This window comes from Streptomyces varsoviensis (genome assembly GCF_000718635.1).
GTDB classification, from domain to species: domain Bacteria; phylum Actinomycetota; class Actinomycetes; order Streptomycetales; family Streptomycetaceae; genus Streptomyces; species Streptomyces varsoviensis.
Window position 1 is genome coordinate 1 of record NZ_JOBF01000031.1, and the last position, 57,282, is coordinate 57,282.

Consider the following 57,282-nt stretch of genomic DNA (forward strand, 5'->3'; position numbering starts at 1 on the left):
CCATCCGACGGGCTCACCCATGACAGCCATACCCAGAACCCCTGGGCCCCTCGATCTTACGAATGACCGAAGCAGACCCACGCTTGAAAGGTAGGACTCGCATGAGTTGATCGATGGCCCGCGTGATCTGAAGTGGGCCCGTATGACCTGAAGAGGTCCGCATGACGTGAGGAGGTCCGTATGGCCGGAAGAGGTCCGCATGACGTGAAGAGGCCCGCATGACCTGAAGCGGGCCCTCCGGGTGGCTTGGGGCCCGGGCCGAAGGGCGTCCCAAGGACACCGGACAGCACATGTCCGCCAATTTGCGCACGTGTCACGGTGGCCCTCACGCCACCCACCTGCCCCAAGTCCCTTGGGGCTGCTGGGGCGTATGGCCGGTCCTGTGCGGTGGGGGTACGGAAAAGACCCGGATCTCTCTACGCTCCCCCGCCATGTGGAGAACTAGAACGCGACAGCTCGGCCTGTCCGCGATAATCGCCCTTGCCCTCGGTCTGTTCGGCCTCGGGCAGCCCGCCCTCGCCACCGCCGCCGACAACCCGCCGATCACCTTCTCGGTCGACAAGCCCACGGCGACGCCCGGCACCACGGTGTCCATCTCGATGACCTTCACCAACCCCGAGGCCACGTACGTACGGTTCGCGTACCAGTCGCTCCAGCCGACCTGGGAGACCGTCAGCTACGGCATGAAGTTCAACTTCCTCACCTGTAAGGGTGACGCGAGCGTCTGCGAGCCCGGCGGAGCGGTGAACTACACCGCGCCCATCGCGCCCGGAGCCAGCCGTACGGTCACGATGACCTACGAGGTCGCCGCCGACTCGCCCTGCGTCGGCAACGGCACCATCGGCTTCTACGCCTACCTGCACTACGAGTTCGACAACGGGAAGAACGCCAAGGACGGCAGCTACTTCTCCCCGACCACCGCGGTCCAGTGCGCCCCGAGCGGCGCCAAGGCGGCCCACTCCCACGCCTGACCGGGTAGCGCAACGCACGGCGGAACAGGGCGGCTCGGGCGTACCCCCGCGATGACGGCGACCATCGCGGGAACGGCCCGGGCTGCCGGAACGGGAACGTCCCGGGGCCGCCGTTCGCTAGCCTTTCGTCTCCTCAAGTGACATCCGCGAGGCGCTTCCCGAAGGGAAGCAGTCGAGGAGCGTACGGGTATGCAGCGAGCGATCGTCCTGGGCGGGAGCATCGCCGGGCTGATGGCGGCGCGGGTCCTCAGCGACCACGCCGACGAGGTCGTGATCATCGAGCGGGACGGACTCGGGCCGGCGGACGCCGGGCGCCCCGGAGTCCCGCAGATCAAGCAGTTGCACGTGGTACTGGAGGGCGGCCGCCTCCAGATGGAGCGCTGGTTCCCCGGCCTGACGGCCGAACTCATCGCCGACGGGGCCGTACCGAGCGAGGGCGCCGCCATCGAGCACTACATCAACGGCGTGCGCAAGGTGCCCGTGGCGGAGGAGACCACCATCGGGCTCACCCGGCCCTTCCTGGAGGGGCGGATAAGGGGCAAGGTGCTGGACCGGGGCAACGTCCGGCTGGTCACCGGGCTCGTACGGGGGCTGCTGTTCGAGCACGGCAGGGTGAGCGGCGCCCGGTTCGCGCCGCGGGGGCCCGAAGGCGCCGATGCCGGCGCCGACGCCAAGGAGACCGAGACCCTCACCGCCGACCTCGTGGTGGACGCCACGGGCCGCTCCAGCAGGGTGGAGCACTGGCTGACCGACGCCGGCTGGCAGCCGCCCCGGCTGGACCGCATGCGCATCGACCTCCGGTACACCACCGCACTGTTCGAGCGCGGCGACGAACTCCCCGCGGTGGCCGTCGTGCAGTCGCTGTCCACCCCCGCGGCCCCGGGCACGCCGCAGGCGGACAACGGCGTGGCCGCGGAGGTGGAGGGCGGCCGCTGGATGGTGGTGCTGTCGGCGTACGGCCAGCCGCCCGACCGGGACGCCGACACGTTCGTGAAACGGGTCCGCGAGACGCCCGGCGCGCCGTTCGCGGAGATCGGCCGCTGCCGCCTGGACAGCGACATCGAGACGTACCAGATGGCCGACAGCCGCCGCCGGACCTTCACGGGCCTGGACCGTTTCCCGGCCGGGCTCGTCGTGGTGGGCGACGCCTTCGCGTCCTTCAACCCGGTGTACGGCCAGGGCATGTCCTCCGCCGCCCTGCACGCCTCCTGCCTGTCCGCGTACCTGCGCTCGGACGCCCGGCTGTCCGAGCCGGCCTGGGGGTACTTCCGGCGCGCCGAGGTGATCGTCGACGCCGCCTGGGGCCTGTCGACCCTCGGCGACCTGGCCATGCCGCATGTGACCGGCCCCTATCCGCGCGGCTACCGCCTCACGAACTGGTACGTCGGGAAGCTCGGCCTCGCCTCCATGACCGACGCGGAGGTCAACCGCCGCTACCTCGCCGTAGCGCACATGCGCGAACACCCGCGCGTACTGACCGAGCCCAGCACGCTCTGGGCGGTCGCCCGCACCCTGCGCGCCCGCAGGCGCGCCCCGGCCCAGGCCCCGGCGCCCGCTCCGGCCCCGTAGCGTCAGCCGATTGCCCGTAACGTCCGTCGGGCCCGTAGCGTCCGTCGGGCCCGCAGCGTCAGCCGATCTCGTAGCGGCTCCGGCCCGGCTCCCTGCGTCGGAGCCGGGCCGATATTCGGTTGCCGCACCGGCGGAGCGGTGCTGAAGTGCGGGAATGGACGAGAAGACAGTACTGGCCACGTTCGACCGCGAGATGCGGCAGGACGTCCGGCCGGACGGGCCGGGCGCCCGCGTGGAGCGCGTCGGCGGTGTGGTGCGGCAGGTCGGCGCGGAGGGGCACGGATGGAGCGCCGTCCTCTGGTCGGACCTGACCGAGGAGACCGCCGACCGCGCCATCGCGGAGCAGGTGGAGTACTTCGCCTCCCTGGGGCGGGAGTTCGAGTGGAAGCACTACGCCCACGACCGCCCCGGCGATCTCGGTGAGCGGCTGAGCGCGGCCGGGCTCACCCCCGAGCCCCCGGAGTCCCTGATGGTCGCCGAGGTGGGGGAGCTGTCCACCGACGCGGCCCTGCCCGACGGCATCGAGCTGCGCGCCGTGACCGACGAGGCCGGCGTGGACCTCATGGCGGACGTCCACGAGCGGGTGTTCGGGACGGATGCCACGCGGCTGCGGCGCGCGGTCATGGACCGGCTCGCCGAGGACCCCGACACCATCGCCGCGCTCGTCGCCATGGACGGCGACGAGCCCGTCTGCTCGGCCCGGATCGAATTCAACCCGGGCACCCAGTTCGCCGGCCTCTGGGGCGGCGGCACCCTGCCGCGGTGGCGCGGCAAGGGCATCTACCGGGCCCTCATCGCGCGGCGCGCCCAGATCGCCGCGGCGCGCGGCTACCGCTACCTCCAGGTCGACGCCTCGGACGACAGCGCCCCGATCCTGCGCCGGCTCGGCTTCGCCCGGCTCAGCGTCACCACGCCCTACGTGTACCAGCCTTGACAGGGCGATCCGCACCGTCAGTAGCGTGACCCCCATGAGCCCCCTGAGCCTCCAGCGCTACGCCGCCGAAATCATCGCGCAGACCGACCTCCTGAGGGCCGCCGTCGACGGTGCGGACCCCACGGCCCCCGTGCCCACCTGCCCCGACTGGAACCTCGGCCGGCTGCTGCGGCACATCGGCGCCGCCCACCGCTGGGCCGACACGATCGTCTCCACCCGAGCGGCCGGACCCGTACCGCACGATCGGCTCGACGACCCCGCGGCCTATACGGACGTGGCCGCCGACGACCTGGGCGACTGGCTCACCGAGGGCGCCAGGGCCCTCGCCGACACGCTGTGCGAGGCCGGGCCCGACGCGGCGGTGTGGACCGTGGCCCCGGGCGGGACGCCCGTGTTCTGGGCCCGGCGCATGACGCACGAGACCCTGGTGCACCGGTCCGACGCGGCCCTGGCCGCCGGCGCCGGGTTCACCGTCGCCGAGGAGGTCGGGCTCGACGCCCTCGACGAGTGGATGGACTTCGGAACCCTGCCCCAGGTCCTCGAACTCGCACAGGGCGAGCGCGAGTTGCTGGGCCCCGGCCGTACGCTCCACCTCCACGCCACCGACGTGCGGGCCGAGGAGGCGGACCGGCTCATCGACCTCACCCGCGCCCCCATCACCTGGAGCCGTACGCCGGACCGGGCCGCCGTGACCGTACGCGGCCCCCTGACCGACCTGGTACTGGCCCTCTACCGGCGGCCCGCCCGCGGCAACGCCATCGAGATCATCGGCGACGCCTCGCTCTTCGACCTCTGGCTGGACCGGACCGGGGCCTGGCTCCAGGAGTGAGGGCCGGCCGCCGCCGCTGTCACCGGTGGAGGGGGTTGTCGCGGCGACCGACCCCCGCCCTGCCCCCGCCCCTGCCATCATGAGCGCTCGTACGCGGCACGCGGATCACGCCGCTTCCCACGAACCGCGCGGATCACGCGAGCAAGGACCGCCCGTACAGCGGTACACAGCGACATACAGCGAAGGCAGGCAGATGCCCGAAACATGCGCCAGCGCCGTCATCCCAGCCGACACCCCCTCCGTCTGGCGGGTGGTCAGAGACTTCGACGGCCTCCCCGACTGGCACCCGGCCATCGAACACAGCGCCCTGGGCGACGGCGACGCCCCCGACCGCGTCGGCAGCGTACGCACCCTGCGGCTCACCGACGGGAGCACCGTCGTGGAGACGCTCAACGCACTTGACGACCAGCGGCGTTCGATGACGTACGAGATCATCGAGAGCCCCTTCGTCATCCGCTCCTACCGCTCCACGATCCAGGTCATGCCGCTCACCACCACGGGCGAGTCCTTCGTTCTGTGGTCCGTCGCCTTCGACTGCGACGCCCGCGACGCCGAGGACCTGGTCGCGTTCTTCCGGGACGACGTCTTCGCCGCCGGCCTGCGCGGGCTGGCCGGGCACGTCGCCCGTACGCCATGACGCGGCGCTATCAGGGCGCGGTCGGGTAGCCCCGGGCGCGTACGAGGTCGTGGGTGAGCGCCGCGAACGCGCCGGCGGCGGCCGCGCGGTAGGCGCCCTCGCGGTGCAGGAGCACGACCGTGCGGGTGGGCAGGGGCGGTGCGAGGGGTACGGGCGTGAGGTGCGGGTGGCCGTCGGCGATGGCGTCCGGCAGGACCGTGGCCAGGCCGGTGCGCCGGACGATCTCGGTGAGGGCCTGGATCGAGTTGGCCTCCACCGCGATACGGGGGACGGCCCGGTGCCGGGCGAAGTAGGCGTCGATATGGCCACGGGTGGCGAAGTCCGCGCTGAGCAGGGCGAGTTGTTCGTCCTTGAGGGCGTGGACCGGCATGGGCTCCGGCGCCGTACGGGCGCGCTCGGCACCGGTGACGAGGCTGAGGGTCTCGGTGAACAGCGCGGTGGCGGCGACACCGGGCAGATGGTCGCCGGCGAAGGCGATGCCGAGGTCGAGGCCGTCGGCGAGCAGGGCCGCCTCGATACGGTCCTGCGTCATCTCCGTCACGGCCAGGGTGACGCCGGGGTGACGGGCGTGCAGTTCGGCGGTGAGCGGGCCGACCAGATAGGCGGTGAACGTGGGCGTCACGCCCAGCCGCAGATGGCCGCGGGAGAGGTCCCGTACGTCGTGCACGGCGCGTTCGCCGGCGGCGAGATCGCGCAGCGCGCGCCGGGCGTGGCCGGCGTAGACGCCCCCGGCGTCGGTGAGCCGCACCGTGCGGCCGGTACGGTCCAGCAACTGCACGCCCAGAGCCCGCTCCAACTGCTTGACCTGCTGGGAGAGCGTGGGCTGCGAGATGTGCAGCTCCTCGGCGGCACGGGTGAAATTGCCGTGCTCGGCCACGGCGAGGAGATAGCGCAGATGACGCAGTTCGAGGGAGGCCACGGAAACTACTATAGATAGGGCCAATGGGGTTTAGGTCAGGTGCCTTATCTACGCTATAGACGCGGGCGAGCATGAACGGTGCAGCGTACACGGGAGTCGCGGGCGGGGCGGGGGCGCGGCGATCGGAGCGGGGCCGATGGCGGGGTGAGGTACGAGGTCAGGTGCCGCGCCCGTCGAGGGGACCGAACACGGCGACGGCGTCCTCCGCCGAGTCACGGGCGTGGACATAGGTGTCGGCCCACTCGGCGGCGTCGGGAAAGGCGGATTCGGCGGCGATACGGGCCGTGGCCGCCGCGTAGTCGTACGGGGTGCGGCGCAGTTCGACCCCCGGGCCCAGCAGGGCCCAATGGGCGCCTGGCCGCCCGTACGGCATGCCGACGCTGCCGGGGTTGACGATCATCCGGCCGTGCGCGATCCGGGCGTACGGCATGTGCGTGTGGCCGCACACGACCGTGCCGATCTCCTGGCCGACACCGGCCATGACCTCCGCCCAGCGGGCGGCGCGGGAATCGACGAGGACGATCTCCTCGTCGTCGCGCGGTGTCGCGTGGCAGAACAGGACGCGGCCGAGCCCGTCGATGTCCAACTCCGCGACGGCGGGGAGGGACGCGAGCCGCCGGGTCTGCTCCGGGCGGAGCCGGCCGGCGGCCCAGGCGCTGACGGGGTCGGCGGGGGGCTCGGCCTGGACCAGTTCGCGGTCGGCGTTGCCGCTGATCCACAGGGCCCGTTCGCCCAGGGAGTCAAGCAGGTCCAGGGTCTCGACCGGGAGCGGGCCGGCGGCGATGTCGCCGGTGAGGACGATCCGGTCGGCGGCCTGGACGTCGGGTTCGGCGAGGACCGCTTCCAGCGCGGGGAGGACGCCGTGGATATCGGAGAGGACTGCGACGCGTCGGTTCACGCGGCCGAACGTAACCGGCGGCCGGCGGCCCGCGGCAGGGGCGTTCACTGCCGGCGGAAGAGATCGGCGCGGGCGAGGCCCGGTCGCGGACCGGTCACGGTCAGGGGTGGTACTTCTCGACGACCTTGGTGGCCACGCCGTCCTGCAGCGTGACCCGCACCGTCAGGGACCCCATCTTGGCGGCCTTCTCCAACTGGGCGTCGGTGCAGGTGGAGGTGCCGTATCCGGTGCCGTCCACGGTGACGTTGCCGTTGGACGCGCAGATCGCCGCGGCGCCGAGCACCTTGGTGTCCTTCGCGACGAAGAACGCCTGTTCCATGCCGTCCTCCGGGGTCACGGTCAGCTTTCCCGGCGCGAGGTACTTCAGGACGCCGACCCAGGTGCCCGCCACGCCCTCGCCGGTCGGCGTGGACCGCCCGTCCTGACCGCCCGGCTCGCGCCGGCCGCCGTTGACGCCCGTACCGGGCTGCGAGCCGCTGCCGTCGCCGGCCCCCTGCTTGCCACCGCCCGTACCGCCGGTGGACCCGGACGCATCGGACCCGCTGTCCCCGGACGCGGCGCTCGTGCCGGCGGACGGGTCGGCGGCGGCGTTGCCCTTCCCGTCGTCCTGGCAGGCGGTGAGCGAGAACGCGGCGACGGCGACCAGCGACACGGCCGCGACGCGACGAGCGCGGCGAATGGCATTGACGGCGAGCGACATGAGAGTTCCCCCGAGTTGTGTCCGGTCGTGCTGTGCTTTCGGCGGTCCTGGTCCACCCTGCGGCAGGCTGTTGGCGAACCACTAACGTCACACTAACGAAACGGGATCGGGGGTTCTGCGGGCGGGGCGGCGAGGGCGGTGCGGGGAAACGAATTCACATGGGATATGAACAAGTTCTTCATGATTCTCCCTCGACCGCGGGGCGGGCCGCGGGGGAGTGGTGCAGACCATTGCAGGTCAGCGCGGGGAGCGATGGCGATGAGCCGCCGAAACCGAAGAATGCTCCGACACGCTCCGACCGCTCCGCGCCGCCGGCCGCTATTGGCGGATTTCCCCGTGGAGAACCCGTGAAGAAGGCGCCCGTGTGATACCGATCCGTGACCCATAATCACGGGTCCGAGGCGTCGGTGCAGATGTCGGTGTAGATCGCAATGAGTGTCCGGATTCCGACTGTTCCGCGAGGAAGTCGGGCCCGCCGTGTTCCGGATGAAACCCGCCGCGCGGACGACTGTGAGCGCTGTCCGGTACGGAACGACGGTGCCAACGGCTGTGCATCTGGCCAGTTTGCGAGGAGCCGTCCGGCGCGCCGCGCGGCCCAGCGGCGACCCGCTGCCCCGACGCGGTCGACAGGACAACGCGAGGTCGGGGGCGAGCCAAGCGCCCCGCGCACCTGCCCCGGGCAAACGGAGCCCGCCCGAATCCCGCGCCCGCCGCCGGAGCCCGTGGCCGATTCGGGCCCCGCCCGCTATCGGCCCCGCTCACCCATCCGATAGACGTTCATGCTCGGCATGTCCGCCCCATCTCCGGGAGGCACGTCCATGACCGCAGGCAGGATCGGCGCAGATTTCGGCAAGACCCGGTTCGACGACATCTACGACGCACCGGACCCTCGCGCGTACTTCCGCCGCCTCGCTCCACTGGACTACGAGATCCCCCACCACGCCCAGGAGGTCTTCCGCCGCACCCGCGCCGAGCGGGCCGCGGCCGCCGGCGGCCCGGTGACCGTGCTCGACCTGTGCTGCTCGTACGGCATCAACGCCGCGCTCCTCAACCACGACCTCACCCTCGCCGACCTGTACGCGCGCTACACCGGCCCCGAGGCCGAGGCGCTGACGACGGCGGAGCTGATCGAGCGCGACAAGGCGTTCTACGCCGCGCGGCGGCGCGCCGACGCCACGCCCGCCGTCGGCCTCGACACCGCCGAGAACGCCGTCCGGTACGCGCTGGCGGTGGGCCTGCTCGACCAGGCGTTCGCGGAGAACCTCGAACACGTACCGCCGAGCAGCGCGCTGAGCGGCGCCGTGGCCCGTACCGGGCTGATCACGGTCACCGGCGGCATCGGCTACATCACCCACCGCACCGTCGACGCCCTGCTGGACTGCGCGCGCACCCCGCTGTGGGCGACCGCCTTCGTCCTGCGCACGGTCTCGTACGAGCAGGTCATCGCGAGCCTCGCCGCCCACGGCCTGCGGACCGAAGCCGACCGCTCGGGCACGTACCCGCAACGCCTGTTCAGCGACGCGGCGGAACAGCGCTCCGCCGTCGAACAGGTGCGGCTGCTGGGGGAGGACCCGGCGGGCCTGGAGGCGGAGGGCCGCTACCACACGCGGCTCTACCAGTCCCGCCCGTACCGGGACTGAGACGGCGGGGCAGGGCGGGCGCGGCCGGGCCGCCCGCCGACTGCCGTCTTCCGCGGCGGGCGGCCCGACTCGCCGCGCGGCGGCTCCGCGGCGGGCGGCCCGACTCGCCGTGCGGCGGCTCAACGGCCCCAGCGCAGGCCGGCCGTCTGCACCGGCGCGTCCCACAGGCGCAGCAGCTCCTCGTCGACCTGGCAGATCGTCACCGAGGCGCCGGCCATGTCGAGGGCGGTCACGTAATTGCCGACAAGGGTGCGGGCCGCGACGACACCGCGCTCGCCGAGCACCCGCTGCACCTCGGCGTTGAAGCCGTAGAGCTCCAGCAGCGGCGTCGCGCCCATGCCGTTGACGAGCACCAGGACCGGGCCGGTGGGCTGGAGGTCGGAGAGGACGGCGTCGACCGCGAAGTCGGCGATCTCGTGCGAGGTCATCATGGCGCGCCGCTCCCGGCCCGGCTCTCCGTGAATGCCGATGCCGAGCTCCAGCTCGCCGGCGGGCAGGTCGAAGGTGGGGCTGCCCTTGGCCGGCGTCGAGCAGGGGCTGAGGGCGACGCCGAAGCTGCGCGAGGACTCGTTGACGCGGCGGGCGATCGCCTCCACGCGCTCCAGCGGAGCGCCCTCGTCGGCGGCGGCACCGGCGATCTTCTCCACGAACAGCGTGGCGCCGGTGCCGCGCCGCCCGGCCGTGAAAAGGCTGTCGGTCACCGCGACGTCATCGTTGACCAGCACGCTGGCCACCTGGATGCCCTCGTCCTCGGCCAGCTCGGCGGCCATGTTGAAGTTGAGCACGTCGCCCGTGTAGTTCTTCACGATGAACAGCACGCCCGCGCCGCTGTCCACGGCGGCCGCGGCCTTCACCATCTGGTCCGGCACCGGCGAGGTGAAGACCTCCCCGGGACACGCCGCGTCCAGCATCCCGGGCCCGACGAACCCCCCGTGCAGCGGCTCGTGCCCGGACCCTCCGCCCGAGACCAGCGCCACCTTCCCCGCCACCGGCGCGTCCCGCCGCACCACGACCCGCTGCTCCACATCCACTGTGAGCTCCGGATGCGCGGCGGCCATCCCCCGCAGCGCGTCCGCCACCACGGTCTCGGGAACGTTCATGAGCATCTTCATGTGGATCTCCTCGGGCGTTGCGAGACACTGCCGCTCATCCGCAACCACGCAGGTCAGGGGTAGTACACGGGCAATTCTATGGCGACGCTCCCGAACCCCGCTCGCCGCGGTGCGTACGACGGTGCCGAGGGCTTCCGTCGTGGCGGGCGCTGGTCCAGACCCCTGACCCGAACACCAGTCCCCTTCCTTGGGCTACCCTCACACCCACGGTGACCGGCCATGTCCGCCGGCCGGCTCCGGCGCGGTGAACTTTTCCTCATGGAGAAGGCGCTGGCCGCCATCGAATACGGGGGCGCTGGGGTGCGACCTGACAGCCAGGACGGTTCGACGCTCATGGGGCGGGTCGACCGCTGCATGACCACCGGCTGCGTGACCGTGTTGACCGTGCTGGCAGTCGTCCTCGCGATCGGTCTGTCCTGCCTGTGGTACACCGACTGGCACGCCGGGAAGGTCAACAGAGAACGCCGGGACAGCGCCGAGTCGTCGATCATCCGGCAAACCCGCGAGGCGGCCGACGCCACGGTCCGCTCGCTCGACGCGAGCCACGCGGAGGATGTCGACAAGCTGACCATGGTGATCGGGAAGCACACGGCCGCCCCCTTGGTCGCCTACGACGCATCTCGCCGTGAGTTCACCGCCCGGCTGCCCCAGCGGCTGGTGTACGAGACGGCCGGGGTGCTGGGGGGCGGGAGCGACATGGTGAACCGGTGCTTCGACATCACCTACAGCCGCCCGTACGGCCAGGCCTGGACGTCCAAGGTGACCGAGCGGTCCGACGGCGTGTGCGGACCCGCCTCGGAGATCGGCTATCTGGCCCGGCGGGCGAAGACGCGGATCGAGGGGGTCGACGCGCGAAGCCTGAACCGCACCGGAGTGCGGAAGGCTCTCGACCCCACCGGCACGCTTCGTACCTTCGCCGTCAAGGATGTGACGCGCGGCGACGGCGCCGTGGTGGTCTCCCTCCTGATCTCCAGCCGTGATGCGGCGGCCGGCCAGTGCTACCGCATCACCCGGCCTGCCCCCGACGCCGACGGCGATCACCGGGCGTCGGCCACCGCGAGTCCCGCGGCTGCCTGCTGAGCCGGGCGCGTGGCGTGGGCGCCGCGTCAGGGACCTTTTGCGCCTTTTGTGAGGTGATGTCAAGGTGAATGAGGGTGTTGTGGACGGTGTGCCGCGTGTCACCTCCCGTGAACACCCTGGTTCCGCGGCCGGCCGGCGAGCCGGTCCCATGGTGCGGCCGTGGGGGGCTGTGCGGGGGTGCGGAGGTTCGGTATGGATGCGGTTCTGCTGCTGGCTTTCCCCGATGATCTGCCGAAGACGCCGGCGGAGCTGGCGCGGGCCGAGCGGTCGCTGCTGGAGGCCGCGCCCGAACTCGCCTCCTCGGCGGCGCGGCCCCGGCTGCGGCCGGAGCTGGGGGAGGTCGCTCGGCCGGAGAGCACGGCAGCGGCAGCGTCCGGCGGGCCGCCGGAGGAATTCACGGAACATGACGCCTTCTTCGGCGTCACCCGAGGCCACGGCGGGCCCGACCTGTTTCTGCGGACGCTGGTGCTCGCCGAGGACGACGCCTGGCAGGACGTACGCAGACACGGAACGAGCCTCTCCGACGAGGAGCGGGACCGGATGCTCACCGCGGACAGCCTCTTCCTCGGCGGCCCGGCGGAGGCGGGGACGGCCCCGGCCGGTACGGACGCGATGAACCAGCGGGCGTGCATGGGCCGTTGGCGCACCGGGCACCGCCTGTTCTTCACCTTGTTGCAGTCGATCGCGGTGAGTATCCGTTGCGCGACGTCCGCCGCCGGCACCGCCCAGCGGGAACATCTGGCACGCGCCGGCCGGCTCGGCCGCGCCACCGCCGCCGCGATGCGCTTCGCCGCCGACTTCGACCCGGGGCTGTACGCCCGGTCGGTACGGCCGGAGATGACCCCGCCCCAGGTCAGAGCCGGATTCAGCGGCGCGCAGACCCGCGACCACGACCATCTCGTACGCCTGCTGCACACCCTGCCCGCGCACCTGGACCCCGCCACCCGCCGCAGCACCGCCTACACCGACCTGCTGGACGCCCTGGACCAGGTCTACGACGCGCACGTGCACGTCTGCTCCCGTTTCGGCGGCGACACGGCGCCCAGCCTGCGGATGGACGTGGCGGAACCCGGCAGCACGGAGACCGGCGCCCAACGCGCGCACCATTTCGCGCATCTGCGTACGGACCCCCTGCGCGGAGGCGTTGGAGAGGCTGGACAGGCCGGAGACGTAGGAGGCGCAGGAGGCGCAGGAAACGAAGGAGGGGCCGGAGACGCGGGAGACGGAGGAGGGGCCGGAGATGCAGGAGACGCCGAGTGACGCGCCCGCTCATCGACGTGCACGCCCACCTGTGGCCGGAGGAGTACCTGGCGCTGCTGGCGGAACACGGACGCCCGGCGGCCGAGGCGCGCGCCCTGCATGCCACCGACCGGCCCGACCACCTGGCCGCCCGGATCGCCGAGCTGGACGCCGCCGGCATCGACCGCCAACTCGTCAGCGCCGCCGCGCAGATGCCCGACCTGCCACGGCCCGCCGCCGCGGCCCACGCCGCGCGGCTGGCCAACGACCGGTGCGCGCGGGCCGTCGCACGCCACCCCGACCGGCTGGGCTTCCTGGCCGTACTGCCCCTGCCGCACCTGGACGAGGCGGTCGCCGAAGCGGAGTACGCGCTGGACGTCCTCGGCGCGCACGGCGCGGTACTGACCTGGCAGCCGGGCGGCCACCAGCTCACCGACGATCGCTTCGACCCGCTCTTCGGCCGCCTCGCCGACCGCGCGGCCACCGTCCTGCTCCACCCCGGCGGCACCCTGCCCGGACCGCCCGGCACACCGGCCGGTCTGCGCTGGACGGCGGGCTCGCTGACCGAGCAGACCTTCGGCCTGCTGCGCTGGCTGGACGCCGGCCACCCGCGCCGCTTCCCCCGCCTCACCGCGATCGTCGCCAGGGCGGGCGGGGCGGCCTCCCTGCTGCCGCCCGGAATGCTGCCCCGGCCGCTGCCGCCGTCGGTCAGGGTCGACAGCCACACGCAGGGCAACGACGCGGCCCTGCGCTGCGCCGCCGACGCCTACGGCGCCGACCGCGTCGACCTGGGTACGGACTACCCCTTCGCCCGCGGCCCGGCCCTGGCGGCCGCGGTGGCCGCCTACCGGCGGCTGGCCGACGCCCGGCCCGCGGCGGCCGTTCCGACACTGTGAAGGAGGCCGCGCATGTGGCGACCCGACGGCTGGAACACCGTCCTCAGGCTCGGCATCGTCACCCCCGACGTCGACCTGAACCCCGAATCGGAGATCCGGGCCATGGCCCCGGCCGGCATCGGCGTCCACGCGGCCCGCGCACGCTTCGCTGTGGAGGCGCACCCCACCGTGGCGATGCCGCTGCCCTCGGTGCGCGCCTTCGCCGCACCGCCGCACGCCGACGACGCCGTCGAACAGCTCGCCCGCGCGCCGCTGGACGCCATCGCCTTCGCCTTCACCAGCACCACCTACCTCCTCGGGGCACAGGACGACGCGGCGATGCTGCGCCGGCTACGGGACCGGGCCCGGGGTACGCCGGTCGTGGCGACCGTCACCGCCGCCGTCCAGGCCCTGCACGCCCTGGGCGCGCGACGCCCCTGCCTGGTCCACCCGCCCTGGTTCTGCGGCGAGATGGACCGCCTCGCCGAGACCTACTACCGCGACGCCGGGTTCCGCGTCACCGGGTCCAGCGTTCTGCGCACCACGCGCGAATGGGCGGCGGTCTCCCATGAGGAGATCTACCGCTGGGTGCTCGACCACACCCCCGACACCGCCGACGCCGTCCTCATCGACGGCAACGGCTTCCGCCGTGCCGTCGGCACCATCGAACGACTGGAAGCCGCCGTGGAACGCCCGGTGCTGACGGCCAATCAGGTCGTGTTGTGGGCGGCCCTGCGCGCCGCCGCCGCTGGCACCGCACCCGCAGGCAACGCCGTCGTACCCGCCGTCATACCGGCCGTCACCGGTTACGGGCGTCTGTTCACCACTGACGGCTGACGGCTGACGTCCGACGGCTGAGGGCGTCCCCGCCTTCGCCCGGCCTGGCCGTACCGCCCGGCCTGGCCGTACCGCCCGGCCCGGCCGTACCGCCCGGCCCGGCCGTACCGCCCGGCCCGGCCGTACCGCCCGGCCCGGCCGTACCGCCCGGCCCGGCCGTACTGCCTGGGCCGGGCGCTTCAGGCGGCGCGGTCGATTGCCTCGCCGGTCGTCTTCATGCGGCGGACGGTCGCCAGGTAGTCGGCGATCGAGTCCCGGTTGCGGGTCAGGCAGTCGATGCGCTGGGTCAGGTGGTCGTGCTCACGCTCCAGGATGGCGACCATCTCCGGGGTCAGGTCGTCGAAGTAGATGCTCCTGGGCTGGTCCAGGCACGGCAGGATCTGGCGGATGATCCTGGTCGGCAGCCCGGCGTCGAGCAGCCCCTTGATCTGCATGACACGGCCCACGTGGAACTCCGCGTACTCGCGGTAGCCGTTGTCGGAGCGGCCCGGCGAGATGAGCTTCTGTTCCTCGTAATAGCGCAGCAGCCGCCGGGAGGCCCCGGTGCGCTCTGCCAGCTCTCCGATCTTCATGGGACCGAGCCTATGACAGCCCTGGTCGGGGTCTCGCGACCGCCTATTTGACCTTCACATCAATGTGAGGGTCGGAGACTCGCAGAGCGGTTGGAACGCAGCCGCTCACGTCTTTCACATCTTTGATGAGGAGATCCCCCATGACTTCGTTCGACGTTTCCGCCTTCTACCAGGAGTGGGCGACGCAGAGCGGGCTCGTCTTCGCCGCGGCCACCGGAGAGGGGCCCGACAGCCTGGCGGACGTACGGCTCGGCTACCGGAAGTTCTTCCAGGACAGCTTCCCGGCGCCGCACGGCGTGACCTTCGAGTCCGTGGACGCGGACGGGGTGCCCGCCGAGATCGCGGTCCCCGAGGACGCCATCCCCGGCCGGTACATGGTCTACCTGCACGGCGGCGCCTACATCACGGGTGACCCGCAGGGCTACCGCGGCCTCACCGGGACCCTCGCCCGGCGGCTGCGCGCCCGCGTCCTCGTACCGGACTACCGGCTCGCGCCCGACGCCGTCTTCCCCGCCCCCGTCGACGACTCCGTCACGGCCTACCGCTGGCTCCTGGCGCAGGGCGCCGCGCCGCGAAACGTCGTGTTCGCCGGTGACTCCGCCGGTGGCGCGATGGCGGTCAGCGCCCTGGTCGCCGCCCGCGACCTCGGGCTCCCGCTGCCGGCCGCCTCGATCGCCATCTCGCCCTGGGCCAACCTCGAACACACCGGCGCCTCGATGGTCACGCTCGACGCCGTCGACCCCTCCGTGAGCCGTGCGGGACTCCGCCAAGCCGCGGCCGTCGCCCTCGGCAACGCCCCGCTGAGCAGCCCGCTGGCCTCCCCGGTCTTCGCCGACACCCGGGGCCTGCCGCCGGTCCTGATCCAGATCGGCGGCCACGAGGTGATGCTCAGCGACGCCATCCGGCTGGCCGCGAAACTGGCCGACGACGCCGTGCCGGTGCGCCTGGACGTCGCACCGGGCATGGGACACGTATGGCCCCTGGTCGTCGGCCACCACCCCGCCGCCGACAAGGCCATCACCGACGCCATCGCCTTCGCCGAGGAACACCTCCCGAAGGCATGAGGCCCCCGCCAGGCTGCCTGCCGCAGGCTGCTCGGCCCGACGCCGCCCGGTGCCAGGTTGTTCGGTTCGATGCTGTCCGGCGTCAGGTGGCTCGGCCCGATGCCGCGCGGTGCCAGGGTTGCTCGGCCGGTGCCGCCCGGGTCAGGTGGCTCGGCCCGATGCCGCCCGGTACGAGGCCGCTCGGCGCAAGGGTGGTTGGTACGAGGTCGTTCGGCCCCATGCCGTTCGGTGCGAGGCCACTGGGCGCAAAGCCGCCCGGCACGAGGCCGCACGGACACGAGGCCGTTCGGCGGCAGGTCGCCCGGCACGAGGCCACTGGGCGCAGGACGGCTGGGTACGAGCCCGCTCGGCGCAACGCCGCTCGGCGCCGGGCTGGTTGGTACGAGGTCGTTCGGCAGGAGGCTGTTCGATACAAGGCCGCTTGGCCCGATGCCGTTCGGTACGAGGCCACTGGGCGCAAGGACGCTGGGCCCAAGGCCGCTCGGCACGAGGCCGCCAGCATGAGGCCACCTGGCACGAAGCTACTGGGCGTAAGGCTGCCTGTCGCAAGACCGCCTGGCATGAGGCCCTTCGGTACGAAGCCGCACGGACACGAGGCGGTTCGGCGCGGGCCTGCCAGGCGCAAGCCCGGTACGAGGCCACTCGGAGCAAGGTTGCTTGGCGCAAGGCCCTCAGCATGAGGCCGCCCGGCGCAAGGCCCTCAGCATGAGGCCGCCCGGCGCAAGGCCCTCAGCATGAGGCTGCCGGACGCAAGGCCGCACGGGCAGGAGGCCACTCGGCCCAAGGCGGTTCGGCGTGAGGCCGTTCGGCACGAGGCCACTGGGCGCAAAGCCGCCTGGCGCGAGCCTGCCCGGCACAAGGCCGCTCGGCGCAAGGCTGGTCGGTACGAGGCCCGTTCGGCACGAGGTGGTCCGGAGCAAGGCCACTTGGTACGAAGCCGCCTGGCGAAAGGTCGCACGGACACGAGGCCGTTCGGCGCAAGGTCATTCGGCGCAAGCCTGCTGGCTGCAAGGTCCCACGGGTACGAGACCACTCGGCCCAAGGCCGCTCAGTATGAGGCCACTGGCCGCAACGCCGCCCGGCGTAAGGCAACTTGGCACAAGGTCGCTCAGCAGAGGCCGCTCGGCGCAAGCCTGCCCGGCCCGAGGCCGTCCGGCGCAAGCCTGCCCGGCCCGAGGCCGTCCGGCGCAAGCCTGCCCGGCCCGAGGCCGCCTGGCACGAGCCTGCCCGGCGCAAGGCCGCCTGGCGCGAGCCTGCCCGGCGCAGAGCCGCCCGGCACGAGCCTGCCCGGCGCAAGGCCGTTCGGCGCGAAGCCGCCCGGCCCGAGGCCGTTCCGCACGCAATCCCTGGGCGGAAGCCCACTTGGTGGGGGGCCGTTCGTCATCGCACGGGCCTCCCGCCGGCTCGCCCCCGCAAGTCGAAGTCCCCCGGTACATCATCAGAAAGGACCCGTCATGCCCGATATCCATGGCACACAGCAACCCCGTTTCGACGCCGTACGGGCGGCGTTGCGGCGGAACTTGGATTCCGGTGAGGAGGTCGGAGCCTCGCTGGTCGTCGATATCGACGGTGAACGCGCCGTCGATCTCTGGGGCGGCCACCGCGACGCCGCCCGCACCCTCGCGTGGGAGGAGGACACCGTCACCAACGTGTGGTCCGTCACCAAGACCGTCACCAGCCTCGCCGCGCTCATGCTCGTCGACGGCGGTGACCTCGACGTCCACGCGCCGGTGGCCCGCTACTGGCCCGAGTTCGCGGCCAACGGCAAGGGGCACGTGGAGGTCCGGCACCTGCTCTCGCACACCTCCGGAGTCGCCGGCCTCGACGGGCCGGCCACAGTCGCCGACCTCTACGACACGGAGCGGACCGCCGCCCGCCTGGCCCGGCAGGCACCGTGGTGGCGTCCGGGCACGGCATCCGGCTACCACATCTTCAGTTACGGGCACCTGATCGGCGAGCTGGTCCGCCGCACCACCGGCCGCACCCTCAAGGAATTCGTCGCCGAGGAGATCGCGGGCCCGCTCGCCGCGGACTTCCGCATCGGAGCGGACGGGTACGACCGGCACCGCATCGCCGACGTGATACCGCCGCCCACGCCCGACGCGGCAGCCTCGTCCGGCCTGGAGCTGCCGCCGGGCAGCCCCGCGGCCAAGGCCATGAACGGCCCGGCCGTGGACGCGTCCGTCGCCAACACCCCGCGGTGGCGGGCCGCCGACATCGGCGCGGCCAACGGCCACGGCAACGCCCGTTCCGTCGCCCGCATCCTCTCCGTCCTGGTCCGCGGCGGCCAGACGGACGGTCCCCGGCTGCTCGGCCCGAAGACCATCGACACCGTCTTCACCGTGCAGGCCGACGGCACCGACCTGGTGAACGGCCTTCCCTTGCGCTGGGGCATCGGCTACGCCCTCCCTCAGCCGCAGGCGCTCCCGTGGATTCCCGAGGGGCGGATCGCGTTCTGGGGCGGCTGGGGCGGCTCCATGATCATCATGGATCTGGACCGCCGCATGACGATCTCCTACATGATGAACCGGATGTCCCCGGGCATCCTCGGCTCCGCCCGCAGCGCCGCATACGTCCAGGCCGTGTACGACGCGGTGGGGTGACCAGCGTGGTGCGGCGCCAGGTGCAGCGGCACCGAGCGCAGCGGTGCCCGGCTCAGCGGGGGACGGCTCAGCGGGGAACGGGCGTCGCGTCCCCGTCCCGGCACGATCCATCGTGATCTGCGGACGGGCCGCACGCTCGGCCCCGCACCGCCCCCCGCCCAGCGGCGTCGGCCGCTCCGCCACGCGTCCCCGCGCCCCAGCGGCGTCGGCCGCTCCGCCACGCGACCCCGCGCCCCAGCGGCGTCGGCCGCTCCGCCACGCGACCCCGCGCCCCAGCGGCGGCCGCCACCACGGCCGGGCCGATCAGGTGAAAGTCCCACCCGTACCATCCCGATAGCATGTTCGGGCTCGCGGCGACGCCCGGAGCGCCCGCTCCTCGCCGGACGGTCCAGCCATTCAGCGTGAAAAGCGACCTATATAACCGACGCAGCCAACGCAACCAACGCAGCCAACACCAGCAAAGCGGCCACAATTGATATCTGAAACATCACGGGTGTCCTCGCGAAACAGCTACCGGGCCATGCTCGCCGCGCTGCGCCGGCCACGGACCATTTTGTGGGGCATAGCCGGTATATCGGTCCTCGGGTTCCTCATAGCGCTGGAGATCGCCGCGCGCCACTACGGGCTGCCGGGGCCGATCTCCAACCAGGCGCAAGAGGTGATATTCGGCCCCAAATCGGGGCCGCTGCTGTACGCCGGCATGGGGCTCATGATGGTGGTGCTCACCTGGCGGGAACGTTTCATCGCCGCCGGCGCCGCCGTCGCCATCGATATCGTCTTCTTCCTGGTGCGCTGGGCGGCCGACGCCAGGATGACCTTCGGCAACGGCGCGCTGTGGGTGCTCCTGGGGTGCGCGGTCATCGCCGTGACGCGGCGTACGGGCCGGGAGCGCGCCCTGCTGCTGAAGGGCGTCGGCCTCGGCCTGCTGCTGGTGGCCGGCCGCAAGACCGGTGACACCTGGCTGCTCATCACGTCGAAGGCACTCCCGACGACGCTCGACCGCTACGTGGCCACCGCCGATCACGCGCTGGGCAACCCCTCGTGGCTGATGGGCCGGGCCGTCGAGGCCACCGGACCGGTCGGCGCCCACATCCTCGACTTCGTCTACGCCCAGCTCGCGGTGGCCGCGGTCGTCGTCGCGCTCTACCAACTGCGCAATGTGGCGAAGGAGCGCCGCTTCCCGGGCCACTACCTGGTGCGCACCTTCCTCGTCATCGGCCTCGTCGGCCCGGCCATCTACATGATCTTCCCGGTGGTCGGCCCGGTCTTCGCCTTCGGTACGGGGGCCTTCGGCACCGGCGGCGAGCACTGGGCGCTGGCGAACGTCTGGCCGCACACGGTGCCGCCGCTGCACGCCCCGCAGCCGATGCCGTACGACGACTTGACTCCGCGCAACTGCATGCCCAGCCTCCACACGGCGTGGGCCGTCACGATCTTCATCCACTCCCGCAAGGGCCCCCGCTTCCTGCGCATTGCAGGAACGTTTTGGCTGATCGCCACGCTCACCGCCACGCTGGGCTTCGGCTACCACTACGGCGTGGACCTCATCGCCGGCGTGGTCTTCGCGCTCACGATCGAGACGGCGCTGCGCTGCCTCGACCGCGGCTGGGACCGGCCGGCGGTCGCGCTGGTCGCGTACGGCACGGTGGTCTTCGCGGCGCTCCTGACCTCGTACCGCTATCTGCCGATGGAGATGGCGACCCATCCATGGGTGTTCGGGCCGCTCCTCGTCCTGGCGATGGCGTCGGTGGTCTACGGCTACGTACGGGTCGGCAGGCTCTGGGAGCCGAAGGCCGTTCCCGAGCCGCGCCCGGCGCCGCAGCCAGAACTGGTGTGAGCGCGAGCCGGAGAGGGCGGACCGGATTCCCGACAATCGTCAATTACAGGTTGACGCCCGTGGGGCGTCAACTTAAAGTTGACGCATGAGCCCACTCGACATCAGCCTCGCCGACCTGATCACCCGACTCGACGACGAACTCCCCGACGCCGACGCGCTGTCCCGCGTCAGCGAGGCGCGCCTGCGCGCCCAGACCCTGTCCGACCTCGGTGACCAGCTCATCGACCACTACGTCAGCAAGGCCAAGCGCAACGGCGCGTCCTGGACCGAGATCGGCGACGCCATCGGGGTCTCCAAGCAGGCCGCCCAGCAGCGCCACGCGCCCGGCCCCTTCGAGCGGTACACCGACCTGAACCGGCACTGCATCGTGCTGGCGCAGGAGGCCGCCCGTACCCACAAGCACGACTCCATCGGCACCGAACACCTGCTGCTCGGCCTGCTCGGCGAACCGCGCGGGCTGGCGTACGAGCTGCTGATCGCGGAGGCCGGACCGGAGCGGCGCGTCCGCGACGCGATCGAGGAGGCGCTGCCCCCGGCGGGCGAGAAGGCGCCGCGCGGGCACATCCCGTTCCGGCCGGAGAGCAAGGACGCCATTGGACAGGCGGGCCGCGCCGCGGCCGACCTCGGCCACGACTGGATCGGCACGGAGCACAGCCTGCTGGGCCTGGCCCGCACCGAGGGGAGCCCGGCCGCGCGCATCCTGCGCGACCTCGGCCTCACGGCGGACGGGCTGCGCGCGGCGGTCGGGAACGAGGTCGCCCGCCGGAGCGCGGACCGCGACGCGCGCTAGCGAGAAGCCCGCGGGCCCGGCCGGCGCCCCGGCGGCACCCCTGATAAAGCGTCGTGCACGGTGGCCCGAAGGCGACCGTGCACGACGACATATTGATATATCCGCCTATTGGCTATTCGCTATTGGTGTATCCGCGGCGCCCGGCGGCCTCGGGCCCCGCCCGCCCCCGGCTACGAAGCCGCGCGGGCCGGCAAGGACGAGGCGAAGAGCCGCAGCAGCCGGGCGACCTCGACGGCCATCGCCTCGCGGCCCCGGCTCACATAGCGCCGGGGGTCGACGACGGGCCCGGCGTCGAGCACGTCGCGCACGGCCGCGGTGAAGACCGTGTTGAGGTGCGTCGAGATATTGATCTTGCGGATGCCGGCGGCGGCCGCGGCCGCCAGGGTCGGGTCGTCCGCCCCCGACGAGCCGTGCAGGACGAGCGGCACCGGCACCGCGGCCCGCAGCTCCCGTACGAGCGCCAGGTCGATGGCGGCGGTGCGCTCCGTCATGTGGTGCGAGGTGCCGACGGCCACCGCGAGGGCGTCCACGCCGGTGTCCGTCACGAACCGCGCGGCCTCGCGGGGGTCCGTACGGACGCCGGGCGCGTGCGCCCCGTCCTTGCCGCCGACCTCGCCCAGCTCCGCCTCCAGGAACACGCCGTGCTCCCGGCAGTGGTGCGCGATCCGGCGGGTGTAGGCGACGTTCTCCTCCCAGGGCAGGGCGGCGCCGTCGTACATCACCGATGTGAAGCCGAGCGCGACGGCCTCCTCGATCAGCTCGGGGCGGGTGGCGTGGTCCAGGTGCAGGGCCGCGGGCACGCTGGACGCCGCGAGGGCGGTACGGGCCGCCGCCGCGAGCGGGCCGAGGGAGCCGTGGTGCGCGACGGCGTTCTCGCTGATCTGCACGATCACCGGCAGCCGCTCCCGCTCGGCGCCGATGAGGATGGCCTCCATCTGCTCGATGAGGGCGACGTTGAAGGCCCCGACCGCCGCTGCGGTGTTGTGGAGCATGTCGTACGGGCTGACCAGAGGCATGGCGTGAGTTCCGGGGGTCGGCGGCCGACCGGACGGTGCCGGTCGGCCGGGTTCGGCGGATGAGAGGGGGGTCGGTCGCTCAACTGAGGACGACGGACCGCGTCAGGTGGGCGGGGCTGTCGGGGTTCCGCCCCGCGTCCTCGGCGAGCCGCACCGCCACGCGCTGGGCGAGCACCAGCTCCGCCAGCGGGTGGCGATCTCCTGGCTCGTGAGGGACATGAAGGGTGGTTTCCTCTTTTCTAGATTTTTCCCGGGTTTCCCGGATTTTCTAGGTTTTTCTCGGTGCGAGCGGCGTGGGGCCGGGTCAGCCGTCGGCCAGCGTGGCCCGCAGCGACGGCTGGAGGAGGTCGGCGTGGGCGCGGACCATGTCGTCGCAGAGCTGCCAGATCTGGTCCACGGTCAGCGTGGCGGCGGTCGCCGGGTCGGTCATGGCCGCCTGCCGGATGTGCTTCGGCTCGTTGTCGACGGCGGCGCGCACCACGAGGTTGTTCATGCTCAGGTACGTGCGGTTGAGGGCGGCTAGCTGCGGCGGCAGTTCGCCCGCGTGGGTCGGCTGGATGCCCGTCGCGTCGACCAGGCAGGGCACCTCGACGACGCCGTGGGACGGCAGGTTGTCGATCAGACCGCGGTTGGGGACGTTCCCGTAGATGGTGCGCGGGGTGCCGGTGACCATGCTGTGGATGATCTGCGGGGCGTACTCCATGGTGCCCTCGACGGTGAGCGGCTGCCCGGCGGCGAGCGCGTCACGGGTGTGCTCGTACTCGGCGACGTTCTCGTCGACGATGCCGACGTACGCGCCGATCGGCAGCCGCAGCCGCTCGACCTCGCTGTCGTGGTGCAGGTACCACGGCACGTACTCCGAGGAGTGCTCGCTGGTCTCGGTCGGGTAGAAGCCGAGGCGGCGGTACATGTCGACGCGCACCCGGCGCCGCAACTGCTCGTCCTTGGCGATGAGTTCGTCGAGGCGGGGGTAGAGGTCCTGGCCCTGGTGCTCGAAGCGCAGCACCCACGCCTGGTGGTTGACGCCCGCGGCCCGGTAGGTGATCTCCTCGAAGGGGACGTCCACGAGCTTGGCGAGGTCGTGCATGGTCCAGTACACCGAGTGGCACAGGCCGACCACCTTGGTCAGCCCGGTGGCCTCGGTGAGGTACTGGATGTTCATGGCCATCGGGTTGGTGTAGTTGAGCAGCCACGCGTCGGGGCACAGCTCGGTGATGTCCTCGCCGAGCTGCTTGAGGAACGGGAAGGTGCGCAGCGCGCGGAAGATGCCGCCGACGCCGAGCGTGTCGCCGATGGTCTGGCGCAGCCCGTAGCGGGCGGGGACGTCGAAGTCGGTGCGGGTCGACTCGCCCATGCCGATCTGCACGATGTTGATGACGAAGTCGGCGCCGGCCAGGGACTCGCGGCGGTCGGCGTGGGCGGTGATGGTCGCGTCGGCGTTCAGCTCGCGCGCGATGTAGCGGGCGGCGGCCTCGGCGGTGGCGAGCCGCTCGGCGCCGATGTCGTGCAGGGCTATGTGCGCGTTGCGCAGCTCCGGGAAGGCGAAGAGGTCGGCGAGGAGCCCCTGGGTGAAGACGACGCTGCCGGCGCCGATGAAAGCGATCTTGGGCTGGGTGGTCATGAGGTGTGTGCTCCGTCGGGAGAGAGATGGGTGAGGGCCTTGTCCCAGGCGGCCTGGGCGGCGGTGCCTCCTTGGGCCCTCGTGGACAGGGCTCCGCACCCCGCTGCGATGCGCAGCGCCTGGTGCGGAGGCTGACGCCGGATGGTGGCCGCGATGAAACCGGCGTCGAAGCTGTCCCCGGCGCCGACGGTGTCCGTCGGCGTCACGGGGATGTTCGGCGTCACGGGGATGCCCGGCGCGCTCATCAGTGAGCGGCCGTCGCGGCACAGGGCGCCGGAGTCGGTGAGCTGTTCGCGCCGGCCGAAGGCGAGTGGTTCGGTGAGCGGGCCGAGGGTGACATCGGGGCTGGCGTCCCCGATGACGAGCAGGTCGTACGCGGTGGGCATCGTGGTCCTTCGAACGGGCGGCGCGGGCGGGTCAGCCCTTGAGGCCGCTGGAGGCGACCGAGCGGATGAAGGCCTTCTGCGCGAAGAGGAACGCGATGAGCACCGGCAGGACGGTGAGGACGTTGCCCGCCATGACCGCGGACCAGTGGGTGTGGTGCCGCCCCTGGAAGGTGGTCAGGCCCAGTTGGAGCGTGTACTGCGTGTCGTGGTTGATGGCGATCAGCGGCCAGCTCAGGTCGTTCCACGTGGTCAGGAAGGTGAGCACCGCGACGGTGGAGAGCGCGGGCCGGGCGAGGGGCACGACGATGGAGAAGATCACCCGGAGCCGGGAGCAGCCGTCGATCCAGGCGGCCTCCTCCAGTTCCCGGGGCAGGGCCATGAAGAACTGCCGCAGCAGGAACACCGCGAACGGCGTGACGAGCGCGGGCACGATCAGCGCGCCGAGCGTGTCGATGAGCCCGAGCTTCTTCATGACGAGGAAGGTCGGAATCATCGTGAGCTGGAAGGGGATCGCCATCGTCGCCAGCATCAGGACGAGGATCAGTTTCGAGCCGGCGAACCGCATCCGGGCGAAGGCGTAGCCGCCGAGCACGCCGAACACCAGGTTGGTGGTGACGGCGACCGCGGAGACGATCACCGAGTTCAGCAGCCAGCGCGGGAACATGGAGTTGCCGAGGACGTAGCGGTATCCGCTGAGGTCGATCTTCGAGGGCCAGAGCGCCGGCGGGAAGCGGTTGATCTCGGCGTCGCTCATCACCGAGCTGAGCGCCAGCCAGATCAGCGGCGCCGCGAACAGCGCGGCCAACGGTATGAGCACCAGGTGCCAGCCGCTGAACGGGAGCCGGAAGCGGCGCCGTTCGGTCGGCAGGGCGCTCGGACGGGAGGAGATCCGTGTCTCGGTCGTGGTCGCGGTCATGAGGCGGCTGCTTTCGTACGACGGGGGGTGCGCTCGCGGCGGACCACGCGCATCACGACGCCCACGATGATCAGCGCGACGGCGAGGACGTAGGCGGCGGCGGCTCCGTACCCGGCGGTGAACTCCTTGAAGGCCTGCTCCCAGATGAAGTAGACGATCACGGTGGTCGAGCCGAGGGGCCCGCCCTTGGTGGTCACGTACACGAGGTCGAAGACCTGGAGGGACTGGATGGTCTGCCACAGCAGCAGGAACACGCTGACCGGCGCGAGCGCGGGCAGCGTCACGTGCCGCAGTATCTGCCGCTTGCCCGCGCCGTCGAGGCGCGCGGCCTCGACCAGGGACTGCTGGACGTCCTGCAGCGCCGCCAGGTAGATGACGGTGCACAGGCCCGTACCGCTCCACAGCGTGATGATCACCAGGACGAGCAGCGCCTGCGAGGGGTCGGTGAGGAAGCCCTGCGGGGAGATGCCCAGGTGGTTCAGGACGGAGTTGGCCGCGCCGAACTCCGGGTCGAGGATGAAGGAGAACAGCACGCCCTGCGCGGTGGCGGAGATGACGAACGGGACGAAGAACAGCGTCCGGTAGAGGCCGACGAAGCGGATGCGCTGGTTGAGCACGAGGGCCAGGGAGAGCCCGATGACGATGCTCAGGGGCACGTACAGCACCGTGTAGAAGAGCGTGTTCCGTACGGCCTGGTGGAAGTTCGGGTCCTGGCGCAGGGCCTGGTAGTTGTCGAGGCCCACCCAGCGGCTGGGCGTGACGAGGTCGTTGGCCTGGAAGGACAGCAGCAGCGACCAGATGACCGGCAGGACGCTGAGGCCGAGGATGACGAGTACGGCGGGGGAGACGTACGCCCAGGCCGTTGCCGCCTCCTTGCGGCGCCGACGGCGCAGGGCACGCGGTTCGGACCGGTTCTGCGGCAGGGTCAGCGGTGTGGGAAGTTGGGGCATATCGGGTCCTCAGCGCGGTATGAGCAGGGCGGCGTTGGACTCCTCGGCACAGGAGCGCACCGCTTCGGCGGGGCTCTTGCGGCCGAGCAGCACGGCGATGATGGCTTGCCCCAGGGACCGCGAGATGCGCGGGTAGGCCGGGTGCACGGGGCGTACGCGCGCCGAGGTGAGCGCCTCGGTGAACACGGAGAGGCCGGGGGTACGGGCGGAGTAGTCGTGCCACTCCTGGCGGTCCTCGCTGCGGCGGCTGAGCGGCAGGCTGCCCGCCTCGACGTCCCACCGGCTGTCCTGGGCGGGCTGGGTCAGCCAGGTGACGAAGGTCTTGGCGGCCTTCACGCGGGCCTCGCCGTTGTCGAACAGCGTCCAGGTGTCGGGCCCGGAGATGGTGACGGGACGGCGGCTGAAGCTGGGCAACGGGGCGACGTGGTAGTCGAGGTTCGCCTGCTTGACGTCCAGCAACTGCGAGGGGGCGGTCGGCACCATGCCCATCCGCCCGGAGAGGAAGACCTGGTACATCTGCTCGCCGCCGGGCTTGGGGTCGACATAGACGCTCTTGTCGTCCGCCATCTCCTTGACGACCTCCAGGACGCGGGCGCCCACCTCCTCGAAGCCGATGCTCTTCCCGTCCTCGGCGATGACATCGCCGCCCAGGTCCCACACCATCGGCCACAGCCGCCACACCGTGTCCTCGTCGCCGGTCCCGGGCCAGCCGGTGCCGAACCGCCCCTTGGCCCGGCTCGTGAGCCGGCGCGCGGTCTCGGTGTACTCCTTCCACGTCCAGCCCGGCTTGGGCAGGTCGACCCCGGCGTCGGCGAACACCTTCTTGTTGCAGATCACGGCCAAGGAGTCGAGGAGGGCGGGGACCGCGCGGACCTTGCCGCGAATGGTGACGGCCTCCCGCGCGGGCGCGTGGTAGTTGCGCCACGGCGTCGACCACTGCCCCACCATCTCGGTCAGGTCGACCACCTGCGGGCTGCGGGCCACGCTCGCGAGGTCGGAGCCGAAGATATAGGCGATGTCGGGGTAGGCGCCGGAGGCGAGCGCGGCGGTGACCTTCTGCAGCATGGCGTCGGCCAGCACGCCGCCGCCCAGGTCCACGCGGATGTCCGGGTGGGTGCGCTCGAACTCGGCGGCCAGACCTTTGATGGCCTTGGACCCGACGTCGGTCTGGCCGTGCCACATCTGGATCGTGACGCGGCCGTCGGCGCCGACCCCACTGGCGGTATCCGCCGCGCAGCCGGACAGGGCGCCGCCGCCGGCCGCGAGGAGCGCGCCGGCGCCGCCGGCGCGCAGCACATTGCGCCGTGACAGGAGACCGGGCGCTCGGGGGACTGCTGTCATCACTACCTCCAGGGGTTTGGCGCCCTGCGTCAGGCCGCCACCGTCGCGGGGCGCGGTGGCGGCGGGGAACTTATATGGGGAAAAGGAGACACGGGGAAGGGGGAGCGTCGAAAAGGCCGGGACGCGCGGGCACCGGGTCCCGGTCGCGCGGAGCGGGACCCGGTGCTCGGTTCAGCAGGTCTTGCGGACGTACTCTTCGTGGCCCTTGGGTTTGACGTTTTCGTCGCGGCGGACGATGCTCAGCTTGTCACCCCAGGCGGAGCAGGCCTTTTTCAGGCCGCTGTCCGTGTACTCGACGACATAGACGCGGGAGCCGTACGCCTTGGTGTACTTCTCGCACTCGTTGTACCGGCCGCACTCCTCGGCGACGGCGAAGTCAAGCCCGGTCTTCGCGTGGTCCTTGGCCAGATCCGGCGCGTTCTTCTGCGCGATGGCCAGGCCCTTGCTGTGGGCGTGCTGGGACAGGCGCGTGATGAGGTCCTCGGCCTGACTCGGGTCGAGGAGATCCTGGTAGCGGTCGTACGTGTCGTAGTTGTCGGGCTCGACTGCCTGGAAGCCCTTGGCGGCGCAGGTGTCGATCCAGCCGTTGACCTTTTCGGCGATCCGCTTGCGCTTGTCCTCGGTTCTGATGTCGAGGATGGCCTCGCCCCACTTGCCGTCGTAGACGACCTGGCCCTTCGAGTTCTTCAGCAGCAGATCGGAGTCCCAGTCCCCCTCCTTCTTCGGCTGGGTCTGGAAGGCATTGACGTAACAGATGTTGTAGAGACCGGGCGCCGGGTCCGCCGTGTAGTCCCGACTGACGATCTTCACGCCGGCGGGCGGGGTGTAGGCGCCGCCGATCTGGTAGTCCCAACCGATATGCGGGTTGGGAAGTTGGATACCGGGGGCGGCCGACGCCGTGGAGGCGGCGGTCAGGCAGGCCGCCGCGGTGGCCGTAAGGGCCGCGGCAACCGTCATACCCCTACGCACAACACGATTGAGGCTCATCGTTGAGCTCCCACTGTTGAGGGCACGACCCCGCCTCGGAACCCCGGAAGGGCCCTGGCGACTGTGTCCGGACTCATGGCGCGGGGCCAACTACCGGCTAGGCGTACCTCTGCGCCGAGTGCTCCACACCGGCGTTGCCACGGAGTAAAACCGAGCACATTCAGCCATGTCAATAGATTGGTTTTGACTGAACTGCCAATGGTTCGCGCATTCATGTGCGCATTCTGCGCACGAGCGTGAGCGGAAGCAGTTGTCAAGGCTATGCTCACCGCGTGCTGAGAAACGACCGCCACGCGCGGATACTCGACCATGTGGCAGCGCAGGGCAGTGCCGACGTGACGCAGCTTTCCCGGCTGCTCGGCGTCTCGCCCGCTACCGTGCGGCGCGATCTGCGGCACCTGAGCGAGCAGCGGCTGCTCGACCGTACGCACGGCGGCGCGCTCCCCAGCGGACTCTCCATCGAACTGCCGCTCCAGCACCGTGCCGCCCAGCGCTCCCCGCAGAAACAGGCGATCGCCCGCGCGGCCGCCGCGCTCGTCCCCGAGGGGGCGGTGGTCGGACTCAGCGGCGGCACCACCACCACGGAAGTGGCCCGCATCCTCGCCGACCGCGGCCCGGTCACCATCGTCACCAACGCCGTCAACATCGCGGCGAACCTGGTGCTCCGCCCCACCGTCACCCTGATCGTGATCGGCGGCACCGCCCGCAGCCAGAGCTACGAGCTGGTCGGCCCCATCGCCGAGAAGACCCTCGCCGACCACCACACCGACATCGCCTTCCTCGGCGTCGACGGCATCAGCGCCGCCCACGGCTGCACCACGCACGACCAGTTGGAGGCCGCCACCGACCGCGCCTTCGCCGGGCACGGCAGCCGTACGGTCGTCGTCGCCGACCACTCCAAGATCGGCCGGACCACCTTCGCCAAGATCTGCCCGACGGCCGACGTGCACACCCTGATCACCGACTCCGAGGCCCCCCAGGCGGAGCTTGCGGCCATGGAGGACCTCGGGGTGCGGGTCACGGTGGTCAGCTGAGACGGTCCGGCCGTCAGCCGTCAGCCGTCAGCCGTCAGCCGTCAGCCGGAGGTCATTCCTCGGCCCCCGCGGACTGCCGCGGAGCGCGCCGGCCCCGGCCCCGTTCCGGCTCGGTAGCGACCGACGGGCTCGGCCGCCCGGAGCCCTCGTGGACCGCGAGGAACACCACGGCGAACAGCAGCAGTGCCGTGCCGGTGAGGACGATCGCGTTCAGCCGCTCGCCGAAGGCGAGGACGCCGATGGCCGCCGCGGCGAGCGGATCGACCAGGGCGATCACGGAGGCCGTGGTCGCCCGTACCACGCGGAGGCCGGTGAACAGCAGGATGTACGCCAGCGCCGTCGGCACCGCCCCCAGGTAGAGGATCAGCCCCAAGGTCACCGCCGGCCGGTCCATGCCGGGCACCAGCCCCTCCCACCAGGCCAGCGGCAGCAGGCAGAGCATGCCCACGGTGAAGCCGGGCACCGTCGACTCGAACACGCCGCCGGGGCCGCGCCCGGAGAAGCGCCCCAGCAGGGTCACCCCGGCGTAGCCGACGGCGGAGAACATCGCGTAGCCGATGCCCAGCAGGGGATCGGGCCCGGTCGTCCCGTCGGCCCCGCCCATCAGCAGCGCCAGGCCGGCGACGCCGCACACCACCGCGGCGATCCCGGCGGCCCCGGCGCGCTCGCCCAGCGTCAGCCGGGCGCCGACGGCCACCAGCACCGGGCCCGCGCCCAGCGTCGCCACCGTGCCCACGGCCAGCCCGGCCTGCTGCACGGCGGCGAAGTAGGCGGTCTGGGCCATCGCCATGCCGATGCCCGTGATCAGGGCCCGCCGCGGGTTCCCCGCGTACACCGCGCGCAGCGGGGGCACCGCCTCGGGCCGCCGGGCCCGCCGGACGGTATGGGCCGCCAGGAGCAGTACGACTCCGGCGAGGAACCGCCAGAAGGTGACGGCGACGGGCCCGATCCCGCCGGCGTCGTACATCGCGGTCGCCACGGCGCCGCCGGTTCCCCAGGCGGTGGCCGCGATCGCCACATAGAGAGCGCCCCGCCACACGGGCAGGGCTGAAGAGGACTGCAAAGGACGTCTCCTCGGTCGATTGCCTGCACGAATGCTTCGTGGGCAACCCGCGCCGCCACCCCGGCGCACCGGGGTGGCGGCGTGACTGCCCGCCTCAGGCGGCGGGCGGCGGAGACGTCAACTTCACGTGCATGCGGGCACCTTACCGGGTGACGGGGCCGTCAGCCGACCTCGGCCGGGCGCGGTCCCGCCACAGCGGACAGGGACGGGTCGCGCGGTGTGGTGCGGTTGAGGAAGACGGTGAGCAGGGCGCCGATGATGTAGCACGCACCGAAGACCCACATGGTGCCCTCCACACCGATCGGCGTCAGGCAGAGGCCGACGAGCGCCGGGCCGGCCGCCGTGCCCAGGCCCGCGCCGAGGTTCAGCCCGGCCATGGCCGCGCCCGTACGCCGCGGGGCGATCTGCGGCATCAGGGCGGACATCGGGGAGAACCCGGCCAGGCAGGCGCAGAACAGGCTGCCGACGAGCAGGGACAGCCAGAAGCTGTGGGTCGCGGTGGGGATGTAGTAGAAGGCGACCGTGGTGACGGCGCACCCGACGCAGCCCATCCAGCGCAGTACGGGCGTGACGCCGTACTTGTCGCTCCAGTAGCCGGCGAGCAGGTTGAACCCCAGGTTCACCAGGTACATGACGGAGTAGATGGTGAGCCAGTCGCCGAGCGCGAACCCGAGGGACTTCGTGAAGTAGACGGGCAGGAAGACCGGGAAGCCGAACTGCGAGACGCCGTTGATGACCCGGACCGCCCCCGCCACGGCCACCCTGGGCTCCTGCCAGAGCACGGAGACGCCCTTGACCAGGCCGCGCAGCGGATTCTCCTCCGGGCGGGCGATCGGGCGGTCCCCGCCGGGGGCGCGCACCCGCATGCCGATGGCCGCGCCGATCGCGATCACCACCAGGGCCGCCCACAGCGTCGGCAGCGGTCCGATGAGGGCGATGGACTCCTTGGCGATCAGCGGGCTCAGCGTGGAGAAGCCCGCTATGTACGCGAACCAGAACCAGCCCACGGCCACGCCCAGCTTCTCCGGGCTCGCCGTCCGTACGACCCACATCAGGAACCCGTACGCGAAGAGCGGGTAGCCGAATCCGCGCAGCCCGTAGCAGATGAGCAGCGCCACCACCGAGTGCTGGGTCACCCCGAACGTGACGAAGAGGACGTGGAAGACCACCCACACCGCGACGCCGACCGCCATCAGCCGGCGCGGGCCGAAGACGTCGGAGAGGGCGGCGGCCATCCACGCGGAGACCCCGGCGGTCACGCCGTAGAGCGTGAACATCAGGGCGACCTGGTGGGAGGGGAAGCCCTGGTCGTTGAGGAACGCCGACAGATAGCCCTGTTCGACGCCGTCTCCGATCATGAAGAACGCCAGAGCCAGATACCCCGCTGCCAGACTTCGCGGAATGCCGATCCTGTCGAGGATATTGCTGTGTTCGCTTGCGTCCGGCATCGCTCCACCTTCCGTGTTTCTACGAGCGATCAGTAGCGGTGGCTGTCATCAGTCGGGTCGGGCAGTCGGTCAGTGGGCCGGTCGGGCCGGGGCGAATCGGACGAGGCGGCGGCTACTCGACATAGGCGGCGTCGTGGAAGCGGATCTCCGCGGCGAGCACCTTCCCGAAGACCGTGACCAGGTCCGCCGCGGTCTCGGGCAGGATCTCCAGCGCGTCGATCTCGGCTTCCAGGAACCGCACCTGCGTGGTGAAGGGCTCCTCGGTGTGCAGCCGCACCCAGTCCGCGATCTCGGCCCGCGCGGAGGGCGAGCGGACGGCCTCGCCGCACCAGGTCTCGTACAGCGACTCCGCCGCGTACATGCACGTCACGATGGCCGGGTAGCCGTACGCGTCGGCCGCGTCCAGGACCTCCTCGGTCAGCACGGACGCCTGCTCCTGGGCGCGCGGGCCGACCTCCGGCACACCGGTGGTCTCCAGCGCCCGGCTGAAGTAGTCGTACTGGTCCGTGACCAGGGCGTGGAGCGTACGGGCGTGTCCGGTCAGCGCCGCCGCGCCGGGCGCCTCGCGGACGGCCGCGCCCGCCAGCCGGGCCGCGGTGTCCACGAACTCCCGCTCGAAGAGCAGGTAGCGGGCGAAGACGGTGTCGCCGATGGTGTCGTCGGCGACCTCGCGGACGAACCGCATGGTGCGCGCCTGGTCCCATACGTCCGCGTTGCGCTCCTTGAGGGCCGCGCTGAGGGGGCCGGGCGGCGCCGACCGGGCATGTGTGTGCCGCGCTTGCATAAGGGGGTACCTCCGCTGTCGCTGCCGGACGTCGCCGGTGGGTGGGGAGTGGGGAGAGGGGCCTGGCGGCCGGGCCGGGAGGCGGCCCGGCCGCGTCGGCGCGGTTCCGCGGCCGGTGCTGACACGGCCGGAGGGGAATCGTCGGCGCCGAGGAGAGCCCGTCGTTCTGTTGGGGCCGGCAGTCGCGGGGCGGCCGTCGGCGGTGGCTGGTGGGCCGGTCCCGTGGCGGGGTTCGTCCCGGTGTCGGGGGCCGTGCGCCGGGGGCCCGGGGGTGGTTCCCGCACCGGGGGCCCGGCGGGCGGTGCGGCCCACCAGCGGTTTTCAACGGTCGAGCACGTCGCTGGTCAGGGCAGTTGGTAGCCCGCGCGCTCGGCGTGCCGGGTGAACGCCCGGACCTTCGCCTGGTCGACCCGGCCCCACCAGCGGCCGTTCTCCTTGAGCGAGGAGGCCACGATGGCGCCGTGGCACAGGGAGAGCAGCCGTTCGGCGTTGTTCTCGGTCATGCCCGAGCCGATGATCACCGGCAGCCGCGTGGCGTCCATGATGCCCCGGACCTCGCTCTCCGCGGCCTCGTCGCCGGTGCGGCCACCGGTCGCGATGAGCACGTCCGCGTCGAAGAACTCGTTGTCCTCCGTCTGCTCGGCCAGGCTCCGGTCGGCGATGATGGAGTGCGAACCGTGCTTGACGTGCACGTCCGCGAAGACCTTGAGCTGCTCGGCGCGGAGCGTCGCCCGGTACCGGGTGGCGGAGGGGGCCAGCCCCTCGATGAAGCCCTCGTTGGCCACGTACGCGTTCGCCCACTGGTTGACGCGGACGAAGGACGACTGGGCGGCCTGGGCGGTGGCTATCGAGCAGTGCGCGCCGTTCGCCAGGACGTTCACGCCGACCGGCAGGCCCGCCTTCTCGCGGACGTGGTCGCTGATCACGGCCAGGTTCGCCGCGGTCTCGAAGCCCTGGTCCTCGGGCTTGGGGAAGGGCAGGTCCCAGGCGTTCTCCACGATCAGGCCGTGGACCCCGCCCCGCTGGTACGCCGTGGCCTCCTCCACGGCGAACTTCACGATGTCCGCGATGGACTCGCCGCGGTAGTGCGGGCTGCCGGGGAGCGGCGGGCAGTGCACGACGCCGATGACGACGCGCTCGGTGCCGAAGATCGAGGTCAGCGCCGACTCCTTGGGCGGGAAGACGCCGACGGTTCGCTCGCCTGCGGTGTGGTCGACGGGGTTGTTCATGATGTCCTTTCAATTGCCTCAGGCGCTGCCGGGCCGGCCGGGTCGGCCGTCCCCACCTGATTGGAGAACTCGAAGCAGTCGGTGTATCCGGCGGTCACCAGCCGGGACCAGTGGTCGAAGGCCAGCTCGGCGGTGGGAAAGAACCAGATCTCCACCTCGGAGTAGTCGCTCTGCCCCCGGACGTGGAAGACACCGGCCCGTTTCCCGCCCAGCCGCTCGGAGGCGTCGCGCTCCGCGCGGAACGCCTCCTCGTGCCGGGCCCGGGCGGCGGGTTCGAGCTCGAACCACGCGGTACGGGGGAGGGAGTAGTGCAGCCAGACCGTGCCGGGGTCTTCACTCACGTCGCTCACATCACTCATGTCATTTCCTTCGCAAGGCGTCATCGAGCCGCGTGCGACGGCCGAGATAGTGGCGGGACGTCGTGAACTTGAAGTCCGCGACCCGCGTGTGCTCCCGCATCGCCGCCTGCACCATGGCCACGCCCGGCACCCGCCACACCCCGACGTGGTCCCACTCGCTCGCGCCGTCGAGCCGGTGCCGGCCGGCGATGGCGGCCCCGGCCCGTACGTCCGCGGCGAACGCGACATCGCACTCCAGGTCGTAGGCGCGGCGCTGCTCCGCGGAGGCGGCGTGCCAGGCGGCGTTCCACTTCCAGAGCGCGAAGAACGCCCAGTCGTCCTCGGGCCGGGACGCGGCGCCGACCACTGGCAGGAACTCGCGCGGCCCGATGAGCCATTGGGTGCGCAGCGCACGCGCCCAGCCCGCCGCTTCGAGGGCGGTCACGCCGCGCAGGGCGGCGGATGGGGTGGGGGCCTCGAACAGGCCGACGAAGTCGACGTCATGGGAGAACCCGGTGGCGTACACCGTGGGGGAGTCGGGGTGTTCGTCCGCCTCGGCTCCGTCGCCCGCGAGGACGCGGTCCACGGAGAGCCGCCAGCCCTCCGCCTTGAGCGCGTCGAGCCGCGCCATGACCGGCCGCACCGCGCGGTCGGGGTTCTCGGGAGACGGGGCCCGCCGACGGGCCAGGAACAGGACGGCGCACCGCTGTCCCGGCGCCGCCTCGAAGACGTCCGTCTCCTCACTCAGCAGCGTCATGCGTACCTCCCTGTCAGCTCTGCCAGCTCGCCCCGCGTGGCGTACGACTGGTGGCCGCCGAAACCGGAGCAACTGTGGGAGGCCGCCGCCACCGCGTAGCGGAGCGCGTCGAGCGGGTCGCCGGAGTCGAGCATCATGCCGACGAACGACCCGGCCAGGCAGTCGCCCGCGCCCGTCGTGTCGACCACGGGGGCCGCGCCGGCGGCGACGGGCACGGTGACCTCGGCGGCGCCCGGCACGCACCAGCGGGCGCCGTGCGAGCCGTCGGTGAACACCACCGAGCGGGCGCCGAGGCCGAACAGCGTGGTGATCGCGTCGGGCCCGATGGCGCGGGCGGCGTGCGTGTTGCAGAACACCGCGGCCGCGCCGTCGATATGGTCCGCGAGCGCCCCGATGCCGTCGGGGAACGTCGCCGGTTCCAGGTCGATCGACCACGGCACGCCGCGCTCGGCGCAGCGGGCGATGACGGCCCACGCGGCGACGGGGTCGTAGACCGCGGTGTGCAGCCAGCCCGCGTCGTCGAGGGTGAGCCGCCGGCAGACGGCCTCGGAGGGGTACATGCGGACGCCGGGCACGAGGATGAGGTGCTTCTCGCCGTCCTCGGCGATGGTGATGACGGCCCGGCTGGAGGGGCCCTCGGACACCTCGGGCCGGAAGTCCACGCCGAGGCCGCGGGCCTGCTCCGCGCACTGCCGGCCGGCCGCGTCCGTGCCGACGGAGCTGACCAGGGCCGTCGGCGTACCGGTGAGGGAGCAGGCGACGGCCGCGTTGGTCACCACGCCGCCGACCGCGTCGGTGAGGTAGTCGCTGACCACCTTCTCGTCGGCGGCGGGCAGGGAGCCCACGCGGAGGGTGGTGTCGAACACGGTGTCCCCGACGAAGACCGCGGTCTTCCCCGTGGGCCCTGCCGTGTCCGTGGTGGGGGCTGTGTTCATGGGCGAGTGAGCTCGATTCGGAAGCGGTATCTGTCGGCCCGGTACGTGATGACCACGTACTCCAGGGGGACGGCGGTCGCCGAGAGCGAGCGGCGGCGCGCGATCAGGATCGGAGCGCCCTTGGCGACGGCCAGCCGCTGCGCCAGTTGCGCGTCGGCGACGCCGCCCTCGATGTACTCCTCGCCCGAGCTGATGCGCGTACCGGTGGTGCGCTCGATCCACTGGTAGAGCGAGGAGTCGCGCAGCGCCGCCTCGGGCGGCGGCGTCGCGGGGTCCACGACCAGGGGCGAGAGCCACGAGACGCTGGAGGCGATGGGCTCGTCGTCGGCGAGCAGCACCCGGTCCACGCAGACCGCGTCGTCACCCTCGGTCAGCCCCAGCTCCTTGGCGACCTGCGCGGGAGCGGGCAGCACGGAGACGGCGACCAGGCGGTAGCCCGGCGCCAGGCCGCGGGCCCGCATGTCGTCCGAGAACGAGGCCAGCAGGTTCAGCGGCTGTTCGACCTTGGGCGGGAGCACGATGGTGCCCTTGCCGGACCGCCGGCTCACCAGTTGGTCGCCCTCCAGCTCGTTCAGAGCGCTGCGGGCGGTGGTGCGGCTGATGCCGAAGCGCCGCGTGAGCAGCGTTTCGGACGGCAGCGCGTCACCGGCGGTGAACTCTCCATCGGCGATGGCCGATCGGAGCAGCTCGGCGATCTGATGCCACTTCGGTACGGGGCCATCCACCAGGTCTTCGTCATCCCAAGCCATGCCGAAAGTATCCGAACGTCATGACGTTTGGTCAACGGGTCGGCTGCATCAACTTTGCGTGCGCGAATGATCGCCCAGCGTTGCCCCCCGTACCCGGCCGGCCCCCGTTGACGTTCTTCCGGAAGCGCGCCTACGGTGCATCACCACGACCCGGGTCCGCCGCTCAGCGACGGCGCGACCGGCGGGCGACCGGCGCCGCGGCGGCCCGGCCCCGCCGACGGCCGGCCGGCGGTTCCACAGCGAATGGGGTGCCCTTCTTCATGATCGTTTTTTGCGGGTACGGCAACAGCGACCTCACGGTGAACGTGCCCGTTCTCCCCGGCGCCGGGGACCGTGTGCAGGCCCTCGGCATCGAGCGCCACGACGGAGGCATGGGCGCCAACGTGGCGGCGGCAGCGGCCCGCATGGGCGCCGACGCCCGCTTCGCCGGAGTGGTCGGGCCCGACGCGCTGAGCACCGCCTTCCTCGACGCCCTCGGCGCCGACGGCGTGGACGTGGCCTGGACCTCCCGCCGGGGCCGCCTCACCACCGCGCTCATCCTCGTCACCCCGGACGGCGAGCGCTCGATCATCAGCGAGGACGACGACGTCACCGCGGACCATGTGGCGGCCGTGGTGCGCCGGTGCGCCGAGGCCGGCGGCGGCTGGCTCTACCTCGACGGCTACCGCTTCCCCTGGGCGGCGGACCTCCTGGACGGCGCCACGGGCGTACGTACCGTCGTCGACCTCGACGGCTGCGAGGACCCCGACGCGGCGCGCGCCGCCCTGACGGTGGCCGAACACACGGTCATCGGCCGCATCCAGGCCGAACGGCTCCTCGGCCGGGACCTCGCCGCCGTCGCGGCGAAGCACCGCACCCACCTCCTGGTCACCGACGGCGCCCGCGGCTGGACGCTGCACACGCCGACCGGCGCCACCCAGTCCGGAGCCGCCATCGACGTACGGGTCCGCGACGCCACCGGGGCGGGCGACTGCTTCGTCGGCTGCTACCTCGCCGAACTCGACCGCGGCGCGGAACCGGCCGCCGCAGCGGCCTTCGCCGCCGTCGCCGCGGGCCTCTCCTGCACGGGCCCCGGCGCCAGAGAAAGCCAGCCACACCGGGCCGAGGTCACGGCCTACCTCACCCGCACAGCCCCGGCGAGCGTCTGACGCACGACGCACGACGCACCCCGCCCCCGCCGCACCCGCGGGTGCGGCGCGCGGCTCAGCCCGGCTTCACCCAGGTCAACGAGTACCGGCGGAGCACATGGCGGCGGTAACGCACCCCCGGCGGCACCTCCCGCGCCGCCGCGCGCACCTGCCCGTAACCCATCCGCGGGTCGGCGACCGGCATGCCCTCCGGGCCCCGCGCGCGGCGCAGCACTTTGGTGACCCGTACGACCGGGGCGGCGGCGACGAGCACCGCCCAGTCCGCCGCGCTCACCTCACGGGCCAGGCCGACGACGACCAGCGTGCCGCCGGGGCGCAGCAGTTCGCGCATCCGCAGGAGGGCCGGCTCGAAGTCCATGTGGTGGATCGCGGTCACCGAGCAGACGAAGTCGAAGCCCTGGTCGGGGAGGCCGGCGGTGAGGAAGTCGTCCTCGATGAAGGTGAGTCGGGGGTCGCCGGTCGCCGACTCGCGGGCGCGGGCGATCATTTCCGGCGAGTTGTCGACGCCGGTGACCCGCTTGGCGCGCCCGGCGAGCTTGCGCGCCAGCAGCCCGTCTCCGCAGCCCACGTCCAGCGCGTCGCCGCAGTCCGCGGGGACGGCGCGGAGGATGCCCGGGTGCCGGGCGACGTTGGTGTTCCAGTACGGTTCCGAGTCGGGCTGGCGCATCGGATCATCGTACGGGTCCGGGCCGGGACCGTACGCCGGCTATCGGCTCAGGGGCCGTGGGGCCGGGGCCCTTCGCCCGTTGAGGGGCCGGGGCGGCGCGCCCCGGCCCCATGGGGGCGGTTAGTGGAACATCCGGTCGCCGCTGTTGGCCATGCGGTGGGTGCCGCTGTGGCGGTTCACCCAGTCGCGGATGAGGTTGATGGCGTTGGCGCACTGCCAACTGTTGTCGTAGTCGCGCACCCCGGTGAAGGCGCCGTAGCCCGCGATGATGCCGTCGACCCGCGCGTCGCCCAGCAGCTTGTCGATGTACCACGGGTCGTTGTAGGTGGCGGTCCAGGACAGGGTGGCCGCGAGCTGCCCGGCGGACCGCTCCGCGGCGCCCTTCTTCAGCTCGGCGCACGTGTTCCAGGTGGCTTCCGTGCAGTTGCCGAACCCGTTGGTGATGTCGGTGTCGCCGTAGTCCATCACCCGGCGGCCCTTCGGGAATCCGGCGCCGGACCGGTTGAAGGCGCCCGTGACCTTGTCGCGGGAGCCGGTCGTCGTGATGCCCTCCAGCGGGCCGAGCCTGCCCTCCAGGCTCTTCCAGCCCCGGCCGCCGACGTCCGGGGTGTTGCCGCCGTGGTACTCGTAGAAGCCGTAGAGCACCTGGATGCCGGCGGCCGTCAGCCGCTGCGCCTTGTCGCGGAGCCCGGCGACGCTGCAGCCGCGGTTGGGCTGTTCGCCGCAGTAGTTCGGGTCCTTGATGTCGAGCCAGACCAGCGACAGCCGGCGCCCCGCCTTGGCGTTGGAGAGGATGCGGTCGACCATGCTGTCGAAGCTGGGCCCGTACCGGTTGTCGCCGGCGGAGGAGCAGTCGTGCCACGCGCGCCATTCGTTCGGGTTCCACCAGGCGCAGGTGTCGATCTCGATGGCGTTGGCGCCGTGGGCGAGGGCGGCGTCCACGCCGGCCAGGGTGTCGACCCGGTGCGCGATGGCGTAGATCGCCTGCCGCTGATCGGCCGCCGACGCCGGGCTCGTACCGAGCGCCGTCGCGCCGATCATTCCGCATAGTGCCGCCAACAGCGCCAGCACTCTGCGGGGGCGGGCGCGGTGTCGAAGGTGAGTGTTCAAGAAGGCACTCCTTCAAGCTGCTGAGACGTGACGGCGACGCGCCGTCCGTCGATCGCGAAAATATAGCGCCCGAAGCGGCATCCGTGATCGATTCTCGCTCCGCTTTTTCTGTCAAATGGCCACTTCGCGACATGAGTTGGCAGGGACCGCGCACGGACGGTCGCGCGCGGCCCCGTCGCCTCAGGAGTCCGGCAGCTCCGCCCGCACCGTACGGGCCGCGGCGACCAGGTTCTCCAGCGAGGCGCGCGTCTCGGGCCAGCCGCGGGTCTTCAGACCGCAGTCGGGGTTGACCCACAGGCGTTCGGCGGGGATGGCCGCCAGCCCCTTGCGCAGCAGGGCCGCCGCCTCCTCGGCGGAGGGCACGCGCGGCGAGTGGATGTCGTAGACGCCGGGCCCGGCCTCGCGCGGGTAGCCGTGCGCGGCCAGTTCACGGGCGACCTGCATGTGGGAGCGGGCCGCCTCCAGGCTGATGACGTCCGCGTCCAGGTCGTCGATGGCCCGCACGATGTCGCCGAACTCGGCGTAGCACATGTGCGTATGGATCTGGGTCGCCGGGCGCGCGCCGCCGGTGGTGAGGCGGAACGCCTCGGTGGCCCAGGCCAGATACGCGGGGCGGCCGGCGGCGCGCAGCGGCAGCGTCTCGCGCAGGGCCGGCTCGTCGACCTGGATGACGGAGGTGCCCGCCGCCTCCAGGTCGTCGACCTCGTCGCGCAGGGCGAGCGCCACCTGCCGGGCGGTGTCGGCGAGCGGCTGGTCGTCGCGGACGAAGGACCAGGCGAGCATGGTGACCGGGCCGGTGAGCATGCCCTTGACGGGGCGGTCGGTGAGCGAGTTCGCGTACGAGGTCCAGCGCACCGTCATCGGGTCCGGGCGCGAGATGTCGCCCGCGAGGACCGGCGGGCGCACATAGCGGGTGCCGTAGGACTGCACCCAGCCGTGCTGGGTGGCGAGGTAGCCGGTGAGCCGCTCGGCGAAGTACTGCACCATGTCGTTGCGTTCGGGTTCGCCGTGCACCAGGACATCGAGCCCCGTCCGCTCCTGGAAGGCGACCACCTCGCGGATCTCGTCCCTGACGCGCTCCTCGTAGCCCGCCGGGTCGAGGCGGCCGGCGCGCAGGTCGGCGCGTGCCGCGCGCAACTCGCCGGTCTGCGGGAACGAGCCGATCGTGGTGGTCGGCAGCAGCGGCAGGCCGAGCCGTTCGCGCTGGGCGGCGGCGCGTCGCTCGTACGGGGCCGAGCGGCGGGCGTCCGCGTCGGTGACGGCGGCGGCGCGGGCCCGTACGGCCGGGTCCCGCGTGATGGGGGAGTTCGCGCGCGACGCGAGGCCCGCCCGGTTGGCGGCGATCTCGGTGGCGATCGTGTCCCTGCCGCGCGCGAGGCCGCGGGCGAGCGTCACGACCTCCGCCGTCTTCTGCCGGGCGAAGGACAGCCAGCGCAGGATCTGCGGGTCGATGTCGCGCTCGGCCGCCGCGTCGAGCGGTACGTGCAGCAGCGAGCAGGAGGCGGCCACGTCGACGCGGCCGGCGAGGCCGAGCAGGGTGGCGAGGGTGGCCAGGGACTTCTCGAAGTCGTCGAGCCAGACGTTGCGGCCGTTGACGACGCCCGCGATCAGCCGCTTGCCCGGCAGCCCGCCGACGGCGGCGAGGTCGTCCAGGTTGCCGGCGGCGGCCTCGGTGAAGTCGAGGGCGAGGCCGTCCACGGGGGCCTTGGCGAGGACGGGCAGCGCCTCGCCGAGCCGGTCGAAGTAGGAGGCGACGAGGAGCTTCGGCCGTTCGGCGAGGGCGCCGAGGTCGCGGTAGGCGCGGGCGGCGGCGCCCAGTTCGGCCGCGGTGCGGTCCTGGACCAGGGTGGGCTCGTCGAGCTGCACCCACTCGGCGCCCGCCGCGCGGAGGTCGGCGAGGACTTCGGCGTACACGGGCAGCAGCCGGTCGAGGAGGGTGAGCGGCGCGAAGCCGGCGGCGACGCCGGGCGCGGGCTTGGCCAGCAGGAGGTAGGTGACGGGGCCGACGAGGACCGGGCGCGCGGTGTGCCCGAGCGCGCGGGCCTCCGTCAGCTCGGCGACCTGCTTGGCGGAGTCGGCCGCGAAGACCGTGTCCGGGCCCAGCTCCGGGACGAGGTAGTGGTAGTTGGTGTCGAACCACTTGGTCATCTCCAGCGGCGCCACGTCCTGGGTGCCGCGCGCCATGGCGAAGTAGCCGTCGAGGGCGTCGGCGTCGGCGTCGACGGCGGCGCGGTGGCGGGCGGGGACGGCGCCGACCATGACGCTGGTGTCCAGGACGTGGTCGTAGTACGAGAAGTCGCCGGTCGGCACCTCGTCGATGCCGGCGTCGGCCAACTGCCGCCAGTTCTCCCGGCGCAGGCCCGCGGCGGTCTCCCGGAGCGCGTCGGCGCCGACGCGGCCCTTCCAGTAGCCCTCGACGGCCTTCTTCAGTTCACGGTGCGCGCCCTGGCGGGGGTAGCCGTACACGGTGGCCCGTGCTGCCGCGGCTGCGGACTTCGCTGTCACGGAAATCTCCTTCGCGAGATGACTCCTGAGCGTCCCGGCGACGGGACGCGGACGCGAAGGGCGACGAACCGGGGGACGTGCGCGCGGCGGCCGCGCGGTGTCCCACCTGATCTGCACGCCGACCCGCCCACGAGGTCACCGGGGTGTTCCGTACGCGAATGGTCGCGCACGGGCAACGGGCAGGTCTTCGGACTCGCGGGCACGTCTGCCGGGGCAGACACCTACTGGCCGTCGCTTCCCGGACCCATGGCCGGATCCAGTGCGTATGACGGCGGTCGTTCCCGCTCACCGCTGCGGGGCAGTCCCGGATTCCCACCGGGTTCCCTCTTGCGACGCGCCTGCCTGGCGAGCAGGGCGAACCGGCTGCACGGGTCAGCCTAGAGGGCGAGGGGATCTCCGGACACCGCTGTTCACATCCCGGAAGGTGATGTGGGACACGGGGCGCTGTCGGCCGACTGCCGGGTGACCGGCAGCCCGTCCATGAGGGGCGGGCTCGTACGATTGACGGCCCCTCGCCGGTCGAGATCGACGGCTAGTAATGCTCAGCAGCCGGGCTCTCCGGTGCGGAACGCGTCGAGGATGCGTTCGGCCGCGAGCGTCGCCGTCAGCTCCCCGGCCCGCACCCGCCGCTCCAGATCGGGGGCCAGGGCGCGTACGGCCGGGTCGGAATGGAGCCGGCTCAGGAGCGTGTCGCGGACCATCGTCCACGCCCAGTCCACCTGCTGCGTACGGCGCTTGGCGGCCAGCGCGCCGGTGGAGTCGAGCAGCGCGCGGTGCTGTCCGAGGCGTTCCCACACCTCATCGAGGCCCGTCGACTCGCGGGCGCTGCAACTGAGCACGGGCGGCGTCCAGGCGGCGTCGGCGGAGCGCATCAGCCGCAGCGCGCCCGCCAGTTCCCGCGCCGCGCCGCGCGCGTCGCGTTCGTGCGGCCCGTCCGCCTTGTTGACGGCGATGACGTCCGCCAGCTCCAGGACGCCCTTCTTGATGCCCTGCAACTGATCGCCGGTGCGGGCGAGGGTCAGCAGCAGGAAGGAGTCGACCATGTTCGCGACGGCCGTCTCGGACTGGCCGACGCCGACCGTCTCCACGAGCACCACGTCGTAGCCGGCGGCCTCCATCACCACGATCGACTCGCGCGTCGCCTTGGCGACGCCGCCGAGGGTCCCGGCGGTGGGGGAGGGGCGTACGAACGCCGCCGGGTCGACGGCCAGGCGCTCCATGCGGGTCTTGTCGCCCAGGATGGAGCCGCCGGTGCGGCTGGACGACGGGTCGACGGCGAGCACCGCGACCCGGTGCCCGAGCCCGGTGAGCCGGGTGCCGAACGCGTCGATGAACGTCGACTTGCCGACGCCCGGCACCCCGCTGACGCCGATCCGCCGCGCCCGCCCGCTGTGCGGCAGCAACTCGGTGAGCAGCTCCTGCGCCAGGGCCCGGTGGTCGGGGCGGGTGGACTCGACGAGGGTGATGGCGCGCGCCACCAGCGCCCGCTTCCCGTCGAGCACGCCCTTGACGTAGGTGTCGAGGTCGATCGCCATGGGGTCAGCGGCCCTGGTCGGCGTCGGTGCGCCCGTGTCCGGCCTGCCCCAGCTCGTCGTGGCCGAGGCCGGCGGCGAGCCGCCGCACCAGGTCGTACGCGGCGTCCGGGATGACCGTGCCGGGCGGGAAGACGGCCGCCGCGCCCATCTCCAGGAGCGTCGCGACGTCCTGCGGCGGGATCACCCCGCCGACCACGACCATGATGTCGTCGCGGCCCTCCTCCGCCAGCCGCTCGCGCAGCGCCGGTACGAGCGTGAGGTGGCCGGCGGCCAGCGAGGAGACCCCGACGACGTGCACGTCCGCCTCGACGGCCTGCCGGGCCACTTCCTCCGGCGTCTGGAACAGCGGGCCGACATCGACGTCGAAGCCGAGGTCGGCGAAGGCCGTGGCGATCACCTTCTGGCCGCGGTCGTGGCCGTCCTGGCCCATCTTGGCGACCAGCATGCGGGGCCGCCGGCCCTCGGCCTCCTCGAAGGACGCCACGAGCGAGCGGGTGCGCTCGATGGACGGGGACTCGCCGGCTTCGTTGCGGTACACACCGGAGATCGTACGGATCTGGCTCGCGTGCCGCCCGTACACCTTCTCCAGGGCGTCGGAGATCTCCCCGACGGTGGCCTTCGCGCGGGCCGCGTCGACCGCCAGCTCCAGCAGATTGCCCGTCCCCTCCGCCGCGCGGGTCAGCGCGTGCAGCGCGTCCTGGCAGGCCCGTTCGTCGCGCTCGGCGCGCAGCCGCCGCAGCTTGTCGATCTGCTGGGCGCGTACCGAGGAGTTGTCGACCTTCAGGACGTCGATCTGCTCGTCCGTCTCGACGCGGTACTTGTTCACGCCGATGACCGGCTGGCGGCCCGAGTCGATACGGGCCTGGGTACGGGCCGCGGCCTCCTCCACCCGCAGCTTCGGGATGCCCGCGTCGATGGCCCGCGCCATGCCGCCCGCCGCCTCGACCTCCTCGATGTGCTGCCACGCCCGGCGCGCGAGGTCGTACGTCAGCCGCTCCACATAGGCGCTGCCGCCCCACGGGTCGATCGTGCGCGTGGTGCCCGACTCCTGCTGGATCAGGAGCTGGGTGTTGCGGGCGATGCGCGCCGAGAAGTCGGTGGGCAGGGCCAGGGCCTCGTCGAGGGCGTTGGTGTGCAGGGACTGCGTGTGGCCCTGGGTCGCGGCCATCGCCTCCACGCACGTACGCGTCACGTTGTTGAACACGTCCTGCGCCGTCAGCGACCAGCCGGAGGTCTGCGAATGGGTGCGCAGCGACAGGGACTTGGCGTTCTTCGGCTCGAACCGCCGGACCAGCTTGGCCCATAGCAGCCGCGCGGCGCGCAGCTTCGCGATCTCCATGAAGAAGTTCATGCCGATCGCCCAGAAGAAGGAGAGCCGGGGCGCGAACGCGTCCACGTCCATCCCCGCGGCCCGCCCGGCCCGGATGTACTCCACGCCGTCCGCGAGCGTGTACGCCAGCTCCAGGTCGGCCGTGGCCCCGGCCTCCTGGATGTGGTAGCCGGAGATGGAGATGGAGTTGTAGCGCGGCATGCGCCGCGAGGTGTACGCGAAGATGTCGGAGATGATCCGCATCGAGGGGCCCGGCGGATAGATGTAGGTGTTGCGGACCATGAACTCCTTGAGGATGTCGTTCTGAATGGTCCCCGCCAGCTTCTCGGGCGGCACGCCCTGCTCCTCCGCCGCCACGACGTACAGGGCGAGTACGGGCAGCACGGCGCCGTTCATCGTCATCGACACGGTCATCCGGTCGAGCGGGATGCCGTCGAAGAGCCGGCGCATGTCGTAGATCGAGTCGATCGCCACGCCCGCCATGCCGACGTCCCCGGTCACCCGGGGGTGGTCGCTGTCGTAACCGCGGTGGGTGGGCAGGTCGAAGGCGACCGACAGCCCCTTCTGGCCGGCCGCGAGGTTGCGCCGGTAGAAGGCGTTGGACTCCTCGGCCGTGGAGAAGCCCGCGTACTGACGGATCGTCCAGGGCTGGTTGACGTACATCGTCGGGTACGGGCCGCGCAGGTACGGGGCGATGCCCGGATAGGTGCCGAGGAAGTCCAGGCCCTCCAGGTCCTGCCCGGTATAGAGCGGCTTGACCGAGATGCCCTCCGGGGTCTCCCAGCGGAGATCGTCACCGGCGGCGGCCTTCTCGACCGCCTCCTGCCACGCCTCGGCGCTGCCGCCGGCCCCGCCGTCGCCGGCCGTGCCGCCGCCGGGCTTCGGCGTCCCGAGGCCGATCCCGGAGAAGTCCGGGATTCCCATCGTTGCCATCAGGACACTCCCATGCGGTCGAGGGTGGCGGAGAGCACGGCGACGGCGTCGCAGCCGGCGAAGACATAGGCGTCGACCCCCGGGTACTGCCCGGGGCGGCCCGCGAGGAACACCTGCCGGGCGCCCGCCTCCTTGAGCGCCCCGGCGGCCTCGGCGGCCTGCTCCTCGTACAGCGCGTCGCTGGAGCACAGACAGGCCTCGGTGGCACCGCTGTCCTCGAACGAGCCCTGGTCGACGGGTTCGATGCCGCCCGCCTGGAACAGGTTGGCGGCGAAGGCGAGCCGCGCGGTGTGGGCGGCGGCGGGCCCCAGCGCGGCGAGGAAGATCCGCGGCCGGGCGCCGGTCGCGGCGAGGTGGCGGTCGGAGCGGTCGCGCAGCGCCTCGAACGCCTCGTCGCGCCGTACCCGCGGCAGCCCGCCGGACGGCGGGGCGGGCGCGGGTACGCGCTCCACGGGCCGCTCGGCGAGGTGCGGGAACTCGCTGACCCCGGTGATCGGTTCGCGCCGCTTCGCGAGCTTCGCGCCGCGCGCCCGCCACGTCTCGGCCAGCTCCTCGCCGAGCCGGCCGGAGCGCAGGGCGGCGGCCTGCCCGCCCGCCCCCTCGATGTGCTGGAAGAACCCCCACGCGGCGGTGGCGAGTTCGTCGGTGAGCCGCTCCACGTACCAGGAGCCGCCCGCCGGGTCGATCACCCGCGCCAGGTGCGACTCCTCGACCAGGATCGTCGAGGTGTTACGGGCGATACGGCGCGCGAACGCGTCCGGCAGCCCGAGGGCGTGGTCGAAGGGCAGCACGGTCACGGCGTCCGCGCCGCCCACCCCGGCGGCCAGCGTCGCGACCGTCGTCCGCAGCATGTTCACCCACGGATCGCGCCGCGCCATCATGACCGGCGAGGTCACGGCGTGCTGGACCTGCCGGCCCGCCGCCCCGCACACCTCGGCCACCCGCGCCCACAGCCGGCGCGCCGCCCGCAGCTTGGCGATCGTCAGGAACTGGTCGGCGGTGGCCGCGTACCGGAATTCGAGCTGCGCCACGGCCTGCCCGACCGTCAGCCCCGCCGCGGTCAGCTCCCGCAGATAGGCGACCCCGGTCGCCAGCGAACAGCCCAACTCCTGCGCCGCCGACCCGCCGGCCTCGTGGTAGGGCAGCGCGTCCACGGTCACCGCCCGCAGCCCCGGGTACTCCTCGAAGCACAGCCGCGCGAGAGCGGCGACGGGCCCGAAGCCGAAACCGGCTCCCGTACGGGCCTCAAAACCCAGCGGGTCCGCCCCCAGGTTGCCGCGCGCCGCGTCCTTGGCGACGCCGCGCTCCCCGTACAGCCGCAGCAGTTCACCGGCGGCGGCCTCCACGCCGTCCCCGGCGTCCAGGACGACCGGCGCCAGATCGAGATAGACCCCGTCGAGCACCCGGTCGAGCGAGGCCACGGGCACCCCGTGCTCGCCCACGACCAGCCACAGCGACGTGACCCCGTTCTCCAGATCGGTCAGCACCGCCCCGCCGTCGGCCGCCGCGTGCCGCTGCCGTACGTCCCACCCCCCGAGCACATTCCCCTCGGCCCGCCCGCCCCGCGCGAAGGGCGCGAACCCGGGCAGCCCCGGCTCGGGCGACGCGTCGTCAGCGGTGTACAGCGGACGGCTGCGCAGCCCGGCCTCGATCTCGACGGCCAGCGCGTCCTCCGCCCTCCCCGAGAACTCCCGCCCCGATTTGCGCAGGACCCCCTCGACGAGGTGTCGCCACTGCTCATGGGTGGCGTCAGGGAACTCGGAGGCCAGCGAGAGCCCATCGTCAGGCAGGACAGTCATGCTCGGATGCTAGGCCGCGACCGCAGGTGAGCTGGAGAGGGAACGGCTGTGACCTTGACCTCCATCGGGTTCGCTTGATCTTGACGACGGGGCGCATTAGGAGCGGGCGGGGGACCGTCCGTGGCCCGTCCGTGGCCCGTCGGCGGGGGCGACGGTTCGGACCGTTCACGGTGCGGTACCCGCAGTCGTAGAGGCGATACCGGACGGGCGGGTCGTCGCCGTGGAAGACGGCTTCGACGCGGCGACGGAAGCGGGGCTGTCCGTCGTGAGCCCCTGCTGAGCGGCCCCTCCGGGGGGCGGTTCGCGTTCCCGCGCGGGGGAGCCGGCACCTTCAGCCGCCGCCGTCAGCCCCCGCTCGCCTCCGCCGAGCGGTCGAGGTTGCGCCAGGCCCGCGGGGTCATGCCGTACGCCTGCTTGAACACCTTGCTGAAATGCGTGGCGTCCACGAAACCCCAGCCGCGCGCGATGGCCGCGATCGTCCGGTAGCGGGCCCGTGGATCGGCCAGTTCCCGGCGGCACTCCTCCAGTCGGTGCGAGCGGATCCACTCGCCCAGCGTCACGTTCGACTTGGCCAGCACCGCGTAGAGGTGGCGGACCGAGATGCCGTGCGCGGCGGCGATCCGCTCGGCGGAGAGGTCGCGGTCGGCGAGGTGTGCCCGGAGGTAGCGGATGATCCGCAGGTTCAGCGTCTCCGCCATCGGGCCGCGGGCGAGGTCCGAGTTCCCCAACTGCGAGGCGACGACCGCGCGGAGCAGCTCGACGCTGGGCTCCGCTATCGCCTCGGCGTTCGGGCCGCGGTGCAGCGCCTCGGTCACGGCCACCTGCTTGAAGTAGCCGGCCGCGAGAGCGGCGACGGGGTTGTCGGGGCCCAGCGTCGTGGCGGTGATCTCGCGCAGCGACCGGTCGGGCAGCGCGAGCGCCGACCGGGGGAAGCGCAGGAAGTGCTGGTCGACGCCGGAGTCGAAGGCGAGGGTGTACGGGACGGCGGTGTCGTAGAGGGCGAAGTCGCCCGGTTTCAGCAGGGCTTCGCGGCCGTTCTGGATGACCATGCTGGAGCCGGACAGTTGGAGCCCGAGGAACACCGCCGGCTCCGTGTCCTCCCGCGCCAGCCGCGGCGTCCGCTGAATGGTCAGGCCGGTGGCCCGCGCGGAGCAGATGCCGATGACTCCGGCGTTGTCCAGCGCCACCTGGACCGAGAGGTCCTGCGGCGACAGGTGGTGGTTGATGTCGATCCGCACGACGGACTCCCACACCGCGTGCCGAATGAGTTCTTCCCGGTCTCCCGGCGGAATGGCGTTGGTGTCCAGCGTCTCGCGCACCCAGGACGCCCCCTCCCTCAGAGGTTTCGGCGGGCAGTGGGTCTGCGGGGCAGATGTTCGCGGCGCGGCGCGCGGGCGTCGGCGCGCGACCGGCGACGGCGCACAACCGACCAAGTTTCGTGCACGCTCAGCAAAGTCGGTGGAACACGCCCAGCCTAGAGTCGTCATCCGTCGAAGCGAAAGCGCCAAGGGCGAACGAAGCGCGGCAGCACGTCGATGAACGGCAGGAAACACGCCAATTGCCTCGCACGGGGGGCGAGACAATTGGCGCGCCTGTCCATGCCGGGCGCCGCCGGCTCACGGCCCGCCATGGGTCTCGTACGCCCCGCGCACCTCTTACGCGCCCGACGGCCCCCACAGCTCCTTCGGCTCCCTCGGCCCCCCACGGCCCCTCCGGCCCCTTCGGCAAGGGATTCGTGCGCTGCCGCGGGTTCCTAATTTCTGTAACGGGTTCTACTCTGTGCGCGGTCGGCGCGGAGACCGCGCGATCCCAGCCTCCAGGAGGGCCCGTGCACCTCGAATACACGCCGGAACAGCAGCGGCTGCGCACCGAACTGCGCGCGTACTTCGCGGAGCTGGTGCCCGACAACGCCTACGCCCGCTACGCCGACGCCGCCGCGCAGAAGCGCTTCTACCGGGAGACCGTCCGCCGCCTCGGCGGCGACGGGTGGCTCGGCGTCGGCTGGCCGAAGGAGTACGGCGGGCGCGGAATGACGCCGATGGAGCGGTTCATCTTCTTCGACGAGGCCGCGCAGGCGGGCGTGCCGCTGCCGCTCATGGCGCTGAACACGGTCGGCCCGACGATCATGCAGTTCGGCACCGAGGAGCAGAAGCGGTACTTCCTGCCGCGCATCCTCTCCGGCGAACTCGATTTCGCGATCGGCTACAGCGAACCCGACGCGGGCACCGACCTCGCGGCCCTCAAGACCCGTGCCGTGCGCGACGGCGACGACTACGTGGTCAACGGCCAGAAGATCTGGACCACCAACGGCGACACCGCCGACTGGGTCTGGCTCGCCGTCCGTACGGACCCCGAGGCCCCGCCCCACAAGGGCATCACCATGCTCCTCGTCCCCACCACCGACCCCGGCTACTCCTGCACCCTCATCAACACCCTCGCCTCCCACGACACCACCGCCAGCTACTACGAGAACATCCGCGTCCCCGTCACCCGCCGGGTCGGCGAGGAGAACAAGGGCTGGCGGCTGATCACCACCCAGCTCAACCACGAGCGCGTCACCCTCGCCGCCCACGGCACCATGGCCATCCGCGCGCTGGCCGACGTCCGGCGCTGGGCCGCCGAGACCAAGCTCGCCGACGGCCGCCGCGTCATCGACCTGACCTGGGTGCGCGCCCGCCTCGCCCGTACGCACGCCCGCCTCGACGCCATGAAACTCCTCAACTGGCGCATGGTCGACGCCCTCCAGCGCGCCACCCTCACCCCGCAGGACGCCTCCGCCGTCAAGGTCTACGGCTCCGAGGCGCGCCGCGACGCCTACGCCTGGCTCATGGAGGTGGCGGGCGCCGCCGGTCCCCTGAAGGAGGGCTCGGCCGGCGCCGTCCTCCACGGCGAACTCGAACGCGGCTACCGCAGCGCCGTCATCTTCACCTTCGGCGGCGGCAACAACGAGATCCAGCGGGAGATCATCTCCTGGATCGGGCTGGGCATGCCGCGGGTCCGGCGCTAGCGGTCGCCGCGACGGCCGGACGGCGCGAATCCGGGGGCCGTCGCCGGGCGTCTCCGTGTCACCGGCGTTCTTCCGCGCGGAGGCGGGCCAGCTCCTTGAGGGCCATGCGGGCGGCGGGGGTGCCGGCCGGGGTCTGCCAGTAGGGGTGGCCGGCTATGCGGGCGGAGAGCTGGTGCAGGCGGTGCCGGTGGGCGGCCGTGGCCTGAGGGGTGGGCACCCCGGCGAGCAGCCAGTACGTGGCGTACCACTCGGTCTGGGTCTCCAGGAGGTCGGCGGGGAAGAGGTAGCTCATGAGCAACGAGTAGATCGCATGTTCGAATTTTTGGGCAAAGGTGCAGGACATCGCGGTGCGGCGGTCCCAGTGCCGGTGCCCGCCGGTTAGGGTCGGCATCCCGGACCCGGAGGTGGACAGGATGCGGCGACACGCCCCGACCCGCTCGACCGGTCGGTACGACCGGACCAGCGCGAACAGTGCGTACGGTCCGGACGGCCCGTACGGTCCGGGCGGCGGGGACCCGGGGCTCTTCGGCCCCGGATCGGTCACCTGGCAGGTGCACGGCGACCCCATGATGTGGGTGGCGGGCGTGCGCGCCCTGTGGCTCCAGGCGCTCCACCCGCGCGCCGTGCGCGGGATCATGCAGAACTCCGACTTCCGCCAGGACCCCTGGCGGCGGCTTCTGCGCACCGCCGGATTCGTCGCCACCACCACCTACGGCACCGCCGACGCCGCCGAACGGGCCGGGGCCGCCGTCCGCGCCATCCACCGCCGGCTCACCGCCACCGACCCCGACACCGGCGAGCGCTATCGCGTCGACGACCCCGAACTGCTCCTCTGGGTGCACTGCGCCGAGGTCGCCTCCTACCTCCACGTGGTGCGCGCGTCCGGGCTGCCGTTCACCGACGCGACCGCCGACGCCTACATAGCCGAGCACCGCCGCTCGGCGCGGCTCGTCGGCCTCGACCCCGCCGACGTACCGGCCGACGCCGGGCAGCTCGCCGCCTACTTCGAGCGGGTGCGTCCGCGACTGGCCGCCACCCCGGAGGCGTTCGAGGTCGACGAGTTCCTGCGCCGGCCGCCCGTACCCCCGCTGCTCACCCCCGCGCGCCGGCTGCTCTGGGGGCGGGTCTCCGCGCTGGCGTACGCCTCCCTGCCCCGGTACGCCCACGAGCTGTACGGCCGGCCCGCGCCGCCCCCGGACGCCGTCGCGCGCCGGCTGCGCGCCGCCGGGTTCGTCCTGCGCGGCGTGCCCGCGACCGTACGCTGGCAACTCCCGCCCAAACACATCCTCACCGCCGCCGCCCGGCTCGGCCCCGGCAGCCGACCCTCGGCCTACAAGCTGCGCAGCCTGGCCGCCATACTGGACGGGCCGGGGAGGGCAGCAGCGCGAAACGACGGGGGCGGCGGCGGAGGATGGCGGAGACCAGGCTGATCCAGGGCCGGTACCGACTGCTCGACCTGATCGGGCGGGGCGGTATGGGCGAGGTGTGGCGGGCGCTCGACGAGTCGCTCGGCCGCCGGGTGGCCGTCAAATGCCTCAACCCCCTGGGGCCGCGCCATGACCAGTCGTTCATGCGGGTGCTGCGCGAGCGGTTCCGCCGGGAGGCCCGGGTCGCCGCCGCCCTCCAGCACCGGGGCGTCACCGTCGTCCACGACTTCGGCGAGTTCGACGGCGTCCTCTACCTGGTCATGGAGTTGCTGGAGGGCCGCAACCTCAGCCAGCTCCTGGAGGACAACAAGCACCACCCGCTGCCCGTGCCGGACGTCGTCGACATAGCGGACCAGGTGGCCGCGGCGCTCGCCTACACCCACCGGCAGGGCATCGTGCACCGCGACCTGAAGCCCGCCAACATCATGCGGCTGGCCGACGGCAGCGTGAAGATATGCGACTTCGGCATAGCGCGCCTCGGCCACGACATCGGCGTCACCAGCCGCCTCACCGGCACCGGCATCGCCATGGGCACCCCGCACTACATGTCGCCCGAACAGATCGCGGGCGGCCACGTGGATCGGCGCAGCGACCTCTACTCGCTCGGCTGCGTGCTGTACGAAATCGCCACCGGAGCCCCGCCGTTCGACCTCGACGACGCCTGGTCCGTCCTCGTGGGCCACCGCGACACCCCGCCCGAACCGCTCCGCAGCCACCGCCCCGACCTCCCCGAACCGTTCGAACGGATCGTGCTGGACCTGCTCGCCAAGGACCCCGAGGACCGCCCGCAGGACGCCGCCGACCTCGGGCACCGGCTCGCGGAGACGCACGGCACGGGCCACCACTGGGCCCCGCCGCGACCGACGGCGCCCCACCAGCCACATGCCGTCTACACCCCGCCCGCTGTCCATCCATCGACCGTCGCCGCCGGCGGGCCCCGCCCGGCCGCCGAGAAGACGGCCGGGTCAAAGGCCGGCCGGCCCGCGGTGGCGGCGCTGCCCGAACCCGCCCGGCTGCCCGGCTGGGCCAGGGGCATGACCACGGGCACCAAGGCCACCGGCGGCGCCCTCGCCCCGCCCGTACCGGCCGGCCACGCCGACGCGCTGACCGGCGCCTGGACCGAACCCGCCGACCCGCGCCGCCCCACGCCGCCGCCCGGACCGGCCCGCCCCGGCGTGCCGCCGGAAGTGCTCAAGGAACTGGCCGTCCGGCACAGCGCGGGGCTGAGCCTCGGGCGGCTCGGCCGCTGGGAGGAGGCGGGCAAGGTGCACCGCGCCGTCGCCGCCGAACGCGAACACGTCCTGGGCGCCGACCACCCCGACACCCTCGCCAGCCGCTACGAGGTCGCCTACACCCTCAGCCGGCTCGGCCGCCCGGCGGACGCGCTGCGCGAGTACGGACAGGCCGCGGCCGGCCGGGAGCGCGTCCTCGGCGCCGAGCACCCGGACACCCTCGCCGCGCGCCAGGAGACCGCGTACGTGCTCGGGCAGCTCGGCCGGCACTTCGAGGCCCACCAGGTGTACGCCGCCGTGCTCGCCGTGCGGGAACGCACCATGGGCCCCGACCACCCCGACACGCTGCGCTGCCGCCACAACCTCGCCTACAACCTCAGCAGGCTCGGCCGCCTGGAGGACTCGTACGAGATGGCGCGCGAGGTCGCCGCCGCCCGCACCCGCGTCCTGGGCCCCGGCCACCCCGACACCCTCGTCACCCGCTACGAGGTCGGCTACGCGCTCGGCCAGCTCGGCCGCTGGTCCGAGGCGCTCGACACGTACCGCGAGGTCGCCGCCGGGCGGGCCGAGGCGCTGGGCCCCGACCACCCGGACACCCTCGCCGCCCGCTACGAGGCGGGCATCTGCCTGGGCCGGCTGGGCCGCAGCGCGGCGGCCCTGGAGCTCTACCGCGATCTCGTCGACGACCGTACGCGCGCTCAGGGCGCCACGGACCCCGAGACGCTGCGGGCCCGGCACGGCCTCGGCGTCAACCTCGGCCGCCTCGGCCGCTGGGAGGAGGCCCTGGCCGAGGCCCGCGAGGTGTCGGCGATCCGCGAGCGCGTCCTCGGCCCCGAGCACACGGACACCCTCGTCAGCCGCCGCGAGGTCGCCGTCGGCCTCGGCTGGCTCGGCCGCTGGACCGACGCCCTCGCCGTCTACCGCGAAGTCGCCCAAGCCCGCCAGCGCGTCCTCGGCGCCAACCACCCCGACGCCCTCGCCAGCCGCAACGACGAAGCCCACTGCCTCGAACAACTGGGCCGCTCCACCGAAGCCGTCGACCTCTACCGCCAGGTCGCCGCGCTCAGGCAGCAGCGGGGGACACTGGGCCGGTAGCCCGATCCGTCCCCTCACCCACTCATGCCCCCAGGTTATCGCCGCATACGCGATGGATCTTGGACTTGGGCGCCGTGGGAGCCGCAGTATCGAGACATGATCAACCACACGATGATTGTCTCGTTCGACGACGCGATCCCCGACAGCGAGCTGGATCAGTACCTCAAGGACATCGAACAGGTCATGAGGGACTCCGGGACCATCCAGACCTTCGCGGCGAAGCGGCACATCCGGGTCGCGGCCGATGACCACAGCCCGGTGTTCGTGGCCAGTGCCGTGGTGCGGCTCGGCCTCGCCGATGTGGCGGCGCTGAACGCCTCGTTCGCCGCGCCGGGGGCGATGGAGCTCATCAAGCGCTGGCAGGCCAAGTACCCGTACCGGGTGGTCTGGGTCAATCACGAGGAGCTGGTGTGACCGGCTTCGCGCTCCACTGAGGCACACCGGAGCCCGGGCGCGTCACCGGCGGCGGAGTCGCCGCGAGTTGGGTGAATGCCTCCCGGAGGACCCCCGGGCTCGTCCCGTACCCGGCGCACAGGGCCGGGAACGTGAGGAAGTTCGTCACACAGGACCAACCCGCCAAGGAGCGACGTTGCGCATCGGAAATGTTCGGGGGCGGCCGTGGTTGATCACGGGCGAGGGCGAGGGCATCGACATCTACGAGGCGAGCGGGCACCGGTTCGGACCGGACCTTCCCGCGCTGTACGAACGGTGGGACGAGTTCGCGGACTGGGAGCCGGCGGCCGGTCGACGGGCCGGCTTCACACCCGCCGACCTCGGGGCGCCGTCGCCGAATCCGCGCCAGGTGTTCGCCATCGGGCTCAACTACTACGGGCACGTGCGGGAAGCCGGACTGGAGGTGCCGACAGAGCCTTCCGTGTTCACGAAATACGTCTCCTCGTTCGCGGGCGCCGAATCGAGCGTCGAGCTGCCGCCGGGCACGGTGGACTGGGAGGTCGAGATCGCGGTGGTGATCGGCCGGACGGCCCGCGAGGTCGCCGCCGGCGACGCCTGGCGGTACGTGGCCGGGCTGACGGTGGCACAGGACCTCTCCGAACGCGGCCTGCAACTCGCGGGAGCGCCACCGCAGTACAGCCTCGGCAAGTCGTTTCCCGGCTTCGGCCCGACCGGGCCGTTCCTGGTCACTCCGGACGAGTTCGCCGACCCGGCCGACCTGGAGCTGGGCTGCGTGCTCAACGGCGAACCGGTGCAGAAGGCGCGCTCCACCGAGATGGTCTTCCCCATCGATGTGCTGATCGAGAAGGTTTCCCAGGTCACCACGTTGTTTCCCGGCGATGTCGTGTTCACCGGCACCCCGGCGGGCGTGGGGGCCGTCCGCACCCCGCCGCGGTTCCTGGCGGCGGGCGACGAACTCGTCTCCTACGTCGAAGGCATCGGCAGCATCCGGCAGACCTTCACGGCCGCCGGGCGCGCGGAAGGGAGCGCGTCATGAGCCTGCACCGGCTCGCCTCGATCACCCTCGGAGTGCCCGACGTCGTGACCGCCGGCGCCTACTACGAGGAGTTCGGGCTGTCGAAGGGGGCGGACGGCTGGTACTCGACCACCGACGGCGGACGGCAGTTGCGGTTGGTCCGGTCTCCGGCCCGGCGGCTGGTCGGACTGTCGATCGGCGCGGACAGCCCCGACGACCTGTACGCGATCACACGCCGGCTGAGCCGCCTGGGTATCGACGCGCGTACCGACGGACGCCGCCTGGTGGCGACCGAGGCGGTCACCGGCGTCGAGGCCGAGGTCGTGGTGGAGCCGCGGCCGGCGCGGCCCGCCGTGCCGGCCACCGCGTTCAACGGACCCGGCCGGGACGAGCGCGGTGCGACGCGGGCGCCCGGCGTCGTGCGCGAAGGCATCGTCCGCCCGCGCAAGCTCGGTCACGTGGTGATCGGCTCGACCGACCAGGAAACGAGCCGGCGGTTCTTCACCGACGGCATCGGCCTCAAGGTGAGCGACGAGATCGCCGGGGTCGCCGCCTTCATGCGGTGTTCCACCGACCACCACAACGTCCTGGTCCAGAGCGCCCCGGTGAACTTCGTCCACCACACGTCCTGGGAGGTCGACGACGTCGACGAGGTCGGACGCGGCGCGACGCGGATGCTGGAGGGCCACCCCGAGCGGCACGTGTGGGGCCTGGGCAGGCACACCGTCGGGTCCAACTTCTTCTGGTACCTCCGGGACCCGGCGGGTAACTTCAGCGAGTACTACTCGGATCTCGACTGCGTCGTCGACGACGCGCTGTGGAAGCCGGCCGTGTGGCCAAGCGGCGACCCCAAGAGCTTCCTGACCTGGGGGCCGCCCATGCCGCCGTCGTTCATCGAACCGGAAGACCTCGCCGCGCTGATGACCGGCGCGCACGCGTCGCCATGACCGGCCGACCGTACGCGACGGGCATGGTCTGGGGCGAGAGCCCCCGCTGGCACGACGGGGCGCTGTGGCTCTCGGACACCCAGGGCTCCCGGTTGTGGACCGACGCGTCCGGCGCATGGCGTCCGACCGATCTCGAATCGCCGTCCAACGGGCTGTGGTTCCTGCCCGACGGCGGGCTCGTGGGCGCGATGATGCGCGAGCGCGCGATCGGGCGGTGGGACGGCCTGGCCTGGCGGCCCTACGTGGACCTCGCCGACTTCGGGGTCGGCCCCCTCGGCGACATGACCGGAGACGCCGAGGGCAACCTCTACGTCGACGACGTCGCCTTCGACGCCGCCGCGGGCGAGGAACCGGCGCCGGGCCGCATCATCCTGGTCCGGCCCGACCGCAGCGTCGCGGTGGCGGCCGAGGACGTGGAGTTCCCGAACGGGCTCGCACTCGTCGACGGCGGCACCACC

At 72.3% G+C, this 57,282-nt stretch carries 51 protein-coding genes and 1 riboswitch (1 of these 52 only partly in view); of the genes, 23 read left to right on the top strand and 28 right to left on the bottom strand.

All coding sequences use genetic code 11. From position 1 onward, the window contains the following. The first annotated feature begins 431 nt into the window (after positions 1–431). From IF55_RS31595 to IF55_RS31615, 5 genes are all read left to right on the top strand, one after another. Positions 432–971, top strand: coding sequence for a hypothetical protein (locus tag IF55_RS31595; protein WP_030889548.1), 540 nt, complete (start codon positions 432–434; stop codon positions 969–971). Positions 972–1,160: 189 nt separating this feature from the next. Beyond that, entirely contained in the window at positions 1,161–2,540 is a 1,380-nt protein-coding gene (locus IF55_RS31600) for an NAD(P)/FAD-dependent oxidoreductase (protein WP_048832887.1), read from the top strand. 154 nt (positions 2,541–2,694) lie between these two features. Continuing rightward, entirely contained in the window at positions 2,695–3,474 is a 780-nt protein-coding gene (locus IF55_RS31605) for a GNAT family N-acetyltransferase (RefSeq protein ID WP_030889543.1), read from the top strand. A gap of 34 nt (positions 3,475–3,508) precedes the next feature. Continuing rightward, positions 3,509–4,303 (top strand): maleylpyruvate isomerase family mycothiol-dependent enzyme, encoded by a 795-nt coding sequence (locus IF55_RS31610; RefSeq protein WP_030889541.1) that lies wholly within the window; start codon positions 3,509–3,511, stop codon positions 4,301–4,303. A gap of 193 nt (positions 4,304–4,496) precedes the next feature. Then, positions 4,497–4,940 (top strand): SRPBCC family protein, encoded by a 444-nt coding sequence (locus IF55_RS31615; RefSeq protein ID WP_030889539.1) that lies wholly within the window; start codon positions 4,497–4,499, stop codon positions 4,938–4,940. Positions 4,941–4,950: 10 nt separating this feature from the next. Here the strand turns inward: IF55_RS31615 and cynR are convergent, their stop codons facing one another. The 3 genes from cynR to IF55_RS31630 form a co-directional block, all read right to left on the bottom strand. Next, on the bottom strand, positions 4,951–5,859 hold the full coding sequence (cynR, locus tag IF55_RS31620; RefSeq protein ID WP_030889536.1) for a transcriptional regulator CynR: 909 nt from the start codon (positions 5,857–5,859) through the stop codon (positions 4,951–4,953). A gap of 157 nt (positions 5,860–6,016) precedes the next feature. Next, positions 6,017–6,757, bottom strand: a complete 741-nt coding sequence (locus IF55_RS31625) for a metallophosphoesterase family protein (RefSeq protein WP_030889533.1) — start codon at positions 6,755–6,757, stop codon at positions 6,017–6,019. A 100-nt stretch (positions 6,758–6,857) separates the two neighbouring features. Further along, complete coding sequence (locus IF55_RS31630) at positions 6,858–7,457, bottom strand: hypothetical protein (protein WP_030889530.1); 600 nt, start codon at positions 7,455–7,457, stop codon at positions 6,858–6,860. 818 nt (positions 7,458–8,275) lie between these two features. Between IF55_RS31630 and IF55_RS31635 the strand changes: the two genes are divergently transcribed. Beyond that, a complete protein-coding gene (locus tag IF55_RS31635) occupies positions 8,276–9,097 on the top strand; it encodes a hypothetical protein (protein WP_030889527.1) in 822 nt (273 codons plus the stop codon). 119 nt (positions 9,098–9,216) lie between these two features. Here IF55_RS31635 and dhaK read toward each other — a convergent pair whose 3' ends face one another. Next, the gene (gene dhaK, locus IF55_RS31640) at positions 9,217–10,209 is read right to left on the bottom strand and encodes a dihydroxyacetone kinase subunit DhaK (RefSeq protein ID WP_030889524.1); all 993 of its coding nucleotides are present in this window, start codon (positions 10,207–10,209) and stop codon (positions 9,217–9,219) included. A gap of 258 nt (positions 10,210–10,467) precedes the next feature. Here dhaK and IF55_RS31645 point away from each other — a divergent pair, with 258 nt between their 5' ends. The 4 genes from IF55_RS31645 to IF55_RS31660 all read left to right on the top strand — a co-directional run bounded on the left by IF55_RS31645 (position 10,468) and on the right by IF55_RS31660 (position 14,240). Continuing rightward, positions 10,468–11,289: a hypothetical protein gene (locus IF55_RS31645; RefSeq protein WP_157854535.1), complete on the top strand. Its 822-nt coding sequence runs from the start codon at positions 10,468–10,470 to the stop codon at positions 11,287–11,289. A gap of 192 nt (positions 11,290–11,481) precedes the next feature. Beyond that, entirely contained in the window at positions 11,482–12,549 is a 1,068-nt protein-coding gene (locus IF55_RS31650) for a hypothetical protein (protein WP_030889518.1), read from the top strand. Continuing rightward, the gene (locus IF55_RS31655) at positions 12,546–13,424 is read left to right on the top strand and encodes an amidohydrolase family protein (protein ID WP_030889515.1); all 879 of its coding nucleotides are present in this window, start codon (positions 12,546–12,548) and stop codon (positions 13,422–13,424) included. The genes IF55_RS31650 and IF55_RS31655 overlap by 4 nt, the downstream gene beginning before the upstream one ends. 12 nt (positions 13,425–13,436) lie before the next feature. Then, positions 13,437–14,240, top strand: a complete 804-nt coding sequence (locus IF55_RS31660; RefSeq protein WP_063764076.1) for a maleate cis-trans isomerase family protein — start codon at positions 13,437–13,439, stop codon at positions 14,238–14,240. Between the two features lie 179 nt (positions 14,241–14,419). Here the strand turns inward: IF55_RS31660 and IF55_RS31665 are convergent, their stop codons facing one another. After that, positions 14,420–14,812, bottom strand: coding sequence for a MerR family transcriptional regulator (locus IF55_RS31665; protein ID WP_030889510.1), 393 nt, complete (start codon positions 14,810–14,812; stop codon positions 14,420–14,422). A 140-nt stretch (positions 14,813–14,952) separates the two neighbouring features. Between IF55_RS31665 and IF55_RS31670 the strand changes: the two genes are divergently transcribed. The 4 genes from IF55_RS31670 (at position 14,953) to IF55_RS31685 (ending at position 21,106) form a co-directional block, all read left to right on the top strand. Further along, entirely contained in the window at positions 14,953–15,876 is a 924-nt protein-coding gene (locus IF55_RS31670; protein ID WP_048832891.1) for an alpha/beta hydrolase, read from the top strand. 1,454 nt (positions 15,877–17,330) lie between these two features. Continuing rightward, positions 17,331–18,479, top strand: a complete 1,149-nt coding sequence (locus tag IF55_RS31675) for an EstA family serine hydrolase (protein WP_030889506.1) — start codon at positions 17,331–17,333, stop codon at positions 18,477–18,479. A 520-nt stretch (positions 18,480–18,999) separates the two neighbouring features. Beyond that, on the top strand, positions 19,000–20,316 hold the full coding sequence (locus IF55_RS31680; protein ID WP_048832906.1) for a phosphatase PAP2 family protein: 1,317 nt from the start codon (positions 19,000–19,002) through the stop codon (positions 20,314–20,316). An 85-nt stretch (positions 20,317–20,401) separates the two neighbouring features. Then, positions 20,402–21,106, top strand: coding sequence for a Clp protease N-terminal domain-containing protein (locus IF55_RS31685; protein ID WP_048832893.1), 705 nt, complete (start codon positions 20,402–20,404; stop codon positions 21,104–21,106). 170 nt (positions 21,107–21,276) lie between these two features. On the opposite strand, the gene IF55_RS31690 is transcribed toward IF55_RS31685, so the two are convergent. From IF55_RS31690 to IF55_RS31720, 7 genes are all read right to left on the bottom strand, one after another. Further along, positions 21,277–22,122 (bottom strand): class II fructose-bisphosphate aldolase, encoded by an 846-nt coding sequence (locus IF55_RS31690; RefSeq protein ID WP_030889499.1) that lies wholly within the window; start codon positions 22,120–22,122, stop codon positions 21,277–21,279. Positions 22,123–22,426: 304 nt separating this feature from the next. Beyond that, entirely contained in the window at positions 22,427–23,743 is a 1,317-nt protein-coding gene (gene melA, locus IF55_RS31695; RefSeq protein WP_030889496.1) for an alpha-glucosidase/alpha-galactosidase, read from the bottom strand. Continuing rightward, positions 23,740–24,129, bottom strand: coding sequence for a PfkB family carbohydrate kinase (locus IF55_RS41375; protein ID WP_030889493.1), 390 nt, complete (start codon positions 24,127–24,129; stop codon positions 23,740–23,742). Before IF55_RS41375 ends, melA begins: the two co-directional genes overlap by 4 nt. A 31-nt stretch (positions 24,130–24,160) precedes the next feature. Next, positions 24,161–25,045: a carbohydrate ABC transporter permease gene (locus IF55_RS31705; protein ID WP_030889490.1), complete on the bottom strand. Its 885-nt coding sequence runs from the start codon at positions 25,043–25,045 to the stop codon at positions 24,161–24,163. Beyond that, positions 25,042–25,995 carry a carbohydrate ABC transporter permease gene (locus IF55_RS31710; protein ID WP_030889487.1) on the bottom strand — a complete coding sequence of 318 codons (954 nt, stop codon included), beginning with the start codon at positions 25,993–25,995 and terminating at the stop codon, positions 25,042–25,044. Before IF55_RS31710 ends, IF55_RS31705 begins: the two co-directional genes overlap by 4 nt. A 9-nt stretch (positions 25,996–26,004) precedes the next feature. Next, complete coding sequence (locus tag IF55_RS31715; RefSeq protein WP_030889484.1) at positions 26,005–27,336, bottom strand: ABC transporter substrate-binding protein; 1,332 nt, start codon at positions 27,334–27,336, stop codon at positions 26,005–26,007. Positions 27,337–27,507: 171 nt separating this feature from the next. Continuing rightward, a complete protein-coding gene (locus IF55_RS31720) occupies positions 27,508–28,323 on the bottom strand; it encodes an endo alpha-1,4 polygalactosaminidase (RefSeq protein ID WP_030889481.1) in 816 nt (271 codons plus the stop codon). A 272-nt stretch (positions 28,324–28,595) separates the two neighbouring features. Between IF55_RS31720 and IF55_RS31725 the strand changes: the two genes are divergently transcribed. After that, positions 28,596–29,357: a DeoR/GlpR family DNA-binding transcription regulator gene (locus tag IF55_RS31725; protein WP_030889478.1), complete on the top strand. Its 762-nt coding sequence runs from the start codon at positions 28,596–28,598 to the stop codon at positions 29,355–29,357. Between the two features lie 52 nt (positions 29,358–29,409). On the opposite strand, the gene IF55_RS31730 is transcribed toward IF55_RS31725, so the two are convergent. From IF55_RS31730 to IF55_RS31765, 8 genes are all read right to left on the bottom strand, one after another. Beyond that, a complete protein-coding gene (locus tag IF55_RS31730; RefSeq protein WP_030889475.1) occupies positions 29,410–30,420 on the bottom strand; it encodes a DMT family transporter in 1,011 nt (336 codons plus the stop codon). Between the two features lie 161 nt (positions 30,421–30,581). Further along, positions 30,582–31,868: an MFS transporter gene (locus IF55_RS31735; protein WP_048832895.1), complete on the bottom strand. Its 1,287-nt coding sequence runs from the start codon at positions 31,866–31,868 to the stop codon at positions 30,582–30,584. 112 nt (positions 31,869–31,980) lie between these two features. Then, positions 31,981–32,652 carry a TenA family protein gene (locus IF55_RS31740; protein WP_030889469.1) on the bottom strand — a complete coding sequence of 224 codons (672 nt, stop codon included), beginning with the start codon at positions 32,650–32,652 and terminating at the stop codon, positions 31,981–31,983. A 344-nt stretch (positions 32,653–32,996) separates the two neighbouring features. After that, positions 32,997–33,881, bottom strand: a complete 885-nt coding sequence (locus tag IF55_RS31745; RefSeq protein ID WP_030889466.1) for a BtpA/SgcQ family protein — start codon at positions 33,879–33,881, stop codon at positions 32,997–32,999. Further along, on the bottom strand, positions 33,878–34,240 hold the full coding sequence (locus tag IF55_RS31750) for a hypothetical protein (protein ID WP_030889463.1): 363 nt from the start codon (positions 34,238–34,240) through the stop codon (positions 33,878–33,880). The genes IF55_RS31745 and IF55_RS31750 overlap by 4 nt, the downstream gene beginning before the upstream one ends. Position 34,241: 1 nt before the next feature. Beyond that, on the bottom strand, positions 34,242–34,976 hold the full coding sequence (locus IF55_RS31755) for a hypothetical protein (protein WP_030889460.1): 735 nt from the start codon (positions 34,974–34,976) through the stop codon (positions 34,242–34,244). Beyond that, positions 34,973–35,911: a carbohydrate kinase family protein gene (locus tag IF55_RS31760; RefSeq protein ID WP_030889457.1), complete on the bottom strand. Its 939-nt coding sequence runs from the start codon at positions 35,909–35,911 to the stop codon at positions 34,973–34,975. Before IF55_RS31760 ends, IF55_RS31755 begins: the two co-directional genes overlap by 4 nt. Beyond that, a complete protein-coding gene (locus IF55_RS31765) occupies positions 35,908–36,660 on the bottom strand; it encodes a GntR family transcriptional regulator (RefSeq protein ID WP_030889454.1) in 753 nt (250 codons plus the stop codon). Before IF55_RS31765 ends, IF55_RS31760 begins: the two co-directional genes overlap by 4 nt. Positions 36,661–36,920: 260 nt before the next feature. Between IF55_RS31765 and IF55_RS31770 the strand changes: the two genes are divergently transcribed. Next, on the top strand, positions 36,921–37,808 hold the full coding sequence (locus tag IF55_RS31770) for a carbohydrate kinase family protein (RefSeq protein WP_030889451.1): 888 nt from the start codon (positions 36,921–36,923) through the stop codon (positions 37,806–37,808). A 55-nt stretch (positions 37,809–37,863) separates the two neighbouring features. Here the strand turns inward: IF55_RS31770 and IF55_RS31775 are convergent, their stop codons facing one another. The 7 genes from IF55_RS31775 to IF55_RS31805 form a co-directional block, all read right to left on the bottom strand. Beyond that, entirely contained in the window at positions 37,864–38,475 is a 612-nt protein-coding gene (locus IF55_RS31775; RefSeq protein ID WP_048832899.1) for a class I SAM-dependent methyltransferase, read from the bottom strand. Positions 38,476–38,595: 120 nt separating this feature from the next. Beyond that, positions 38,596–39,516, bottom strand: a complete 921-nt coding sequence (locus IF55_RS31780) for a PI-PLC domain-containing protein (protein ID WP_245661559.1) — start codon at positions 39,514–39,516, stop codon at positions 38,596–38,598. A 249-nt stretch (positions 39,517–39,765) separates the two neighbouring features. Continuing rightward, a complete protein-coding gene (gene metE, locus IF55_RS31785) occupies positions 39,766–42,090 on the bottom strand; it encodes a 5-methyltetrahydropteroyltriglutamate--homocysteine S-methyltransferase (RefSeq protein ID WP_030889442.1) in 2,325 nt (774 codons plus the stop codon). Positions 42,091–42,251: 161 nt separating this feature from the next. Beyond that, a riboswitch (cobalamin riboswitch) is annotated at positions 42,252–42,469 on the bottom strand. 163 nt (positions 42,470–42,632) lie between these two features. Next, a complete protein-coding gene (meaB, locus tag IF55_RS31790) occupies positions 42,633–43,625 on the bottom strand; it encodes a methylmalonyl Co-A mutase-associated GTPase MeaB (RefSeq protein WP_030889440.1) in 993 nt (330 codons plus the stop codon). A 4-nt stretch (positions 43,626–43,629) separates the two neighbouring features. Then, a complete protein-coding gene (gene scpA, locus IF55_RS31795) occupies positions 43,630–45,879 on the bottom strand; it encodes a methylmalonyl-CoA mutase (RefSeq protein WP_048832902.1) in 2,250 nt (749 codons plus the stop codon). 8 nt (positions 45,880–45,887) lie between these two features. Beyond that, positions 45,888–47,687 (bottom strand): methylmalonyl-CoA mutase family protein, encoded by a 1,800-nt coding sequence (locus IF55_RS31800; RefSeq protein ID WP_030889435.1) that lies wholly within the window; start codon positions 47,685–47,687, stop codon positions 45,888–45,890. Positions 47,688–48,031: 344 nt separating this feature from the next. Beyond that, positions 48,032–49,006 (bottom strand): helix-turn-helix domain-containing protein, encoded by a 975-nt coding sequence (locus IF55_RS31805; RefSeq protein WP_030889433.1) that lies wholly within the window; start codon positions 49,004–49,006, stop codon positions 48,032–48,034. 509 nt (positions 49,007–49,515) lie between these two features. Here IF55_RS31805 and IF55_RS31810 point away from each other — a divergent pair. Beyond that, a complete protein-coding gene (locus tag IF55_RS31810) occupies positions 49,516–50,694 on the top strand; it encodes an acyl-CoA dehydrogenase family protein (RefSeq protein WP_030889430.1) in 1,179 nt (392 codons plus the stop codon). Between the two features lie 58 nt (positions 50,695–50,752). On the opposite strand, the gene IF55_RS31815 is transcribed toward IF55_RS31810, so the two are convergent. Next, on the bottom strand, positions 50,753–50,986 hold the full coding sequence (locus tag IF55_RS31815) for a hypothetical protein (protein ID WP_030889427.1): 234 nt from the start codon (positions 50,984–50,986) through the stop codon (positions 50,753–50,755). A 121-nt stretch (positions 50,987–51,107) separates the two neighbouring features. Here IF55_RS31815 and IF55_RS31820 point away from each other — a divergent pair, with 121 nt between their 5' ends. The 6 genes from IF55_RS31820 to IF55_RS31845 all read left to right on the top strand — a co-directional run. Continuing rightward, positions 51,108–52,124: an oxygenase MpaB family protein gene (locus IF55_RS31820; protein ID WP_078645597.1), complete on the top strand. Its 1,017-nt coding sequence runs from the start codon at positions 51,108–51,110 to the stop codon at positions 52,122–52,124. Then, positions 52,106–54,448, top strand: a complete 2,343-nt coding sequence (locus IF55_RS31825; protein ID WP_030889423.1) for a serine/threonine-protein kinase — start codon at positions 52,106–52,108, stop codon at positions 54,446–54,448. Before IF55_RS31820 ends, IF55_RS31825 begins: the two co-directional genes overlap by 19 nt. A gap of 96 nt (positions 54,449–54,544) precedes the next feature. Next, a complete protein-coding gene (locus tag IF55_RS31830; RefSeq protein WP_030889420.1) occupies positions 54,545–54,862 on the top strand; it encodes a hypothetical protein in 318 nt (105 codons plus the stop codon). Positions 54,863–55,037: 175 nt separating this feature from the next. After that, positions 55,038–55,898 carry a fumarylacetoacetate hydrolase family protein gene (locus tag IF55_RS31835; protein ID WP_030889417.1) on the top strand — a complete coding sequence of 287 codons (861 nt, stop codon included), beginning with the start codon at positions 55,038–55,040 and terminating at the stop codon, positions 55,896–55,898. Continuing rightward, entirely contained in the window at positions 55,895–56,824 is a 930-nt protein-coding gene (locus tag IF55_RS31840; protein ID WP_030889414.1) for a VOC family protein, read from the top strand. Before IF55_RS31835 ends, IF55_RS31840 begins: the two co-directional genes overlap by 4 nt. Further along, on the top strand, positions 56,821–57,282 hold the 5' portion of the coding sequence (locus tag IF55_RS31845; protein ID WP_048832904.1) for an SMP-30/gluconolactonase/LRE family protein. The gene runs 390 nt beyond the window's last position; the window shows 462 of its 852 coding nt (coding positions 1–462); its start codon is at positions 56,821–56,823; its stop codon lies beyond the right edge, outside the window. Before IF55_RS31840 ends, IF55_RS31845 begins: the two co-directional genes overlap by 4 nt.

Coding starts and splice junctions, on each gene's coding strand:
- IF55_RS31595 (WP_030889548.1), top strand. CDS start 432: ATGTGGAGAACTAGAACGCGACAGCTCGGCCTGTCCGCGATAATCGCC.
- IF55_RS31600 (WP_048832887.1), top strand. CDS start 1,161: ATGCAGCGAGCGATCGTCCTGGGCGGGAGCATCGCCGGGCTGATGGCG.
- IF55_RS31605 (WP_030889543.1), top strand. CDS start 2,695: ATGGACGAGAAGACAGTACTGGCCACGTTCGACCGCGAGATGCGGCAG.
- IF55_RS31610 (WP_030889541.1), top strand. CDS start 3,509: ATGAGCCCCCTGAGCCTCCAGCGCTACGCCGCCGAAATCATCGCGCAG.
- IF55_RS31615 (WP_030889539.1), top strand. CDS start 4,497: ATGCCCGAAACATGCGCCAGCGCCGTCATCCCAGCCGACACCCCCTCC.
- IF55_RS31630 (WP_030889530.1), bottom strand. CDS start 7,457: ATGTCGCTCGCCGTCAATGCCATTCGCCGCGCTCGTCGCGTCGCGGCC.
- IF55_RS31635 (WP_030889527.1), top strand. CDS start 8,276: ATGACCGCAGGCAGGATCGGCGCAGATTTCGGCAAGACCCGGTTCGAC.
- dhaK (WP_030889524.1), bottom strand. CDS start 10,209: ATGAAGATGCTCATGAACGTTCCCGAGACCGTGGTGGCGGACGCGCTG.
- IF55_RS31645 (WP_157854535.1), top strand. CDS start 10,468: ATGGAGAAGGCGCTGGCCGCCATCGAATACGGGGGCGCTGGGGTGCGA.
- IF55_RS31650 (WP_030889518.1), top strand. CDS start 11,482: ATGGATGCGGTTCTGCTGCTGGCTTTCCCCGATGATCTGCCGAAGACG.
- IF55_RS31660 (WP_063764076.1), top strand. CDS start 13,437: ATGTGGCGACCCGACGGCTGGAACACCGTCCTCAGGCTCGGCATCGTC.
- IF55_RS31665 (WP_030889510.1), bottom strand. CDS start 14,812: ATGAAGATCGGAGAGCTGGCAGAGCGCACCGGGGCCTCCCGGCGGCTG.
- IF55_RS31670 (WP_048832891.1), top strand. CDS start 14,953: ATGACTTCGTTCGACGTTTCCGCCTTCTACCAGGAGTGGGCGACGCAG.
- IF55_RS31675 (WP_030889506.1), top strand. CDS start 17,331: ATGCCCGATATCCATGGCACACAGCAACCCCGTTTCGACGCCGTACGG.
- IF55_RS31680 (WP_048832906.1), top strand. CDS start 19,000: ATGCTCGCCGCGCTGCGCCGGCCACGGACCATTTTGTGGGGCATAGCC.
- IF55_RS31685 (WP_048832893.1), top strand. CDS start 20,402: ATGAGCCCACTCGACATCAGCCTCGCCGACCTGATCACCCGACTCGAC.
- IF55_RS31690 (WP_030889499.1), bottom strand. CDS start 22,122: ATGCCTCTGGTCAGCCCGTACGACATGCTCCACAACACCGCAGCGGCG.
- melA (WP_030889496.1), bottom strand. CDS start 23,743: ATGACCACCCAGCCCAAGATCGCTTTCATCGGCGCCGGCAGCGTCGTC.
- IF55_RS41375 (WP_030889493.1), bottom strand. CDS start 24,129: ATGCCCACCGCGTACGACCTGCTCGTCATCGGGGACGCCAGCCCCGAT.
- IF55_RS31705 (WP_030889490.1), bottom strand. CDS start 25,045: ATGACCGCGACCACGACCGAGACACGGATCTCCTCCCGTCCGAGCGCC.
- IF55_RS31710 (WP_030889487.1), bottom strand. CDS start 25,995: ATGCCCCAACTTCCCACACCGCTGACCCTGCCGCAGAACCGGTCCGAA.
- IF55_RS31715 (WP_030889484.1), bottom strand. CDS start 27,336: ATGACAGCAGTCCCCCGAGCGCCCGGTCTCCTGTCACGGCGCAATGTG.
- IF55_RS31720 (WP_030889481.1), bottom strand. CDS start 28,323: ATGAGCCTCAATCGTGTTGTGCGTAGGGGTATGACGGTTGCCGCGGCC.
- IF55_RS31735 (WP_048832895.1), bottom strand. CDS start 31,868: ATGCCGGACGCAAGCGAACACAGCAATATCCTCGACAGGATCGGCATT.
- IF55_RS31740 (WP_030889469.1), bottom strand. CDS start 32,652: ATGCAAGCGCGGCACACACATGCCCGGTCGGCGCCGCCCGGCCCCCTC.
- IF55_RS31745 (WP_030889466.1), bottom strand. CDS start 33,881: ATGAACAACCCCGTCGACCACACCGCAGGCGAGCGAACCGTCGGCGTC.
- IF55_RS31750 (WP_030889463.1), bottom strand. CDS start 34,240: ATGAGTGATGTGAGCGACGTGAGTGAAGACCCCGGCACGGTCTGGCTG.
- IF55_RS31755 (WP_030889460.1), bottom strand. CDS start 34,976: ATGACGCTGCTGAGTGAGGAGACGGACGTCTTCGAGGCGGCGCCGGGA.
- IF55_RS31760 (WP_030889457.1), bottom strand. CDS start 35,911: ATGAACACAGCCCCCACCACGGACACGGCAGGGCCCACGGGGAAGACC.
- IF55_RS31765 (WP_030889454.1), bottom strand. CDS start 36,660: ATGGCTTGGGATGACGAAGACCTGGTGGATGGCCCCGTACCGAAGTGG.
- IF55_RS31770 (WP_030889451.1), top strand. CDS start 36,921: ATGATCGTTTTTTGCGGGTACGGCAACAGCGACCTCACGGTGAACGTG.
- IF55_RS31775 (WP_048832899.1), bottom strand. CDS start 38,475: ATGCGCCAGCCCGACTCGGAACCGTACTGGAACACCAACGTCGCCCGG.
- IF55_RS31780 (WP_245661559.1), bottom strand. CDS start 39,516: ATGATCGGCGCGACGGCGCTCGGTACGAGCCCGGCGTCGGCGGCCGAT.
- meaB (WP_030889440.1), bottom strand. CDS start 43,625: ATGGCGATCGACCTCGACACCTACGTCAAGGGCGTGCTCGACGGGAAG.
- scpA (WP_048832902.1), bottom strand. CDS start 45,879: ATGGGAATCCCGGACTTCTCCGGGATCGGCCTCGGGACGCCGAAGCCC.
- IF55_RS31800 (WP_030889435.1), bottom strand. CDS start 47,687: ATGACTGTCCTGCCTGACGATGGGCTCTCGCTGGCCTCCGAGTTCCCT.
- IF55_RS31815 (WP_030889427.1), bottom strand. CDS start 50,986: ATGAGCTACCTCTTCCCCGCCGACCTCCTGGAGACCCAGACCGAGTGG.
- IF55_RS31820 (WP_078645597.1), top strand. CDS start 51,108: ATGCGGCGACACGCCCCGACCCGCTCGACCGGTCGGTACGACCGGACC.
- IF55_RS31825 (WP_030889423.1), top strand. CDS start 52,106: ATGGCGGAGACCAGGCTGATCCAGGGCCGGTACCGACTGCTCGACCTG.
- IF55_RS31830 (WP_030889420.1), top strand. CDS start 54,545: ATGATCAACCACACGATGATTGTCTCGTTCGACGACGCGATCCCCGAC.
- IF55_RS31840 (WP_030889414.1), top strand. CDS start 55,895: ATGAGCCTGCACCGGCTCGCCTCGATCACCCTCGGAGTGCCCGACGTC.